Here is a 57,671-nt window from a genome sequence, read left to right as displayed (position 1 = left end):
TTAAACAAATTCGCCGCAATCTTCTAAAAGATGGTAAAACTGGAAAGTATTTAAAATACGCCATTGGGGAAATTGTTTTGGTAATGATTGGTATTTTATTGGCATTACAGGTAAATAATTGGAACGAAGGCAGGAAAAGACTACAAACGGAAAAGCACTACTTAAATGAGCTAAAAATTGAGTTTACGAATAACTTCAATGAAGTGAATAGAGTAATGGGCAAAAATCAACTAAATCTTGATAATGCTTTAAAAATTGCCAATCATGAAACATCGGACTCAACAATTTTATCAAATTCCGAATTCAACAGACTATTATTCTACGCTATTTTAGGTGAAATTCAGTATAGACCCAGTCCGGGTGTATTAAATGGTCTATTGAACGCTGGAAAATTAGAAGTTATTAGAAACAAAGCATTGCGATCAAAATTATCTTCATGGGATGGCATTCTGCTTAAAGTGCGTTTCCAAGAAGAAGAACATTCCATTTTAAGATATAAGCTTTTAAATATTGTATATGCAAAAGGGAATTTTAGAAATGGTTTTTCTGACACTGATTATATTAACTACGGATTAAAGCCTGGAAATACAAACAACAGCAACTTCGAGCTTTTGAATAATCAAGAATTTGACAATCTAATCTCTACATTTTATTTAACTGGTAAATACTTAAATGAATACTATTACAAGGAACTCAAATTAAGTATTGAGGAAACATTAAATTTAATTGAAACGGAATTACATCATTGACAATTTAAAACTGAAGTAATTTAACCACTAATGCTTTACTAGTTTTAAAAGTTGTATTTTAGGAATGGTTATTTTATAATGTGGAGACTAGAGACCACTAAAAAAACAGGGCGAGACCGAAAAGCCATACGAGTAGGAACTAAACTAATACTGTTATGCCTAAATATGTAATAGAAAGAGAAATTCCAGATGCTGGAAAACTAACAGAAGATCAATTAAAAGCTATCTCACAAACCTCGTGTGGTGTACTCGCAAAAATGGGGTCTCAAATCCAGTGGGTACACAGCTATGTAACCGACAACAAAATATATTGTATTTTATGTGGCACCAAATGAAGAAATGGTTCGAGAGCATGCCAAACAAGGAGGATTCCCTGCAAATTCGGTGAGTAAAGTATCGACAATTATTGATCCTACTACTTCAGAATAAATATTGCAAGCCAAAATAATTTATTTATGAAAAATTCACCTTTATTAGTTTTAATTATTTTTTTGATAACCAATTGTGCTGAAAAGAAAGAAAGTGAGACCGACATAAGGAATAACATTTTAACTACTTACAATAACATGTACATTTCCTATGGCGAAGGCACTGATGAATTTTTTAAATATTTTGAAAATGACTTTGTAAGAGTCACGCCTTCTGGAGATTTGTTAAGAGGTATGGAAAAACAAAAAAACGAATGGAACAATTACTTAAAAACACATTCGGTTGGTCTTGAAAGTTTTGGCAAGCCCGAAATGATAATCAGCAACAATCAGGTTGTTACTATTGGTGATTACAATGAATATTTTATCAATAGAGAAACCAAAGACAGCACCCATAATCGAGGCGTTTATATTGCCACTTGGAGAAAACAAGAAAATGGCTCCTGGAAAATCTGCGTGGATACTTGGCACTCAGGGTTAGACAAAGAGTAAAGTATAATAAAGTGGATTAAACCCTTAATCATTCAAAACATGAGAAAAACAATAAGTTAAGCCATAATAATACAAACCTTTTCTTACCAAAAACCAGCAACATTAAACACTGACACTCTTGTTAATCAGTTTTTTACCCATTTTTTTGTCTCGTTTTTAACAAAAATTATTATTTTCACGGCAGCTTAATCAAATCTAAAATGAAGAATCTATTTTTTATCGCTTTAGCTGCGCTATTTGTGTTTTCTTGTTCAAACGATGACGATGTTATTGTAGCGCAATGTGGCAAACCTCAAAACGTATCCGCAAACAACATTACCTTTAATAGTGCCACTATAGATTGGGACAACAACAGTTCCACCTCTTACACTATTGAATATGGCGTTTCTGGATTTACATTAGGAACTGGAACATCTGCTGATGTTAGTGACAATTCAGCTGATTTATCGAGTTTAGATGCTAACACAACTTACGATGTTTATGTAAGAACCAACTGCTCTGCAACCAATACCAGTATGTATACAGATGCTGAAAGTTTTACAACGGCAGCACCGCTTGTTGTACCCCAATTCACAACCAACTTATCTGATATGTATATTTATCAAGGTAACATGAGTGATTTAAATCCAAGTCCTTACGTATTTGAATACGATTTAAACACACCACTATTTACCGATTATGCCCATAAACAGCGTTTAATAGCCTTACCTCCAGAAACCACTATGGATTATATAGATGATGGTTTTCCTGATTTTCCAGATAATACGGTTATTACCAAGTCGTTCTATTATTTAAATGACGAGCGCGATGCCTCACAAGGTAAATATATTATTGAAACGCGTGTATTAATTAAAATTGAAGGGAATTGGCAATTGGGTAATTACAAATGGAACAACGACCAAACCGATGCGGTTTTAGACGATACCTCAAGCCACGTTTTAGTAGATTATATTGATGCCAATGGCACAACACAAAATGTAGATTATGTAATTCCAAGTGCACAACAATGTTTTGACTGCCACAGTAATGCAAGCCAAGTGACTCCTATTGGCCCAAAATTACGCACTATGAATTTCAACAATCAACTACAAGATTTTATTAATGCTGGTCATTTAGGAAACTTAACAGATCCTTCAACTGTAGCTACCTTGCCAGATTGGTCAGATGATGTTAATTATACTTTGGAAGAACGTGCTCGTGCGTATTTTGATATTAATTGCGCGCATTGTCATCAAGTTGGTGGTTTTTGTGAATTCCAATCACAATTACGTTTAACTTACGAAACACCTTTTGCAGAATCTTATATTCTTGAAAGAAGTTCTAGTATTGATAACCGTATGCGAAATTACAATGAAGGGTTTAGCATGCCACTTATAGGAACATCTATGGTACATAATGAAGGTTATGCTTTAATTTACGAATACTTAAATTCGCTTTAAACGATACTAATTCAAACACTAAAGCCAGTGATTTTTTCAAGTCACTGGCTTTTAATTTTCAATAGTCATCATAACAGATTATTTACTGCATACCATTTTGGTTTTAATGCATGCATGAGGGTTAAAGTGTTTAGGCAAATAGTCCTTAACATTAAAATTAAAAGTCAACTCTTCTTCTAATTCAATAAGCTCAATTTTACTCCAGTCTAAATCATGCTTTCCTTTAAGCGGATTAAAATTTTCTGGTAAATAATCTTGAGTGTTAAAATCAAACGTCAACTCTTCTTCTAACTCTATTACCTTAATAGCATCAATGGCTATTGGTTTAACATCTGGATTGTGAAATAAAAGGCTTTCAAGGTGGGCCTCTTCTTCAGCTGTTACAGTTAATAAATTACCTGATGTGCTATCATCCGGTTCTTCAATTACGTTGTCCGACACAGTCATACTTGCTGCAAGTATCAAACTGCTTACTAAAGTTACTAGTTTCATTTGGTAAAGATTTAATTGTTTATTGAAGTGACTCATTTTTTAGCATATAGTTACACTCCTTTTGAAATCTTTAACATTAAAAATCAATACTTTATATTTTATTTAAGAGTAATATGCCCAAACGTTAAGAATTTTAATATCTAATGCAAGTAACTTTTAATGGCTTGGTGGTATTCTGGGAAGTCAACTAAATTATGATGATTGGCACCATCGACTTTAATAAAAATAGCATTTTTAATATTTGAGGCCTTATAGAGTTTTTTTCCAGAAGAAATAGGCACAATGCGATCTTCTGTACCATGAACAATTAAAACAGGACACTTTAAACTAGCAATAAAACTATAGGATGGAAAGGTATACGACAGCAATGGTTTTACAGGAAAAATAGGGAAACGCTTTTGAGCCACATCAGCTAAACTGTAGTAAGGTGTTTCCAAAATTATTTTTTTGGGATTGTTTTTTGAAGCCACATAAGTTGCAATCCCTGTTCCTAAAGACCGACCATACAGAACGATATCAGATTCTCTATACTGGTTTTTTAAATAATTATAACAAAACTGCGCATCATGATAAAGCGCCTTTTCGTTTAAAGCCCCTGTACTCTTTCCGTACGTTCTATAATCTATAACGAAAACATCGTAGTTATAATCTGTAAAATATTGAGCGATATTACCCCATCGACTTAAATCACCTGCATTACCATGAAAATACAATATAACACCCTTTGGCTGATCTACTTTAAAATGTACAGCATTAATAACCGATTCATTATCTGTATTTAAAAACACCTCCTCAAAATCATGATGGAACTGATACTGGTAATCCTGGTTTAAAACTGTTGGTAAAAAAATTAATCGCTCTTGAAACAGGCATAGGACAAAACCCATTACAAGGTACAATCCTAAAACCAATAATAGGATTTTTTTAAGTCTAGTGTTTTGTTTTTTTTGAGGTATGGATGACATGAATACTGGTAGTTTCTAAATCTATTTCTTTGGGCTTGGAATTGAGAATATCGTCCAACATAAAGTGATAGGACTCAAAATTATTTAGGTTCTTATGTCCGCCACCTATAACCGTATGAAGCTTGGTTAGAGTCGGGTTAATTTTTGACAACCTAACGCCTGTTTTGTATGGAATTAACTTATCGTTTGTACCATGTATAATATGAATTGGACATTGCACATATTTTAACCATTTGTAAGTTGGCAAAGGATATTTCATTAATAAGGACAGTGGCATAAATGGAGCATACCGTGCCGTAACCTTGGTCAAACTATAATAAGGGGCATCAAGAATAAGCATTCGCGGATGGTTCATAGACGCTAGTTTGGTGGCAAAACCCGATCCTAATGAACGACCGTAAAGGATAATATACTTTTCTGGCACCAGCTCCTTTAATTTATTGTAAATGACTTGTAAATCACGTTTAATAGCTTTTTGGGATCGTCTTCCTGTACTCTTTCCAAAACCTCTGTAGTCTACCATAAACACATTAAAACCATGTCTGGTAAAGTCAACAGCAAACTTGCCCCAACCCTTTATACTTTTGGAATTTCCTTTTAAGTACAGAACAACACCTCGCGGATTTTGTTTGGTTTTAAATAATACACCGTTAAGTTGGGCGCCATCTCGAGTTTCCATATTAAACTCCTCGGTATCTTGGTTTTCGTAGTAAAACTGAAAATCCTTGGGTAATTTTTCGGGCTTAAAAAGCATATAGTCCTGTAAAAAATACAATGCCACACTTATAGCTATATAAGCTATAACTACTATTATTACAACAGACCACCAATATGCCATTTTAAAGGAAATATGTCTTTACAAGATATAAAAAAAGGTTGAGTTCAAATGGATTATGATTTTTTGAAGGCTTTCAATTTAAAACCTCGTAATGGTAACATTACGAGGTTTTGGGTTAATTAACCAATCATCAAAACAAGAAAATCATGTATACGATGATGCCTTCTGCAATACCAGTAACAATACTCATTCCCAGAATATCTTTAATCTTGCTTTTTAAAAAGAAAATGGCACATAGAATAGCCATAATAGCGGCCAATAAAATTTCTAAAGCATCAATTTTTGAAAGCAAAAACGTTATTCCAGTAAAAGTGGCCGTAATGACCAATGTGATAATGCAGAACTTAATAATCTCATGTTTGCTATAGTTACCTTCAACAAACCCGTTTCGTAAATCCCTTAAAATAGAGAGCACAAAAAGCAAGGGAACTACAGATAAAAAGGGTGCAAAAATGACTTTAATTCCTTTTACTATTGACAGATCGTTATAAGCAAAAAAAGCGATAGCCGTAAAGGCCAGTAATCCAGTTACGATAATAGATTGAAATGTAAACAGTAATTCACGTTTTCCTGAATTACTTCTGACTGTTGTATTACTAAACATTGATTTCATAATTATTTATTTTTGATGATTAAACTTTGTTTTGATTTATATGTTTTGCGTATTAACATTATAAACACCAATAGACCTATTGCTGAAAACATATGCTTTAAGGCATGACCACTAACGCCGTTAGACAGCTTATAAATTGAGCAATCAAAATACTCTAAGCCTTTAGCAACACCATAAAATAATAGCAGCATCCAATATTTAAGATTAATGCAAATTTTAGACTTGTTACATAACAGAATAATGGGAATAGCAAGCATAGGATAAAACTGTAAAAAGGCATATAGCCTTAGGTCTCCTGTAAAATTCCAGACAAGAATGGATGTTATTCCCAATACCAGCAATGGAATCAACAACATGTTACCGGTTCTTTGATTAAAAAAATCGCTTATTACAATTGACACCAATGCCATAAACACAAATGTCATTGGTAACCTATCCCATACCAAACTTTTATCTGAAGGGTTTATATGATAATAGGCTGAACCTATTGATACCAATACAATACCTACAAAAAAGGTCAAATACTGCAGTTTGTTTTGCTGTATTGTACGATTTTTTAAAAGTCCAAAACACCCAATAATCAAAAATGGGAGATTGGTAATTACGTTCCAGAAATTTGGTATCCCAAAATGCTCGTTACTATCACAAAAAGCATGATACGTTTGATTTTGTTGAATGGGATTAAAGACAAAAACCAATATTAGCACCAAGCCTATAGCAGTTAAAATAGTATATAAATGTTTAAATCGGACCATTTTCTATTGAATTAAACTGACAAAAAGAAGACGTGTATAGCAAGGGCCAGCAATACACCACTCAAAATTCCATTGGCCTTTAAATTGTTATATAAAATAAAATTGAGCACATAACTACTAATTGCCGTTGAATTGATAAGATGGGCGAAAATTAAATTATCCTCTAACTGATTTCCGGTAGTCCATTCTAAAAGCTGCATAATGATAACACCAACTACTACAGTTATAATTAATAGAAATGTTGCTGGTTTTTGGTTTTTCGCTTTATAAGCATCTGTATTTTGGGGCATAAAATGCTCGATTACTATAAATCGCACAAAAAATAATAAGGGGATTGGAAACAAAATGGATGCCATAATTTTTATCACATCCTTAAACGTTTTTATCTCATCGTAACCTATAAAAACCAGATATACAAAAACAACAACAGAAACTGCCGTTGTAATTATAAAAGCCATATTTAATTTCTTAAGCCGCATTAATAACCAAGAATAAGGTTACTGTCCATTGTGTTATTGGCCAAATAGTCAATACTATTGCCATAGGCTTTTACTAAATGGCTATAAATAGTTTCGAGTTGAGTGATCAACACAAAACAAAATAGAATAAGCAATGTGGTTTTAATAACTCGTTTCATAATAGTTTACTTTGATGATTACATCACAAAATTGCCAACACTTATAAAAAGATGAAAAACAAATAACCACAATTAATGACGATATATTTTTTCGATTTTATATATTTTATATTATTTTTAATGAATATTACAACATTTATAATGACGATATATTCATGAATATAAAAGCAATTATTTCTACATTATCTTTTGAAGAAAGACAGCAATTTGTATTGTATCTAGAAAAAAAGAACAAGCGTAGCGATGCCAAAAACATACAGTTGTTTAAGCTTTTATGCAGTAAAGAATTGTCCTCAAAAGACATCTGCCTAAAACTTTACAAAACCGACAAATGCAATGCTTATCACGCCCTCCGAAAGCGTCTTTTTCAATCTCTAATAGACTTTATTGCAAACATGAATTTAGAAGAGGAAAATACTGTTGAGATGCAGATTATTAAATACATTTTGGCTTCGCGAACGTTCTTACTTCACAATAAACCCAAAACAGCTTACAAAGTTCTGGATAAAGCCGAGGCATTAGCTAAAGAGCAATACCTCTACAACATACTAAATGAAATATATCACACCAAAATACAATACGCTTATACCAACCCATCAATTGATTTAGAAACACTAATAAAGACTTTTAAGGAAAATCAGAAAAACCAGTACATAGAAGAAGAGCTCAACATGGTTTACGCCAAGATTAGGCAAACCTTAAACAAAATAACTTACAAAGGCGAAATACTGGACTTTCAAACCCTATTAAACAACACCTTAAAAGAGCATAATATTAAATTAAGCGACTCCCTCTCTTTTAAATCGCTTTATCAACTCATGAGTATTGTCAGCATTTCGGCATTTGTAACCAATGACTATTTTAAAATTGAGTCTTTTCTAATAAAAACCTACAACAGCATTACCAGTCAAAAAATACAAAGCAAGCAATTATTTTACCATATTGAAGTGCTATACATGATAGCAAACACTTTATTTAGAAACAAAAAATTTGAACTGTCGCTACACTATCTAGACCAGATGCACACCCAAATGCTTTCAAACAAAAAGAAACACTACAATACCTTTAAATTAAAATACAATCTGCTTTTAGCCTTAAATTACAACTACTCCAATCAACAAGACAAAGCCATTCAGCAATTAATCCCTTTCACCAAAGTAAAGCATGTAGACATTGAATCACTACTGGATATTCACTTAAGTCTCATTATGTTTTATATCCAAAAAAATGAATTCAAAAAAGCCCATACGGTCTTTTCAAAATTTTATCACACCAATAGCTATTATACAGAAAAAGCAGGAATAGAATGGGTGCTAAAAAAGAACCTAGCCGAAATAATCTTACATATTGAGCTCCAAAATATAGATTTAGTAGATTCACGAATATTAAGTTTTAAACGTCAACACTACCCTTATTTAAAACAAATTAACCAACATCGCGCCATCACCTTTTTAAACCTGGTTGAGTATTATTACAAAAACCCCAAAAAGGTAACCTCTAAAAGCTTTCACAATACAGTTGAAGCATCGTTCAAATGGATTGCAGCAGAATGCGAAGACATTTTTGTGATGAGCTTTTATGCTTGGCTAAAAAGTAAAATGGAAAATAGCGACCTGTACAAAACCACCATGGACCTAATCAATCAATAGCAAATGTTAATCTCTAGTTAAAATTAAATTAAACATTAAACCTTTTAAAATCTACCGAGTCCAAGTAACAAACAAAAAACATAAATACATCATGAAAAAACTAGTTTTAATTGCACTAGCTCTAATCACCCTTCAAGCTACTTCACAAGAAAGAAAAGATCGCCAGAAAATGGACAAAAAGGAACGTGCAGAACGCATTAGTCAATATACGCCTGAAGAAATTGCTGAAATTCAAACCAAGCAAATGACTTTACAGTTGGATTTATCGGAAGCCCAGCAAAAACAAATAATGGCCATAAATGTTGAAAATGCCAAATCCAGAAAAGCTATAATGGAAAAACGCCAGAAAGCTTTAGAAAACAAAGAAAAAAAGGAGCTTACCAAAGAAGAAAAATTAAAAATGAAGAATGATATGCTAGACCGGCAAATTGCCATGAAAAAGCAAATGAAAGACATTTTAAATAAGGAGCAATACGAAAAGTGGGAAGCTATGGCAAAAGAAAAAATGGAAAAAGGGCGTCATCAAAAGAAGAAGATGATGCAGAAAAAATAATTTTTGAGTTAGTTAAGTTGGTTAGTTTAAAAAGGGCAGTCATGTTTATCATACTGCCCTTTTTGTTTTTACAAACTTTTACTCACCGTATTACAGGCTTCTATGGTTTTATCTAAATCGGCATAAGACAAAGCATCCGTAATAAACCAGGTTTCGAAAGCACTTGGCGCAATATAAACACCTTCATTAAGCATGCCATGGAAGAACGCTTTAAATGTATCATTATTACCTTTTGCAGCGGTTTCAAAATCTACCACCTCATCTTTGGAAAAATGCACAGATATCATCGAGCCCACCCTATTAATGGTATGCACAACTTTATTTTCATTTAAAACTTTGGACAACCCTTCATGAAGATATTCCGTTTTAGAATTTAATCTATTATAAATTTCTTCATCACTATTTAATTCTTTTAGCATAGCTAATCCAGCAGCCATAGCCAATGGATTCCCACTCAAAGTGCCTGCTTGATAAACAGGTCCAACAGGTGCTAGGTAATTCATAATGTCACTACGTGCTGCAAATGCACCAACCGGTAAACCACCACCAATTACTTTACCAAAACACACAATATCAGCATTAATTCCATAAAGTTCTTGAGCACCACCCTTGGCTAGTCGAAATCCCGTCATAACCTCATCGAAAATCAGAAGAATATTATGAGCATCACATAAGACTCTCAACTGCTTCAAGAAATCTGGTTTAGGTGGTATACACCCCATATTCCCAGCTACTGGTTCTAATATTATACAAGCAATTTCATTTTTATTTGCAATAATAGCCTCAACATTTTCAATATCATTATAACGCGCTAACAAGGTGTCTTTTGCCGTACCTTGCGTTACACCTGGACTATTGGGCGAGCCAAAGGTTACGGCTCCACTTCCAGCTTGGATTAAAAAACTATCACTATGACCATGATAGCAACCCGCAAACTTTATAATTTTCTCTTTGCCCGTGAATCCTCGTGCCAAACGCACAGCACTCATACAAGCTTCGGTTCCCGAATTAACAAACCGTATTTTATCTATATTAGGCACCATGGAAACAGCCAATTCCGCAATTTGGGTCTCTATTTCGGTTGGCGTCCCAAAAGATGTTCCTAGCTGGGCTTTCTTTACCACAGCATCAACCACTGGCTTATGGGCATGACCTAAAATCATGGGACCCCAGGAATTAATATAATCGATATAGGTGTTCCCATCAACATCAAACAGGTAAGCACCTTCAGCTTTTTCAATAAAAATTGGTGTTCCGCCAACAGCGTTAAAAGCTCGTACTGGCGAGTTAACACCTCCTGGTATAACGGCTCCAGCTTGCGCAAAAAGCGCACTGCTTCTTTTATATAACATATTTACTTTTGATTTTTTAATTGGATTTCACGACTAAAACTTCACCAATTTTCAAATTATTTGAAGACAAGTCGTTTAGCCTTTTGAGTTCATCTACTGTGGTATTGTAGCGTTTGGACAACGAATATAAGGTGTCGCCTTTTACAACCTTATGTGTCATTTCATTTGAAACCACAACAACCATATCATTTTTGTTCCCTGTTACAGCCTCATCATATTTATAAAGCTCATAGCGTTCAATCAAGCTAATAAGTTTATCCGGATATTTTCTATCGGTGGCATAACCAGCTGCCTTTAGCTCTTTTGCCCAACGTTTATAGTCTGTAATATCCAAATTAAAAAGCTTGTAGTAACGCTTCCTTTCAGTCAAGAACAAGGAATGATCCCTAAACGAATATTTGGCATCTTTATACTTTCTAAAGCACTCTTGTGAAGCATCATCATCATGATAAATTTTGGCACCCGTCCAACCATGGCACTTAATTCCAAAATGATTATTGGCTTCAACAGCTAAACGCCCTTTACCTGATGCTGATTCTAAAATACCTTGAGCCAAAGTAATACTTGCAGGAATTTTATAGAGGCGCATTTCTTCTTGAGCAATGGTATAATACGCTTCAATGTAATCCACAGTTAAATTTCCACTTGATTTTTTAGGTTCCGCTTGAGGCGTTTCTACTTCAACTTGAGGTGTGTTAACTTCAGGTTCTGTGTGTTTTACAACGCGTTCTGTTTTTGTTTTATTTCTGCTAGATTTTGAAGCAGCTCGTTTCTTTGAACCACAACTAAACACCAAACTCAACAACACTATGAATACTACAATCTTTTTCATCTTCAATTAATTAAGGGCATTTGTTTTTTCTTTAAGAGCTTGTTCATACCATCTATACCCTGTAACCCACCCGTATGAATAGCCAGAATTCTGGCATCTTTTGAAAAATAACCGTTTTTTATTAAATCAAAAATACCAAATAACATTTTGCCGGTATAAATAGGATCGAGAGGTATACTATTTTCCGCCTTAAAGGCATTAATAAAACTGACTAGTTCCGTATTTATTTTAGCATAACCACCAAAATGGTAATCCGCGATAAGCTCCCAATTTGATTTATGCGCAAATTTACGAATATCTTTTTGTAAAAAATCACCTTTTAGCGCCTGAAACCCCAAAATTTTCTGATGCTCTTCAGATGCGTTAATGAGACCCGATATGGTGCCACCTGTTCCCACAGGGCAACAAATAAAATCGAAGACTTTATCCTCTTCTGTCAATATCTCTTCGCATCCTTTTACAGCAAGTTCATTGGTGCCTCCTTCAGGAATTACATAAAAGTCACCGAAGTCACGTTTTAGTTGATGTATAAAATCAGGTTTGGTTTTATTTCTATAATCCCCTCTAGAAATAAACTTAAACTGCATCCCACACCTCTGTGCAAATTGTAATGTAGGATTATTGCTGACCTTTTTTTCAAGTTCCTCTCCACGTATAACACCAACCGTTTTAAACCCCTTACTTAATCCTGCTTTAGCAACAGCCGCAATATGGTTTGAATAGGCGCCTCCAAACGTTAATAGCCTAGAAAACCCACTGCTTTCAGCTTCTATTACATTATATTTTAATTTTCGGTATTTGTTGCCTGAAACAAAAGCATCAATTTGATATTCTGGTTTAATAAACAAACTCGATGTAAGTTGAATATTAAGTTGGTCTATATTTTCAATCATTTTAACGAATTTAAAAACAGATACTTACATTTCATGCAAATTTGTAATATTTTAAGCCGTTCATATTTCGATTTGGGGGCTCATTTTCACACAAATATATTGTTATATAAATACCTAGTTCCCATTTTTAAATAAAAAAAATGGCACATATCAATCTTAAAACTTCTATCCTAACTTCACGTTCTTTCTTAAGAACTTTAAAAGATATATGCCTTTTATTTGGCTTTGTTTTTTTTAGCTTAAGTACAAGTGCGCAAACCATTTTAGTTCACCCTGATATAGATGGAGGTTTTGAAAATGGTGCTGATTTAATGGAAAATGGTTGGCGAACCAACACATCAATAACCGGAAGAAATCAATGGGTTTGTAGTACAGGAGCTAATCCTGGATTTTCAGATAGACGTTGCGCCTATGTTTCCAACAATGCCACTTTCCCTATTCCGCCACATAATTATTCATCCAGTATATTAGGAGCTGCTATTCATATTTTTAGAGACATAACGGTTCCTGCTGGAGAAACAGACATCACAGTCGATTTTATATGGATCGCTCAAGGGCAAACCTCAAATGACCTCATGCGTATCTGGCTAGTTCCTATAGATTACATACCAACTTATGGCACTTCAATAACAGCGTCGACAGATCGTATTCAAATTGGAGGCGATTATTTTGGCAGTAATACCTGGGTCGCATCGCCTACCTTGACCATACCTCAAAATTTTGCCGGAACAACATTTCGCTTTGTAGTTGAATGGGTAAACGATGACACAACAGAATTAGATCCTCCGGCTGGAATAGATGATATCTCTATTGTTTCAGCAGTCCCACCACCACCACTAAATGATGACCCCTGTAATGCTATTGATCTAGTCAATAATTCAACTTGTAATTATCAGGAATTTACAACTTATGGAGCGACCCATACAATTGGTGTACCCAATCCAGGTTGTGGGAATTATGCTGGGGGCGATGTATGGTTTAAAACCGTTGTTCCAGCTTCGGGAGGTTTAACCATAGACACACAGGACATAGAAATCACCAATGGCGCCATGGCTGTTTACACTGGTAGCTGTAATGCATTAACGCTAGTTTCCTGTGACGACAACACGAGCAGTAATGGCTTAATGCCCTTAATAATTAGAACTGATCTTACACCTGGTGAAACTCTTTACATTCGGTTTTGGGAGAACGGTAATGACAATAATGGTACTTTTGGTATTTGCATCACGCCACCGCCACCACCTCCTAGCAATGACGAATGTGGTGATGCCATTTCTTTAACTGTAAATCCAACTTTAATATGTAACGCCGTTACAGCGGGCTCAACAGTTTATGCCACAGCCTCACCACAGCCTGACGATGTTGTTGGTTACCCCAATAACGATGTGTGGTTTTCATTTATAGCCACAAGTAATGAACATCAAATTTCTTTGCTCGATATTATTCCTGTTTCGGGAACCGATACTAATTTAGCGGTTGGTGTTTACAGAAGCTCCTCTGGAAACTGCTCAACACTTACATTGGTTACAAGCAACAATAATGACACTTTTAACATTACGAATCTTTTAGCTGGCGAGACCTATTATATACGAGTCTATGGATGGAATAACAGAACACCTTCAGCAGAAGTTTTTTTTAATATTTGTGTCGGCACACCCGTTGACCCACCAGCTAACGATTTATGCTTAAACGCCATACAGCTACCTGTAACACCTGTATGTTCTTATCAAACCTTTACTAATGCTGGAGCAACAGGAACCACTGGTGTTCCAAATCCTGGCTGTGGGAACTATGCCGGCGGCGATGTGTGGTTCTATGTTGTTGTGGACGACACTGGTGAAATAACCGTTGACACTCAAGATTTAGATATGACCGATGGTGCCATGGCCCTTTACCGCGGAAACAATTGCAACAATTTAACACTGCTGGATTGTGATAATAATAGTAGTGCTAATGGGCAAATGCCCTCCATAACTAGCATAGGGCTAACTCCAGGCGAAATCATTTACATCCGTTTATGGGAACATGGCAATAACAACAATGGCACATTTGGAATTTGCGTCACATCTCCGTCCCCTGAAGGCGTTGTTAATGCAGAAATAATATGCCCTGGTGAGCCTAGTGAAGATATATTTGCTACATTCGCTTGTAGAGGAACAACAAGTTTAGGCAATACATTATCGGGTATTATGCAATCCACAGATCCCCGAGCCTTACAACCCCTAATTTTTATATCCAGTAGTGATCCTTGTGGGTTTGATGCAGCCAATACCTCAAATTATTCAGCTATTGATTTTACCGTTACGACTACTGGTCAATATATTTTCACCTTAAATACACCGTCTCCTTATTTTGATGCTATGGGCTATATTGTGGTAAATGATGGAAATTTCAACCCTGGATCATGTGCAACAGGGACTTGGATTGCAGGAGACGACGACGACGGCCCTTCTTTAAATCCTCAAATTCGTGCCAATTTAACCGCAGGAATTTCATACCGCCTTATAACAACCAAGTTTGCTTTTACCAACACTACCCATGTAGGCCCTTACGAATGGGAAGTTTCCGGGCCACCAGCAGATATTGACTGGTTTACAAACGAGACTGGCGGAACCGCAATAGCTTCTGGACCATCGTTTAACCCCATTAATGTTTCTGGATCTGGCCTAATTGACACTAATACGCCCGGCATCTATACGTTTTGGATAAATTGTCCTGGAAGTAATCAACCACGAATTAAAGCTGAATTTATTATAGGAAAAATTTGGAGAGGCACCGTTAATACCGACTGGAATAATCCTAACAATTGGAAGCCTCTTGGTATACCTAGGTCAACAGATTGTGTTTATATTGATAATACAGCCAATCAGCCCATATTAACCTATCCAGGCCCACCAACACCACCAAGTCCTGCCCTTGCTAAAACTTTAAACATTGGAAACAATGCCTTTTTGAAATTAGACTCTGGCACTGGCATGACTATCACGGACGAAATTAATGTAGCTAATTCAGGGACTTTTTTGGTTCGCAACAATGCCAATTTGGTTCAGCTAACCAATGTAACCAGCAATAACAACACAGGCAGTATAACTGTACAACGAACAGTACCTGGAACCATTTCCAATTTAGATTATATTTATTGGTCATCGCCAACTGAAGACTTTAATGTTACGAATGTTTCTCCAGGCTCCAATCCTAACCGTATCTATAAATGGGTCCCCACAATAGCTGGGAATGGCATAGGAAACTACGGCAACTGGCAACAAACCAACGAAACCATGGCTATTGGAAACGGTTATATAATACGTGGATTATCTGGAACCAATCCAACAGCTCCTGCTTTAGCCAATACTACAGAATTTATTGGGCGTGCTCATAATGGTAGCATTCAAGTACCCATTCACCGTGGCACGTATGTAGGTGTCGATTACCCTGGAGCAGGAAATAGTATGGCCACGGAAATTGACGACAATTGGAATTTAGTTGGCAACCCCTACCCATCCTCCATTGATGCGCAACGTTTTATAAACATTAATGGTGGTAGAATTGCCGATGACAGTAACCCCTCCATTAATGGTACCATTTATTTGTGGAGTCATGCTAGCGCTCCTAGCGATGTTGTTGACGACCCCTTTTATGGTGATTTTGGCTATAACTATAATGCCAACGATTACATTAAATTTAATCTTACGGGTTCATCTCCTGCTGGATTTTCCGGCTATATTGCATCAGGCCAGGCCTTTTTTGTGCTAATGGATGACAACACACCCGCAACTACAGATTATGTGTTGTTCGATAATACCTTACGACATGAATCCTATAATAACAATCAATTTTACAGAACAGAACATGAGCCGGAAAAACATCGTATCTGGCTCGATTTGATTTCATCAAATAATTTGGCCAACGCCTTGTTAATTGGATATGTGGAAGGTGCAACCAATGATATAGACAGATTATACGATGGTTTAGACTTAAATGAAACCAGTAATCAATTTTACTCGATTGTAGACAATAAAAATTTAGTTATCCAGGGTAAAGCTTTACCATTTGCCGAAACAGACATCGTGCCATTAGGTGTGGTTATTTCTCAAAGTGGAGCTTACACAATTGCCATCAACACACTCGATGGCCTTTTTGAAGCAAGCGAACAAGATATTTATTTAGAGGACACTGCCCTGGGTGTCATACACAATCTAAGGTTAACACCTTACATATTCCATTCAGATGCTGGAGAATTCAACAACCGCTTTATGTTGCGCTATACAAATACCACCTTAAGTGTTGACGAGGAGACCGCAAGCAATTTGGTAACCATTACCGTTCAGGACGAAAAACACATTCAAGTGGATTCACAAAATGAATTAATAGATAGTATTTTACTTTATGATCTATTAGGTAGAGAACTTGTTAAAAAGCAGAACATAAATCATTTGAATTACAGATTACAAAGCCAAGGTTTTTCTGGCGGTGTATACCTTATTGAGGTAACATTACAAAGTGGCAAACTAAAATCACAAAAGCTCATTTTAAAACCTTAAATTCCATTGAGTTTTTAAATAACAACCTATGTTAAATAGATATAGGAACATCAAACTATGATTATATTCATCATTAATTCAGCAAAAAACATGCAGTTTATCGATTTTTTTATAAAATATTTAACAGTTTTATAAAATATATCTATATTGACAGATACTACCCAACTATCTACGCGAAACTTCGCCTTACTTCCTAACGTTTTGGTATCCCCTTTTCTTAAAGTTCACCTAAATTATTAACTATTAATTAATTAATTTATGAAAAAATTCAACACATTTTTAAGAGGGATAACAATTCTATTGTGTCTCTTTTCCATGACTTTGTATGGACAAACATACAATGGAACGGGAGGCCCAATTCCTACAGGGCCTAGCAGCAGTATAAATTGCGGTGAATTCTCAATTCCCATTGCTGGCCTTGATTCAGGAAGTTACGTTTCCGAAGTTACTGTAAATATCACACATCCTTATGACGCTGATGTAGAAATATATCTTGTAGGGCCTGCGCCAAACAATACCGAAATACCACTATCTATTTCTAATGGTGGATCTGGAGCAAATTATACAAACACTGTGTTTAGTGATTCTGGCACAACCTCAATAAATTCTGGCTTTGCACCGTTTTCGGGCACATTTAGTCCAGAACAGCCTTTATCTTCCTTTACCGATCAAGAAAATAATGGTACTTGGACCTTAAAGGTATGCGATAACTATCCATCTTTAGATGATGGCACATTAGACTCTTGGTCTATTTCTTTTGCTGGAGGTACACCTATTTATTGCGAGGCAAATCCTATAGGTGGAGATGGTAACGGTTTTTCATCTGTATTACTAGGCTCAACTAATTTTCCTATATCTATGCCAAACGCAAGTTCTCCTGAATGGTATGAAGATCTAACAGGAAGCCCTGTTGATTTACAACAAGGACTGAATACTAATTTAGATCTTACTCTACAAACGGGTTATACTTATAATGTTTGGGTTTGGATTGATTTTGGAAACGATGGGACGTTTGACCCTTCTGATCTAGTGTCGTCAGGTATTTCAACATTTAATAACCCAACAACTTTAGATTTAGACTTCACAATGCCAGCAGGAGCTGCATTAGGCGTCCATAGAATGCGTATATCTGGTTCAGATTTTGGAAATTCGGGAGCAGACCCTTGTTATAATGGAGATTACACTGCTGTAGCAGATTTAGACGTCAATATTATTACGCAAGCCCCTGCAACATGTGATGATGGCATTCAAAATGGCGATGAAGAAGGTGTAGATTGTGGTGGCTCTTTTTGTGACGAGTGCCCATTAAGCTATTGCGACGCTACACCTGAAGGTGGTGATGGTAACGGTATAACATCTGTGGTTTTAGGGTCTACAACTTTACCTATATCAATGCCAGAATATTATGCAGATGAAACTGGAAGCCCTGTTGTATTGCAGCAAGGTTTAAATACTAATTTAGTCATTAATTATGCCACTGGTTGGACATATGATACTTTTGTTTGGATTGATTTTGATGATGATGGCGTTTTTGACCCTTCAGATTTAGTATCATCAGGCATATCAACCTCTTCAAACCCAGCAGCTTTAGAATTAGACTTCACAATGCCAGCAGGAGCAGCGCTTGGTGTACATAGAATGCGTATTCATGGATCAGATTATGGAAACACTTCTGGTGACCCATGTGCCAATTCAGATTTCGGGGCTGTTGTAGATTTAGATGTCGAAATAGTAGAGGCTGCTTGTACACAAGCTGTATATGCTGATGCAACAATAGTTCCTGATTGTGATAATTTTGAGTTCTCAATTAATGTAGACATTACTACAGTTAACGATGCCGTATCTATAACCGATGGTTCAGACACCTGGATTATTGCAGGATCTGGCATTACTACTGTTGGACCATTTGATAGTGGCGCATCTGTAGATTTAACCATAGTACATAGTGAATCTGATTGCGACATAGATTTAGAAACAGAATCCTACACTTGTCCACCAGCTAATGATACCTGTGAGGGTGCCATTGCCATAGGTTGTGGTGGTGTTGAAACAGGCTCAACTGAATTTGCTAATAGCGAAGATCTGGCAGATTGTGAGTTTATGGATACAAGTTTTCCAGAACTAAATACAGGGCCAGGTGTTTGGTATACTGTAGTTGGTACCGGTGGTGATATGGTATTAGACCTTTCAGAATCTAGTTTCGATACCAAAATAGCTCTTTATTCTGGTTCTTGTAATGGATTAGTGTTAGAAGATTGTGATGATGATAGTGGTACTGGACTTCGATCTAAACTAACTTTTACTTCAGAAAATGAAACCGTTTACTATGTTTATGTTACAGGATGGAATTCTAGTTCAGGAGATTATGTATTAACAGTAGATTGTATATGTGACGCTTATATTGTAGAAGGCGAGTGTGTATATGTTACTTCTGGGTATGGTCCAGCCGATGGCACATCATTAACCGCTGTAGGCCAGTTTGGTGAAGCGCCTTATACTTACGAATGGAGTACAGGTGAAACTGGTGAAACCATTTTTGTTGCACCAGCAGCCCAAACTGTTTATAGCGTAATAGTTACAGATAATATTGGATGTACATCTGAAGTATTTACTACAGTATTGGTAGAAGACATATCGTGTGGTGACAATCCTAACAACGTAAAAGTAAATGTTTGCCATAATGGTGAGCAAATTTGTGTGTCCCCGAACGCTGTACAGGCACACTTAAACCATGGGGACTCTTTAGGCGCATGTGATAAAGAAGTGGATTGTAGCACCCCTCCACTTTGTGATGCCCGTTTAAAAGTACCTGGGCCTGATGCAACAGATGTTAGTACAAATGTTGAAATTTCTTGGGACACAGCAACAGGGCTAGTAGATGGTTACTTATTAAGTGTTGGCACAACCGACGGCGGTACAGATGTATTAGACAATTTAGATATTGGAAACACACTTGATTATGATTTAAGTGGCTTATTAGACTTTGCAACAACCTATTATGTTACAATTACACCTTATAATAGTATAGGATCTGCAGATAATTGCGGAGCATCTTCTGTCTTTACCACTGAAACTGGCCCATGGTGTGGTGGACCAACTGTAGTATGCGATGATCCATTTGAAGGAGATACTTCAATAGATGGAGAAGTAAATGGCTATTTAAGTTATTGTGATAATGATTTAAATGTTGAACCTGGTACATGGCATACCTTTATTGGTACAGGTGGAGATGTTATTGCGAGCTTATGTAATTCGACCTATGATACAAGAATTGGTGTATTTACTGGTGACTGTTCTACAATTTCATGTGTTGCTGGCAATAACGACAATTTTTCAGCTTGCGGTTCTGGATTTAGGTCTGAAGTAGAGTTTAGCTCAATAGAAGGAGCCACCTATTATATATTTGTATCTGGAGATGACTTTTCTAATCCATTTACAGGGCCTTATACTCTAGAATTAACATGTGCTCCGCCACCAGAACCATGTAATGATAATGAAGTGACTGTTAATATTAATTTTGATAATTACCCTAGTGAAACATCTTGGGAAATAACTGATGATAACGACAATGATAATGTTGTGGCATCTGGAGACAATTACAGTGGTGAAACATTTACTTCAGAGGTTACATGTTTACCAGACGGTTGTTATACTTTCACAATTTATGACAGTTTTGGAGATGGTATTTGCTGTACTTTTGGTTCTGGGTCATACAACGTAACGGGAACAGATACTACAATTTCAGGTGATTCTTTTGAAAACTCCGAATCAACGAGTTTCTGTGTTAGTGGTGCTGGAGGTCGTGCTGACTCTACAGCTACTTCAAGTGATGATGTTCCAGACTGGAGCTTATATCCAAACCCATCCACAACTGGTGAGGTACAAGTAGATTTAAGTAATTACTTAAACCAAGATGTTAGCATCCAAATGACAGATTTCTATGGTAAAATATTGTCTACCAACAATCTGTCTAATGTGCAAAACCCTAGACACCGTTTAAATACTCAAGGTATGTCTCATGGCATTTACTTTGTACGCGTAGCAACTGAGTCTGGAGTAAGTACTAAAAAGCTTATTATAGCGAATAATTAAATTATTGATTTGATTAGTCAAATTAGTTTAAGCGCTATTTTGATTAAGATAAAAGCTGAACCATGCAGGCATGGTTCAGCTTTTTATTTAAATTAAAACAATACCACTATTCGTTTATATTCAATTGACTGAAAAAACCTACCTCAAATCGCTGATTATCAGCATCCAAATAGTTGTATTTCAACCCTTAAACTTTGCGTCTTATCGATAAATTGTTTTAGAAGCCTAATTACTAAACAAACAATATTATTTTTATGTTAATAATTTTGTTAAAGTCACATGTAATAATCTTTTATAGTTTAGCATGAATTCATTATTTTTCAACACGTTATAAAAATAAACTTATACAAGATTTGCCCTCAATCTACAAAACTATCCTTATATGTTATTATAATGCACCAACGTGTGCATTTTGGTATGTATTAATAGCAACATTTAAACGGCAATTATTTGTCGTTATAAATAAATCACATATTAAATGGCATTTAATTACTCTCTATTAAAATCTATTAAAAATCTATTTTCCCTTAAGGTTCTTATCTTAAGTTTCATTTTCGTTTTATCTTCATTGAGCAGCTATGGTCAAGACGACCCCTGTAGCGCAACAGCTATCGCCTTGACACCGTTAGGAACCACTTGTATTGTTGGGGATAATACCGGAGCTACAGATTCTAGTAACCCGAACATAGACACTCCTGTGGGCTGTGAACCAGTAAGTGCTAATTATGCTGGTGAAGATGTTTGGTTTTCTGTTATTGTTGGAACCACTGGGAACATACAGGTAGATTTAACTCACATTCCTGCGTCATCATTTTTTGATGGTGTAATCGCACTTTATACAGGTTCGTGTTCAGGAGCTTTAACCATTGTGGAATGTGATGATGATTCCGGTGTTGGTTTGTATGAACCCAGTTTTACTGCTTTTGGTTTAACTCCGGGCGATACAGTTTACATCCGTGTATGGCACTGGGATTGGGGAGGTAATACTACAGGTACTTTTGACATTTGTGTGACTGAAATTACAAACCCATGTGATTCAGTTATTCCTATAAATAGCACCTGTGGATCAACTCAAATAACGGCTACAATTCCTTCTGGGACAGGTATTTTTAATGACACCTGTAATGATGCTCCTGGAGATGAACAAATTTTTTCATTTACTCCAGCTACAACGGGAAGTTATACTATTACTCAAATAAGTTCAGCTGTTGGTCATGTAAATTATAGTTATGGGACTAGCTGTGCTTCAGACCGATGGACTTGTATTGATGATTTAACTTCAAATGGAACCACAAGTAGTTTTACACTTACAGCTGGTACTCTCTATTATTTTTATTTGGATACCGAAACAGCCACTGGTGGCAATGTTGTTTTTACAATTGATTGTCCGCCACCTCCTCCAGTTTGTTCCAGTCAGTTTTTTGATTCTGGTGGTAGTAGTGGTAATTACGCAAATAATGAAACCGATGTAACCACAACAATCTTTCCAGCCAATGCTGGTGATGCTGTAACTGTTACTTTTAATTCTTTTAATACTGAAGCTGGATATGATTATTTAACTGTTTATGATGGCCCCAACAGCACATACCCAAGCCTTGGCTCATATTCAGGAACTACTATTCCAGGTCCTTTTACTTCAAGTGATCCTTCAGGAGCTTTAACATTTGTCTTTAATAGTGATGGTTTTACAACAGCTGCCGGGTGGAATGCTAATGTTACTTGTGGCCCTGTTATAAGCTGTGGAGAAACATATGTTGACAGAGGTGGTATTTCGGGTAATTATTCAAGTAATTCTGACGAAATTACAACCATTGCTCCTAATAATCCAGGTGAGGTGGTTACGGTAACATTTTCTGTTTTTGATTTACATAGTTCAGATACTATGAGAGTATATGATGGCCCAAACATAGGAGCTCCTCTTATAGGAAGTTATAATGGTAATACCATACCAGGGCCTTTTACATCAACAGATCCTTCTGGTGCATTAACTTTCCGATTCCAAAGCGGTAGATTTGATAATGCTCCTGGTTGGGTTGCTGACGTTAGGTGTGATTGTTTTATAACGATTACTGAAACCCTTAATCCAATTGGTGCTGATGCTTGCTCTTTAAATTATGCAGAACTAACGGCTACTCCAAGTAATAGTAACATACCAACAACAATCTGGTCTGACGATTTTAGTTCTGGAATATCAGCTTGGTCAGCAGTCAATTTTTCCTCAACAAACGGGCAATGGATTAGTTCCAATTCGACTGATGCGGGTGGAACAGCCAATGAGGCTACTTTAGATTGGATTACAGGTTATGCAGATGGAGAATGGGTTTTAACTTCTCCAGCAATCAATATTGCATCGTACACCAATTTGGAAATAGATTTAAGGCATTATTTAAATTCGTGGATTCCATCAACTTTTGTCCACTCTATTTTTATTGAAACATCTATAGACAACACCAACTGGACTGCACAATGGTCGCAAGATCCTGTAACTGGTGACATTGCTGCGAATGCTTTAAATTTAGATATTTCTGCTCTAGATGGAAATCCAACTTTATATATCAGATTTCGTTTTGATGGAGAAATATTTGGTATATTTAATTGGGCTATAGATGATGTGGTCGTTTCAGGGACACCTCCAGCCACCACCCCAAGCATTACTTGGACACCAGCTACGGGCTTATATACAGATGCCAGCTTAACAACACCCTATGTTTTAGGCACAAATTTTGCTACCGTTTATGCTGCACCAAATGGCACAGAAACTTATACAGCAACCGATCAAGAAGGATGTTTTAATACGGTTACAGTTTCAAGAAACAAAAAAGTATGGAATGGCTCCCAAAATACAAGCTGGTATGTTGATGACAACTGGACTCCTTCGGGTGTTCCTACATCTACTGACTGTATTTTGATTCCAGATGTGGCTAATAGTAATAATCGCTCACCAATTGCTGACATTACAAATACAGCTCCGCTGCCACCGCAACCAGCTTATGGTTTAAATTTAATTATAGAAACTAATGGCTATCTTGAAATAGAATCCAATACTAGTTTAGTTGTAACAGACTGGATTCAATTAGATGGTACTATTGATGTTAGGGACAGTGGTAGTATTATTCAAATAAACGAAGGTGCACCCAATGTAAACAACAATACTGGAAGCGGCGTTATGAACATGCAGCGTACAGTCCCAACTGGTGTCAATGGCTACGATTATATTTATTGGTCTTCCCCTACAGACGAAGACTTTAATGTTACTGATATTTCTTCGGCTACAGGCGAGTTAATCTATGAATGGAATCCTACATTAGATGGTATCATTCATGGTGATTGGATACCTGCATCAGGTATTATGCAAAGAGGAAAAGGCTATATTGTTAGAGGACTTGTGTCAACTAACCCAGTTCCTGCCAATACCGCTCAATTTTCCGGGAGACCTCAAAATGGTGTTGTTACTGTTCCTATTACTAGGGGCACACATAATTCGGGTAATTACACATCGCAAGGGGATGCTTTAGCTACCAATGAAGATGATAACTGGAACCTAATTGGTAACCCATATCCTTCAGCTGTATCTTATACTGATTTTATTTCAGCTAACAGTTTTATTGACGGTACCATATACTTTTGGACGCACCAAACTGGACCTGTTTTTCAGAACAGTCCATTTTACTATGATTTTATCTATAACTATAGTGACGATTATATTGACAACAATTATACTGGTTCCAATCCACCTGGCTTCAATGGCGATATCGCTGCAGGTCAAGCCTTTTTTGTGTTGATGTTAGATAGCCCAGCTGCTGGAACTTCTGAAAACATCACATTTAATAATACTATGCGTGATGAAACACTGAACAACAGTCAATTTTATAGAACGAATAACACTAGACAGTCAAACATTGAACGCCATAGAATTTGGCTTGACCTTATAAATGCTAATGAATTGGCTACATCAATACTTGTTGGTTACGTTGAAGGAGCAACTAATAATAAAGACAGGTTATATGACGGTTATGACTTTGCAGGATCTGCTATCAGTTTCTATTCCCTAATAACAAATGAAAAAATGTCTATACAAGGTAGAGCTCTACCATTTGACGTTACCGATATGGTCTCACTAGGTATAGAGATCCCTACGGCAGGCAACTATTCTATTGCCATCAATTCATTGGATGGTTTATTTGAAAATGAAGAACAGAATATTTATTTGGAAGATACCTATACCAACTTTATTCACGATTTGAGGCTATCTCCGTATAGCTTTACTGCTGAAACTGGCGTGTTCAACGATCGTTTTATCTTAAGGTATACCAATAACTCATTAGGTGTTGATGAATTTAGTTCTGAAACGGCCATCACGATTACGGCTCCTGGTAATCATTACATAAAGGTTAAGGCTAGCAATAGCCCAATCCAATCTATTGTTGTTTATGATGTTTTGGGCAGACAGCTCTATAACAACAACGCTGTTAACCAGCTCGAGTTTAGAATTGATAACCTAAGCCAAAGTGATGGTGTACTATTTGTAAAAGCTGAATTAGAAAATGGCATACAAAAAGTTCAAAAAGTTATTTTAAAGCATTAAGCTTTTTTGATAAATAATAAAATTCCAAAAAGGCCTTGATTGTAAATAGTCAAGGTCTTTTTCTTTACCATAAGCCTCGCGTTCGAAAGAAATGTTCCTGTAGGCCAAATGCCATTTTCTGTATAGCAATAAACGAATTAGAAACTCAAGAATGTACCATACATAAAATAGAACAACCAATAATTCCTGTTGTTGTCGTAAATGAATACGTTCATGATTAACAAAAACAACATTATGTTTCAATTCCTTGTTCTTAACTAGTACAAAAGGGTAAATAGTAATTCCTGAAAATCCTTTAGGCACCAAATGTTTTACCGCTATAATCATAAATGGAATTTATCAAAAATCAGTCCAATTACTGCCCCTATTTTATCCATATTCAAAATCAGCAATCCGCATACTGAATGGCAAAGCAATTATATTATCTTTGTAGCATGAAAAAGATAATCCCCATTGAAGAAGGTGACTTTTATTGGACACCGGAAGGGTATCGTTGCTTCACTGAACAATACCATTTGAAACGTGGCTATTGTTGTGAAAGCAGTTGTAGGCATTGCCCGTATGGATTTAATACAAAAACACATTCTCAAAAATAAACATACCATTGGATTTACTTTTAATGACATACCGTATAAAAGTGGCCAACACACACCATCGTGTTGACATTCGTTATCCATAGTAAAAATCTAAAAAAACTACCCTTTTTAGATTAACCATAAAACTATAATAACATGACATTTCAAGAACATATTTTACAAGGCATTCCTGATATATTACCTAAACCTAAAGCCTTTGAACCCGATATTAATCATGCACCCAAACGTAAAGACATACTTTCAGAAGAAGAACAAAAGTTAGCCCTAAAAAACGCATTACGCTACTTTGATAAAAAACATCATGCCGAGTTGCTTCCAGAGTTTAAAAGTGAATTAGAAAACTATGGTAGAGTTTATATGTATCGCCTGCGCCCAGATTACAGGATGTATGCTAGACCATTGGAAGATTATCCAGCTAAATCCAAACAAGCCGCAGCTATCATGTTGATGATACAAAATAATTTGGATTATGCTGTCGCACAACACCCTCACGAATTAATTACTTATGGTGGTAATGGTGCCGTATTTTCAAATTGGGCACAGTATTTATTGACTATGCAGTATTTAGCCAACATGACCGACGAACAAACGTTGGTTATGTATTCTGGACATCCTATGGGGTTATTTCCATCGCACAAAAATGCTCCTCGAGTTGTAGTTACCAACGGTATGATGATTCCCAACTACTCTAAACCTGACGATTGGGAAAAATTTAATGCACTTGGTGTCACGCAATATGGCCAAATGACCGCAGGAAGCTATATGTATATTGGCCCACAAGGTATTGTTCACGGAACAACAATTACGGTGTTAAACGGTTTCAGGAAAATAAAGAAAAGCCCAAAAGGCAACGTGTTTGTCACTTCAGGATTAGGAGGTATGTCAGGAGCGCAACCTAAAGCTGGAAATATTGCTGGGTGCATTACAGTTTGTGCTGAAGTTAATCCTAAAATCACGCAAGTAAGACTAGACCAAAAATGGATAGATGAAAAGATTACGGATTTAGATGAATTGGTTAATCGTGTAAAAACAGCCAAGGTTAATAAGGAAACGGTTTCCATTGCATATTTAGGCAATGTGGTTGATGTTTGGGAAACATTTGACAAAGAAAATATACATATTGATTTAGGAAGCGATCAAACATCACTTCACAATCCTTGGGCTGGCGGGTACTATCCTGTTGGTTTGTCTTTTGAAGACGCTAATAATATGATGGCCAACCAACCTGAATTATTTAAAACAAAAGTTCAAGAAAGCTTAAGGCGTCAAGCTGCCGCCATTAACAAACATACAGCTAAAGGCACCTATTTCTTTGATTATGGCAATGCTTTCTTATTGGAAGCGTCTAGAGCAGGTGCCGATGTCATGGCAGAAAACCCTACCATTGGTCGCGAATTTAAATATCCTAGTTATGTTCAGGATATTATGGGCCCTATGTGTTTTGATTACGGGTTTGGTCCATTTCGTTGGGTGTGCACTTCAGGAAAACCAGAAGATTTAGCCAAAACCGATGCTATAGCTTGTAAGGTACTTGAAGAGATTATGAAACATTCGCCTCAAGAGATCCAACAGCAAATGGCTGATAATATCCAGTGGATAAAGGGTGCTCAAGAAAACAAATTGGTGGTAGGCTCACAAGCTAGAATACTATACGCAGATGCCGAAGGACGCATGAAAATTGCCAAAGCCTTTAACGATGCTATTGCGAAAGGCGAAATAGGTTTTGTCGTTCTAGGGCGTGATCACCATGATGTTTCCGGAACCGATTCGCCTTATCGCGAAACCAGTAATATTTATGATGGCTCTCGATTTACTGCTGATATGGCCATACAAAATGTTATTGGAGATAGCTTTAGAGGAGCAACCTGGGTTAGCATTCACAATGGCGGTGGTGTAGGCTGGGGAGAAGTTATAAACGGTGGATTCGGCATGGTTCTTGATGGTAGTAATGATGCGGAAAGACGCTTAAAATCAATGCTTTTCTGGGATGTCAATAATGGAATTGCACGCAGAAGTTGGGCCAGAAATGATGAAGCTATTTTTGCTATAAAACGCGCCATGGAAGTAGAACCCAATTTAAAAGTCACACTTCCTAATTGTGTAGATGATAAATTACTAGACTCGTTATAACTTAAACCATATTGTTATGAAAAAACTATGTATTAAACTACTGTTCATCTTTAGCCTATCTATTTTGTTTGCCTCTTGTGCTTCAGTGCGTGTTATTGCAGATTATGATAAGCAAGTTAATTTTAATGAATTCAAAACCTTTGCCTTTTATAAACCGGGTATTGATAAAGCTGAAATAAGTGATTTAGATAAACGAAGAATCTTAAAAGCCATTGAAAGTGAATTAATCGCTAAAGGCTACACAAAATCAGAAAATCCTGATGTATTGGTAAGCATAATTGCGTCTGCTAGAGAGAAAATTGACGTATACAACAATTATTATGGAGGTGCTGGCTGGGGCTGGGGCTGGAACCCCTATTTTTACGGAAATTATAATACCGTATCAACCTCTACTGAAGGTGTTTTGTATATTGATTTAATAGATGCCAAAAAGAAGGAACTAGTATGGCAGGGCCAAGGTGTTGGTTACCTCAACTTTAATAATGTTGATAAAAAAGAGGCAAGGATAAAAGAATTTGTTTCTCAAATATTAGAAAAATATCCTCCTGAAATACAATAAAAAAAGCGGCTAGAACTAGCCGCTTTTTTTTGGTTTTATAGAATACTATTTTTTTTCTTTTTCTAACGATTCTTGATAAATCTTATATTGTTCAGGAGTTAAAATAGCTTTTAATCTTTTATTGGTGTTTTCTAAAACAGCAAGTTTAGCTTCTTGTGCAGTAGCAATACTTTTTGTGTTTTTTTCAATTCCAGATAAGTTCGTTTGTTGCTCAACCAAAACTTTAAAAACCTCACCTTGTTGGTCACCAGTAAGGTCAACCAATTTATGAATGTCATAAGTTTGTTGTTTAGCTATGGCTTCTGGCCTTTGCTTATGTGCATCTTGAGCTACTGAAGATTGTATACCCATAAAAAACAATGCAACAATACTAAGTAGTGTAATGTATTTTTTCATAATAAAAATTAATTAGTTGTCTTTAATAATAAAGGGTTCAATATACAAAATATATCAAATAAATTAACAATTAATATCCGTTATACTACTTGCTTTATAAAAATAAATGCCGTGCTATCTACATTTGCACATCATGCTCTTCAGGAAACTGATTAGGGATATCAGCAGGATCCTCATCCAACATTTGTCTTAAATCAATTTCTATCCCTCTAGCTATTGTAGATATAGGCACATCATTTGAAGTCCCCTCAAAGGGGTTTTCACCAACCCTTGCCATACGTTCCATGATATGAAAAGCCCAAGAAACAGCAGCACAAAATGGAATTCCTAACCAAATAAAATTTTTACCAATATGCCAAAAATCATCAACCATCGTAGCACCAATTTCGGCAAACTCTGGAATAATCCCAAAGGGTAATAATAGTGCAAACAACCTGGTTAAGTACAAAGCTAAACTAGCATACTGCCTAGGATAAGGAAAGTTTTTAATACGTTCACTCTTTCCTTGGTGTGTAAATAATTCCTCTAATACATTTTCTAATTCCAAAAAGGAAAACTCCCAAATTAGCCCTTTATCTTTTAACTCCTTAATATGTTTCGATTGCAGATAAAGAATAGCTGTTTGCTTATTCGACTTACTTAAAACATAAGCCTCTTCTTCAGGCGACATATAAAGCATTAAATTATCCTCTAAATTAGATACCTGTTCAGGAATATGTATCATTTTAGACCATTCCTGATTGGTTTTTGCTGTATGTTGGGTTTCCCAGGATTTACGTTCACGCATAGCATAACGCAGGGCTGTTAACCACGCAATATGCCTATAAACCAGAGTTTTTTTATGCTCATTAATTTCATCAACTGAAGCTATTACTTTTCCTTCAGGATTGGAAACCATATCCTGTACTTTCATTCCCCAAGTTCGAGACGAGTTCACTATGGCTCCCCAAATTTTCCGAGCTTCCCAAATACGGCCATAAGCCGAATTATTCTGAAAACCTACCATAAAGGCCACAGCAGTACCTATTAAAGCAACTGGTGTCCAAGGCATATTTAAAAACGTAAAACCAAATACTTCATAAAGAATGGTTATTAAAGCAGCATAACCTATGTAAATGAATGTCTCCCACCGAGACCACAATGCGATGTCTTTGACAGAATACCTTTTTTTTGTAAGCATTTAAACGTTGAAATTTTAAGTAAGATAAGAAAAATAGTATCGCTAACTATTACATAACAATACCATTCTTCCATTCGTAAGGAGCAGGAATATCTGTATCATCAATCAATTGTCTAATATCTATTTCAATACTTCTTGAAAGGTCTGTTATGGGTACATCGTTAGGGCTTCCTTCAAATGGATTTTCTGAAACTTCTCCAATGGCTTCCATGGTATGAAACACCCAAGAAATTAAGGCGCTAAACAGTACAGAAAACCACACAAAATGTCGAGCTATGGTTTCTTGAATTGTATATCTCACGGTATGTTTCAACTCCGTTTTGTCTAGCATAACCAATATTTTATCTCCAAATACCTCAAATTCCTCCATAATCCCAAATGGAATTAGAATAATAAATGCCCAAACAAAAATGTAGTTTAATGTTGCAAATTGCCTTGGGTATGGGAAATTCTTAATGCGTTCGCATTTACCCTGAAGCGTGTATAACTCCACCAAAGCATTAGACATTTCCATATGCCTAAAATTATCAATTAAACCCTCTTCTTTTAATTGCTTAAGACGTTCAGATTGAATACCCAATAATTGAGAAGCTTGATTAGATTTTGCAAAAATAGTTTTGTATTCCTCTTCAGTTATATAGTTATTAATAACTTCTTCAATAGGTATTGCATCTTCAAAAACAGGATACTTGTAATTTCTAATATCCATTGCTGAATGCTTTGCCCTTAAGTGTAACTCCCAGGGTTTATCCTTTCGCAATTGGTACCTTAAAGCAGTAAGCCATGCAACATGGCGATGTACCAGCTCACGTTTAATTAAAAACAATTCTTTATCAGAATTCGACAAATTGGAATGATCGTTAGTAATAAAATCTTTTACCATAATGGTCCAAGATCGTGATGTATTTACAATACCTCCCCAAATTTTTCGAGCTTCCCAAAGCCTATCATAAGCTGCATTATTCTTAAAACCAGTAATAAAAGCTACCGCTGTACCTAAAACTCCTAGTGGAAGCCATGGTACATGTAACCATTTTAAACCAACTACCTCAAAGAGAAAAACAGGTATAATTCCTAGGACAAGAAATAAAAAAATGTATCGCTTAGACCATATAAAAACGGTTTTTAGTGGAAATATTCTTTTTATAAACATGCTAGGAAATTAGTACAGTAAGATACAAAATGTCAATAATCTAACAAGTCCAATATTTTTACTTTCACTTTCTCTGTTGAAGGAATCATGGTTTGTTCCAAAGTACTATTTAATGGAATGGCTGGCATATTCTCACTTCCAATTGTCATAACTGGTGCATCCAAATATTGGAAGCACTCTTCCTGAATTTTACCTGCCAATGCTCTCGCAAAACTATTATTACTTGGTTCTTCAGTAACCACTAAACATTTTCCGGTTTTCTTTACCGATTTCATAATGGTATCTTCATCCAATGGATACAATGTGCGTAAATCAATAATTTCGATTTGATCTCGCATATCCAATTCTCCTGAAGCATTATAAGCCCAATGCACGCCCATTCCATAAGTAACAATCGTGCAAGTCTCCACATCTTCCTGTTTCCAAATTTCTTGTAACACCCATGCTTGTCCAAATGGCAACACATAATCTTCTGAAGGCTCAATAGAAGTGGCTGTTAATGTCCCAGGAACTTTAGACCAATACAGACCTTTATGCTCTAATATAACCACAGGATTAGGATCAAAATAAGCAGCTTTCATCAACCCTTTTAAATCGGCTCCATTACTTGGATAGGCAATTTTAATACCGCGAATATTCGTAATTACACTCTCAACGGAAGATGAATGATAAGGTCCACCGCTACCATAGGCCCCAATCGGTACCCGTAAAATCATGCTAACCGGCCATTTACCATTGGACAGATAACAACTACGACTCACTTCTGTAAACAACTGGTTTAGTCCTGGCCATATATAATCGGCAAATTGTACCTCAACAATAGGTTTCAATCCAACAGCACTCATACCAACCGTTGAACCGACAATAAAAGCTTCTTGGATGGGTGTATTGAAAACTCTGTCGTCACCGAATTTTTGTGCTAATGTTGCTGCTTCTCGAAACACACCTCCAAGTCTTCCACCAACATCTTGACCATAGAGCAAACACTCTGGATATTTTTTCATGAGTTCTTCAACTGCAAACAAGGCACAGTCAACCATCACAACCTTATCGGCTCCTTTTGGTGAACGCTCACCGACTTCTTCGGTAATTGGTGTTGGTATGAAATCATTTGTAAACAAATCTTCTGGGTTAGGATCTTCCGCTTTTAAAGCTTTTTTGAAATCGGATTCAACTTTTTTCTTCGCTTGTGCCTCTAAATCCTTTATTTCTTTTTCTGAAAAACCATTATCCAGCAACTGTTGTTTCAAAACAGGATAGGGATCTCTTGAACGTGCCTCCTCTAAATCATCGCGATACCACTCCATGCGTACACCTGATGTATGGTGATTTAATAATGGTACTTTAGCATGTACCAAAAATGGTCGGCGTTCTTTTCTTATAGTATTAATAACTTTTTCTAAAGCTTCATAAGACTCTATAAAATTAGCACCATTAATAGATATAGCTTCCAAACCGTTAAACCCTTGCGCATATTCATATGCATTTTGGGCTCTAGTTTCTGCTGCATTTGCCGAAATATCCCAACCATTGTCTTGCACTAAATAGAGAATCGGCATCTGTTTTAAGGCAGCCATTTGAAAGGCTTCTGCAATTTCACCTTCTGTCACAGAAGCATCTCCCAAACTACAAACGGTAATTGGATTCAGTTTAAACTCTTCACTAGTATTCTGAATGACATTAGAGTTTTCAAGACCTTGTTTTTCCAAATATTGCATACCCATAGCAACACCTGTAGCTGGAATAGCTTGCATGCCAGTTGCAGAAGACTGATGCGGAATTTTAGGCTTGTCATTATCCTTTAAACTGGGATGGGAGTAATAGGTTCTACCACCAGAAAACGGATCGCCTTTTTTGGCCAACAATTGCAACATTAAATCATAAGGTTGCATACCAAAAGCTAAAAGCATGGCATCGTCACGATAATAAGGAAAGGCATAATCTTGCGGTAATAATTGCAAGCCCAATGCTGTTTGAATAGCTTCATGACCGCGCGATGTGGCATGCACATATTTCGAAACTTGTTTAAAATTAGCCTCGTATAATTCCGCCATGGTTTTGGCAGTACAAAGGTTAGAAAATCCTTTTTTTAGAATGTCTTTGTTCATTTTTATTTTATTTGTCATTCAGAGCGAAGCGAAGAATCTCAAAGAGATTGCCACGTCCTACGTCCTCGCAATGACATTTCAATTATATTTCTCTATCTACATCAAATTGTTCAAAATAATCGGCTACTCGTCGCACGAAACTCCCTCCAAGAAATCCATCAACCACACGATGATCAAAAGACAAGGATAGATACATCATACTTCGAATAGCAATTTCATCCCCTTTTTCTGTTTCTATTACTTCTGGACGTTTTTTTATAATTCCTAATGCTAAAATCGCTACTTCAGGTTGGTTAATAATCGGAGTTCCCATAACACTTCCAAATGTCCCCACGTTGGAAATTGTAAATGTGCTACCCTGAATATCATCTGCTTTCAGGTTATTGTCACGCGCCTTTTCAGCTAGATCATTGACATTAGTAGCTAATTCCTGAAGATTTTTGGAATCCGCATTCCTGACCACAGGCACAATTAAATTACCACTTGGCAAAGCGGTCGCCATACCAATATTGATATCATCTTTAACAATGATATTTTTCCCATCTACAGAAGCATTGATGTTTGGAAAATCTTTAATGGCTTTGGCAACGGCCTCAACAAATAATGGCGTGAAGGTTAAACGTTCACCATATTTTTCCTGAAAGGCATTTTTGTGTTTGTTTCTCCAATTGACCATATTTGTCAAGTCGGCTTCAACATAGGCTGTTACATGTGGTGATGTATGCTTGGAATACACCATATGGTCTGCGATCATTTGGCGCATTCTATCCATCTCTACAATTTTACCTTTGCCTTTATCAAATCTCAACTGCGGAATACGATACGCTGTTGGATCTTGAACTATGGGTTGAGCAAATTGGTAGGGACGACCATCTTCTATATAATTGAACACATCACTCTTTCGTAAACGTCCTTCTTTTCCGGTAGCCTGAATTCTTGCCAATTCTTCAAAACTAATATGATGTTGCTTTGCAATTGAAATGACCAATGGTGAAAAGAATCGATCTTCGTTAGAAACTGTAAACGAATGAGCGTTTGAATGAGACATCTCGACTGCGCTCGATGTGACATGTCGTTTCTTTTTTTCGACTTGTTTCTTTTGAGACTTATCTTCTACTTTAGAAGGCGTTTCTTTCTTTTTGGACGCAGAAACTTTACCGTTTGTTTTGATAATAGCAATGGTCTCTCCTATTTTAATAACTTCATTTGCCTTATACCGAATTTCTTCAACTACGCCTGTAACGGTTGAAGGTACTTCAGAATCCACTTTATCTGTGGCAACTTCCAAAAGCATTTCATCTTGTTCAATGGTATCACCTACATTCTTAAACCATGTAATAATGGCGGCTTCGGTTATACTTTCACCCAATTTGGGCATTTTAAATTCATGTATTCCTGTGGAAACAGGAATCTTTTTATCACTCATGTCTAAACTTATTATAGTTTAAATTCCAATTCATACTTAAATCCATCCAAATAGAATTCATCTCTTCAATACATTTTATTTTCCAATCCCTTTTCCATTTTTTGAATTGTTTCTCTCTTAAAAGTGCTTCATCCCCATTATTAAACTCTTCAAAATACACCAATTTATCACAATTATATCTGGAGGTAAATGAGTTTGGATAAATCTTTAGTTTATGCTCTTTTACTCTTTCATCAATATTATCGGTCACACCTATATAAATTACACCATTTGGTTTATTTGCCATTATATAGACAATCCAACTTTTCATTTTTGTTTCTTATGAGATTCCTGCTTTCGCAGGAAATGTTCCCGAAGCGTTTGATAAACATCTTCTTGCATCTTTCTCTCCTTTGGAACTTCCCTTAATGGTTCGACTTCCCTTAATGTGTCATGACACTCTTTTGGTAATTGCTGATACAACTGTGTGCCTTTAGCTTTCCAAGTAATCATATCATCACTCACTTCCTTAACAACTTTGGCTGGATTTCCTACTACTAAACTTCTTGGAGGTATTTTGGTTTCAGCCTTTACAAATGCCATAGCTCCCACAATACTTTCATCACCTATTTCGGCATCGTCCATGATTACCGAATTCATTCCAATCAAGCAATTCCTTCCCAAATTAGCCCCATGAATGATAGCTCCATGACCTACATGAGCACTTTCTTTTAAGGTGATTGATTTTCCCGGAAACATATGAACAGTGCAATTTTCTTGAACATTCACACCATCTTCCAATATAATCTGTCCCCAATCACCTCGAATGGCTGCTCCCGGTCCAACATAACAGTTTTTACCGATAATCACATTGCCAGTAACTGCCGCCAGTGGATGCACAAAACTACTTTCGTGAACAACGGGTATGTAACCTTGAAATTCGTAAATCACTACTTAAATCGTTTTAAGGTCTCTTTTGTAAATTCACTTAACACCAAACGTCCACTTATGGCCGCACGTTCAGCTAATAAGTTATCCCAATCTTCAGTGCCTTTCCAAAAAATGGTTTTCATTTCTTTCATGGCTTCAGGATTGTAAGTACATAAATGTTCTGCAGTGGCTTTAACGGCTTCATCCAATGCTTCGGTACTTTCAAAAACTTGTGTAAATAAGCCTTTATCTTTTGCCCATTCGGCTGGATAAAACGTATTCGCATCAATGGCTATTTGAGACATGGCACTTAATCCCATTTTACGTTCAATAGCAGGCCCAACTACGAAGGGTCCTATACCAATATTCAATTCGCTTAATTTTATAGCTGAAAACTTCGTTGCCATACAATAATCTGTAGCGGCTGCCAATCCTACTCCACCTCCAACTGTTTTGCCTTGAATACGTCCAATAATAAATTTGGGACATTTTCGCATGGCGTTAATCACATTAGCAAAACCAGAAAAAAACACTTTGCCAGTGGCATCGTCATTAATATTGATTAATTCTTTAAAACTGGCCCCAGCACAAAATGTTCGGTCTCCGCCACTTTTTAATACGATGACTTTTATAGCATCATTTGTTCCCGTATCGGTTATGGTTTGGGCTAATTCTGCTAAAACATCACCTGGCAAAGAATTATGTGCAGGATGAAAAAATTCTATATAGCCTACTTGGTTTTCTATTTCTAACTTTACGTATGGGTCACTCATATTTTTATGTTTTTGTCATTGCGAGGAACAAAGTGACGCGGCAATCTTTTGTAAGATTCTTCGCTTTGCTCTGAATGACACTTCAATTTATATTAATCCAAATTGTTCAAAATGGTGATTCAGGTGCTTACGCTCCAATAAATACCATTCATATCGATTCATGTTGCCAAACACCGCATTTTTTAAAATAGCTTCTGGGTTTTCTTTGAAAAATTCCAGATACGCATTTCTGGCTTCAAGCATTTTGGCCTTGGCTTCATCCAAATTGTCATGTACAGTTTCTTCTATTTTTGATTCTTCAGCTAGCGGAAACATAAACTCTTGAGGCATCTTATCATAACTGTACAAAGTTGCATGTACTTTTTCCAAAATCTTTTCAGGTGTCTTTATTTCAAAATCCTGTATTTCTCCTGAAGCAATTCTATAAGTATATTCCAAATGCTCAACCATGTGTTGTGGCGACATGGTTCCCCATTTTGGCTTGGCGTCTTCAGTAAGTTTCGTAAGATATTCTTGAATCTTCTTTTCAGTCATTTCAACAAATGTCTCTTGTTTTTTCTGAACCATTGTTAAGATGGTTGCCACTGCAACTAAAGGACTGTCCTTGTCTGTTTTTTGACTTTGTGGTCTGTTTTCAAAATTGGCATCAAATACCTCAACATGCCATTTTACAATACCACTTGGATGTTCTGTTGATGCCACATCACGATCTACTTTCTCTTTACAGGTCAATCGTACATAAATGGTATCGTTATGGTATAATGGACGTAAAAAACGAATACTATCCAAACCATAGTTTGCCGCTACAGGGCCTTTATTTGGATACACAAATAAACCAGCTGCTGCCGAAATAATGAAATAACCGTGAGCAGTACGTTTTTCAAAAATACTTCCGTCTAAAGACGTAATATCTGTATGTGCATAAAAATGATCCCAAGTTAAATTGGCAAAATTTTGAATGTCTGTATCCGTAATTGTTCGTTTGTGGGTTTTGAGCGACATACCTGGTTGGATGTCTTCCCAATGGTATTTAAACGGATGCTCATCAGCTTCCTTATACTTGGCATTTTGCTGATAAATACCTGTAATTTCTGTCAATGTGGTTGGTGTTCCTTGAATGGCAGTGCGTTGTAAATAGTGTTTTATACCACGCATTCCTCCCATTTCTTCTCCACCTCCTGCTCGACCTGGACCTCCATGAACCAGTGTTGGCAGTGGTGAACCATGACCTGTACTTTCTTTTGCCATTTCACGATTAATGACTAAAATACGTCCGTGATGACTGGCTGCGTTTATAACATATTCAGACGCTATTTTATCGTCAAAGGTTGCAATGGATGACACTAACGACCCTTTACCCATTTGTGCTAACTGAACTGCTTCGTCCAACGTTTTGTAAGGCATAATGGTACTTACTGGCCCAAAAGCTTCACGTTCGTGCACAATGGTATTTTGCAGGGGATTATCGGTTCTAAATACCACAGGACTTATAAAAGCACCTTTATCAGCATCTGCTCCAATAGTGTCTATTTTATCCAAATTCCCATATACCATTTCAGCTTCTTTGGCTAAATCAGAAATTGATTTTTTTACAGCCTCAACTTGTTGCTTACTAACTAGCGATCCCATTCTTACTTCTTTCAATCTTGGGTCACCAATAGTTACTTTATCCAATGCTTTACCCAATGCAATCTGGACATCTTCAACCAAATTTTCTGGAACTATAATTCTACGGATGGCTGTACACTTCTGACCAGCTTTTACCGTCATTTCTTTTCTAACCTCCTTAACAAAAAGATCAAATTCAGGAGTTCCAGGAACAGCATCTTCACCTAAAATGGATGCATTTAGCGAATCAGCTTCCATAGTAAATGGTACAGATTCTTGTATTAATCTAGGATGTGCCTTTAATAATCTTCCTGTTGAAGCTGAACCTGTAAAGGTCACCACATCTTGGCTTTCTACAGTATCGAGAATGGTTTTAACAGTTCCGTTAATAATCTGTAAAGCGCCTTCTGGTAAGATACCTGAATTAATAATCTCTCGCGCCACTGCTTCTGCCAAGTATGAGGATGAAGGCGCTGGTAAAACAACTGCCGGTACTCCAGCCATCCAATTAACAGCACATTTTTCCAACATACCCCAAACTGGAAAGTTAAACGCATTAATATGCACGGCAACCCCTTTTTTAGGAACCATGATATGATGGGCCATAAAACGCCCTCCACGCGATAAATCTATAGGTTCACCTTCAACATGAAATGGTTGATTAGGAAACAGTTTTCGTAATGATGCATTAGCAAACAAATTACCAAAACCACCTTCGATATCAATCCAACTATCAATTTTAGTAGCACCCGTTCTATAACTTAACTCGTAAAAGGCATCTTTCTTTTTAACCAAATAAAACGCCAACTTTTTAAGCATATTTCCACGCTCTTGAAAAGTCATTTTACGAAGCACTTCACCGCCTTTGGTTCGTCCGTAATTAAGAACTTCTGGAATATCCAATCCTTCAATCGCCACACTTGTAAAGGCTTCACCTGTAATGGCATCGCAAATAGGAGCACCTTCTTCTTTACCTGTAGTCCATTGCCCTTGGACATAATGTTGTATTTTGTTCATACTTGAAACTTTATAGCAGATTCCGCATCAAGTGCGGAATGACAAATCATTTAATATTTACATTTTCAATTATTGCGGCATAACCTTGCCCAACACCTACACACATCGTGACCAAAGCATAACGTTTATTTTGCTCTTGTAATTCTAAAGCGGCTGAATACGCAATTCTAGTTCCTGTGACACCCAGTGGATGACCAATAGCAATGGAACCTCCATTAGGATTTAATCTAGGGTCATCATCGGCTAATCCCCAAGCTCTAGTACACGCCAAAGCTTGTGCTGCGAAAGCTTCGTTAAGCTCAATGATATCTATGTTGTCCATCGTTAGACCTGCTTTTGCCAATGCTTTATTTGAAGCTTCAACTGGACCTATTCCCATAATTCTGGGTTCTACGCCAACTACAGCCGAACTAACGATTCTTGCTAAGGGTTTTAAGTTATATTTTTTGACCGCTTCGTCTGATGCGATAATGGTAGCTGCAGCACCATCATTCAATCCTGATGAATTTCCAGCAGTCACACTACCACCTTCTTTTTTAAAAGCAGGGCGTAATTTTGCTAAAATCTCTTTTGTGGTTGTTGGTTTAACAAATTCATCTTTTGAAAACACGATGGGATCTTTTTTGCGTTGTGGAATCTCCACTGGAATAATTTCCTTTGATAACCGTCCATTTTCCTGTGCTTTTGCTGCTTTCATTTGACTCCAATATGCAAAGACGTCCTGATCCTCGCGTGAAATATTATGAATTTCCACCAAGTTTTCAGCCGTGTTTCCCATACCATCTGTACCATACATTTTTTCCATCATCGGATTTATAAAACGCCAACCAAAAGTGGAATCGTAAAGTTTAGAATCACCACCAAATGCCGAAGATGGTTTAGCCATCACATAAGGACCTCTGGTCATATTCTCCACACCTCCAGAAATAAAAAGATCGCCATCTCCAGCTTTAATAGCTCTATTAGCGTGAATGATTGCTGATAATCCTGAACTGCACAAGCGATTAACAGTTTCACCAGGAACGGTATATGGTAATCCCGCTAAAAGTGAACACATACGAGCCACGTTACGGTTATCTTCTCCAGCTTGATTGGCACAACCCATAATAACATCGTCATAAGCTTCTTTTGGGATATTCGGATTACGCTTTACTATTTCTCTGATGACCAATGCTCCTAAATCATCTGTTCGGACAGCAGACAAAGTCCCTTTATAGTTTCCTATTGGTGTTCTTATACCATCTATTATATATGCTTCTTTCATTCTTAAATGCCTGCGTAAGCAGGTATCTTTTTAATTATTATTTCTGAATATTCTATCACCTAGATTCCAATTCAAACTTAAATCGGACCAGCTAGGATTCATTTCTTCAATCAATTTGATTTTCCAGTCTCTCTTCCATTTTTTAAACTGCATTTCTCTAATTGCTGCTTCTTCTCCGTTTTCAAACTCTTCAAAATAAACTAATCTATCACAATTATATCTAGCAGTGAAAGATTTGGGATATATCTTCAATTTATGTTCTTTTACTCTTTCATCAATATTATTAGTTACACCAATATAAACTACTCCATTGGGTTTATTAGTCATTATATAGACATACCAGTGTTTCATCCTTATCCTTTATGAGATTCCTGCCTTCGCAGGAATTTATTCCCAATCTTTTTGTGTGCGATAAACCACTCCCTTAAAAAGAGCTACCAATTCATCATCACGTCTGACTTCTATGATATTAAATCCTAACTTAGTATTCACCTTTTCAATGACCGACTCTGCAATTAAATAATCACCTTCCTCCAATGCTTCAATGTGATTAATACTAGTTTCGATGGATACCGCAAATTTACCGTGTGTATTGGCTGCAAATCCAAAAGCGGTGTCAGCCAGTGCATAACTAATGCCACCATGAGCTTTCCCCATACTATTTAACATATCATTCCGTACAGTCATGGCAACACGGCAACGACCAATTTCACATTCCAAAATTTCTATACCCAACCATGTACTGAATGGATCTAGACTCAACATTTTATGTGGAATTAATTCTCCTTTCATATCCATTTTGTCATTGCGAGGACGAAGGACGTGGCAATCTCATCAAAAGATTCTTCACTTCGTTCTGAATGACATTTTAATTAAAAAACTTTTTATTCTCTCTATTCATTTTACGTAACAACGGACTACAACGATAACGATCTTCGTGATACTCGTTATACAATTCATCTAGTTTTGTAACACACCAATCAATCCCTTTTTCATCAGCCCAAGCCAACAATCCTTTTGGGTAATTGACACCTTTAGTCATGGCATTGTCTATATCTTCTGCAGAAGCTATGTTAAGAAACAAAGCATCTGCCGCTTCGTTGATAAGCATCACTAACACACGGTCAAAAATTGATTGTGATAATTCAATGTCTTGCGTTGGTTCCGGTTTCATCGCAGCTTCTGAATAGTCGTAATAGCCTTTCCCAGATTTCCGTCCTAAATAACCTGCTTCTGCAAATCGTTTTTGGGTAAAACTTGGTTTATATCTTGGATCGAAATAGAACGCTGTAAACACGGTTTCTGTTACGGTATAATTAACATCATTGCCTATAAAATCCATTAGTTCAAATGGCCCCATTTTAAAACCACCACATGTTTTTAAACTATGGTCTATCGTGGCAAAATCTGCAATGCCTTCTTCATAAATTCGTAGGGATTCACCGTAAAATGGTCGTGCCACACGATTTACAATGAAACCTGGTGTATCTTTAGCAACAGCCACTGTTTTTTTCCAACTTTTTATGGTTTCAACTGAAGCATCTAAAACAGCTTTTGAAGTTTGAACAGCAGGAATGACTTCAACCAATTTCATTAATGGTGCAGGATTAAAAAAGTGAATACCAATACACCTATCTGGTTTTTGTAATGATGACGCAATGGACGCAATGGATAAGCTTGATGTGTTTGACGCGATGATACTGTCATCCGACACATAGCGTTCTAATTCAGAAAATACTTTTTTCTTAATATCAAGATTTTCAATAATGGCTTCAATCGTCAGATTTGAATCTGCTAACTCTTTTAAACTATCGACATACGATATATTATCTTGAATTCTTGATTTTTCTTTGGAATCAATGCGACCTTTTTCAATGAGTCTGTTTAATATTTTTTCAAGATTTGCTTTGGCTTTATCCAATGCTTCTTGATTAGTATCATATAATTTTACAGAACAACCTGAAGTAGCTGCTACTTGGGCAATACCACTCCCCATGGTTCCTGAACCGATTATTCCTACGTTCATTATTTTCCTTTAAAAGTTGGTTTACGTTTTTCAACAAATGCTGAAACCCCTTCGTTGTAATCATCTGATTGAGCAGCTTCGATTTGTAATTTTGATTCCAATGCCAATTGCTGCTCCAAATTATTTGTCAACGATTGGTTGAAAGCTTCCTTAATTTTCCCTAACGCTAATGTGGGCATATTGGCCATTTTAAGTGCTAACTTGTTCACTTCCTCTTGAAAACTATCAAATGGAATGACTTTATAAATCATTCCCATTTTTTCAGCTTCTTCTGCCGAAACCTTATCTCCTAACATAGCTAATGCTGATGCTTTTTGAAACCCAATTAAACGCGGTAAGAAAAATGTACCGGCACTATCAGGTATCAGTCCAATAAGACTAAAGGCTTGAATAAAACTGACATTTTCATGTGCCACAACAACATCACACGCTAGGGCAATATTTGCTCCAGCTCCAGCAGCCACACCATTTATGGCACCTATTATTGGTTTTTTTATATTTCTAATTCTGGTTATTATTGGGTTGTAATGTTCTTCCAATATCTTTTTAAAACCAGGATTCAATTCTGGCGTTGTGACTTCTTTAAGATCCTGCCCAGCACAAAAGGCTTTTCCATTACCAGTTAATACGATGGCCCGAACCTCTTGATTGTTTTCGCAATCATCCAAAATGGTTTGTAAACGTAATGCCATTTCCCGGTTGAAGCTGTTGAATACTTCAGGTCGGTTAAGTGCGATGTACGCAATATTGTTTTCAATTTTTAATGCAATTGAATTGCTGCTCATACCTTTTTTACTAATTAAGCATTCCCGAGGGAATGCATTATAATTTAAAATGGGGATTATAAATAATCCCTATAATATTATTCCAAGGGTCATAGACCGAAGCCAATGTAATATCGCCTCCCACATTATTTGGTGCTTCATGTGTTGTAGCTCCAGCTTCAAGCAATCTATTATAAACCTCGCTTATATTATCAACGCCCCAGTAGGTTAATACTGTTCCGTTGTCTGTTTCAGTAACCCGTTCTTTTGGATGCAATCCCAGTTCATAACCGCCAATATTAAACCCCACATAATAGGCTGTATTATAGTAAGGTTTTGATCCAAATACCTTGGCATACCAAACTTTTGCTTTATCCAAATCATCAACCATATAAACGACCGTTCGGAGACCTAAAAGAGGTGATTTTTCCATGTTACTTTAAACATTTAAAATAATCAAATGGTTCCTGGCAATCTTCACATTGAAACTGTGCTTTACATGCTGTTGAACCAAACTGACTGACCATTTTTGTATTTTTACTTCCGCATTGCGGACATTTGACTAATTGTTTTCCTTCTAAAAGCACCGATTTATCAGCTTCAGCATCCAATGGTGCCGCTATGCCATATTTTTCTAATGCCTCTCTTCCTTTTGGTGTAATCCAATCGGTTGTCCATGCTGGATGTAAAATCAATTCAACTTCTGTTTTGTAACCAGCTTGAGACATGGCGCTTATTATATCATCTCCAATGACATCCATGGCTGGGCAACCACTATATGTTGGTGTAATTTCAACATAGACAATACCCTGTTTAATACTAGCAGAACGAACCACTCCCATATCCATAATGGATAAAACAGGAATTTCAGGATCTGAAACCTGTTCCAGAATTGGAATTAAGGCTTCGTCTATATGTTGCTTTTCCGTTACCATTTTGAGACCTCTTGGCTAAACTCGAGTTGACATTTTATTTTTGGATTCCTGTATGCACAGGAATTGGTTACCATTCCATATTAGGGTATGCGCGCTGCATATATTGTAATTCTGCCAATAAATATCCTAAATGTTCCGTATGTATACCTTGCTTCCCTCCTTTTTGAAAATATTTTAATTCTGGAACTTGAAGTGTAGCTTCAGTCAAAACACCTGCCACATTATTATAATACGTTTCTTTTAGTTTCGTAACGTCTACTCCAATTCCTTCGGCAACCATTTCTTTATCCGCTTCTGTTTGATGGAATAACTCATCTGTGTAAGTCCATAATCCATCAATTGCCTCTTGCATTCTAGCATGGCTTTCTTCTGTTCCATCACCTAAACGCTTAACCCAATCGGATGAAAAACGCAGATGATAACTAACCTCCTTAATAGACTTATTGGCTATTGCTGCTAAAGTTAAATCCTTACTTTTTTGCAGTTCCGTTAAAAATAAATGATGATACACATCAAACAAAAACTGGCGCCCGATGACATAAGCAAAATCTCTATTGGGCTGCTCAACTAGCAGCACATTTAGATAGTCACGCTCTTTACGTAACATAGCGATATCATCTTCAGTTCTATCATCACCTAAAATCTTTGCTGCGTATTGATAACAACTTCGTACTTGACCGAATAAATCCAAAGACAAATTTGTACATGCAATATCTGTTTCCAAACTTGGCCCATGACCACATAGTTCACCCATACGCTGACCAAGAATCAAACTATTGTCTGCAATACCAAGTATGTATTTATATAAATTTTCTTTCATTACATATGTTTTATTTCATCTGGCAAATTATAAAACGTTGGATGACGATACACCTTATCTTGTGCTGGCTCAAACAATTCTCCATTATGTTCGGGGTTAGAAGCTGTAATGTGTTTTGATTCTACAACCCATATACTTACTCCTTCGTTACGTCTTGTATACACATCTCTAGCATTTTCTAGAGCCATTTCAGCATCAGCTGCGTGAAGGCTTCCAAAATGACGATGTTCCAATCCGTTTTTACTTCTTACAAACACTTCCCAAAGTGGCCAATTTTTTGTTGACATAATTATTTATGATTGTTGATTGTTGATTCTAAAATCTTCAATCGTTAATACTATATTGCTTGTTTTGCTTTTCTTTCTTGTTTTTTATCGGCATAGGCCATTGCTGCATCACGAACCCATGCACCTCCTTCCCAGGCATTTACTCTTGCGTCCATGCGTTCTTTATTACAAGGCCCATGACCTTTGACTACTTGCCAGAATTCATCCCAATCTATTTCGCCAAAATCATAACTTTGGCGCTCTTCATTCCATTTTAAATCCGGATCTGGAACGGTAAGTCCAATAAGTTCAGCTTGGGGCACGGTTTGATCGATAAACTGTTGACGTAAATCGTCATTCGTTTTACGCTTCAATTTCCATTTCATGGACTGTGCTGTATGTGGCGAGTCTTCATCTTTTGGGCCAAACATCATAAGTGCTGGCCACCAAAAACGATTCAAGGCATCTTGAGCCATATCGCGCTGCTCTTGAGTACCTTGCGAAAGTTTTAACATGATTTCATACCCTTGTCGCTGATGGAAACTTTCTTCTTTACAAATTCGAACCATAGCTCTCGCATAAGGTCCATAAGAGGTTCCACACAATGCTACTTGATTAATAATTGCTGCACCGTCAACTAACCATCCTATAGCTCCCATGTCTGCCCATGTTAATGCTGGATAATTGAATATGGATGAATATTTAGCCTTACCTGTATGTAACTGCTCAAACATTTCATCACGTGAAATACCTAATGTTTCAGCCGCACTGTAGAGATATAAACCATGTCCTCCTTCATCTTGAACTTTTGCCAAAAGTGCTACTTTTCGTCTTAAGGATGGTGCTCTGGTTATCCAATTTCCTTCAGGAAGCATTCCAACAATTTCAGAATGGGCATGTTGAGATATTTGCCTGATATGGGTTTGGCGATATTTTTCGGGCATCCAATCTTTGGGCTCAATCTTATCATCCCGCAAAATACGGGCTTCAAATTGTTCTTCTAAATTTTTAATTTGTTCTTCACTCATAATTTAGTGTTTAGTGAATATTTTTCATACATAGATCCCTAGATTGTTCTCGGCATACATATATTTTAAACATCAAAGTCTACAACAATTTTATCTGTTTTTGGTACGGCCTGACAACTTAACACAAAGTCTTGGGCTACCTCATTATCTTCCAAAGCATAGTTGATTTTCATCTCTACTTCTCCTTCTTTAACTTGGCATTTACAAGTACTGCAAACACCACCTTTACATGCAAAAGGCAAATCGGCTCCAGCTCCTAATGCGGCATCCAAAATATTATCATACTCTTTGGTCATGGTAAAGAAAAACTCTTTACCACCATCTATAATGGTTACTTCCGTTCCTTCAACATTTTGTTGCGCCAATCGCTCGGCTCGCTTGATATCTTCTTCAGAAAGACCTGATACAAACAATTCGAAATGCACCATCTCTTTTGGCAGACCTGTTTTAACTAAATAATCACTTACATGATTGACCATTTGTTCTGGACCACACAAAAACACTTCGCTAGTATCCGGAATATCTATAAAGGTTTTGGTGAGCACCTGCATTTTATCGTCATCAAAACGACCATTGAACAAATCGATATCGCGACGTTCTTTGGTCAAAAAATAATAGATTTCCAATCTTCCAAAATAGGTGTTTCGTAATTGTTCCAGCTCTTCCTTAAAGATAATGGATTTTGCTGTTTTATTTACATAAAACAACTTACATGTTGCGTTGGGCTCTGTTGCTAAGTGCGTTTTTATCATAGATAGAATTGGCGTAATACCACTACCTGCAGCAAAAAACAGATAGTTTTTTCGTTTTGTTGTATCGCACTCCACACCAAACGTACCACTTGGCGGCATGACTTCCAACGAGTCTCCTGCCTGTAATTCTTCATTTATAAATGTAGAAAACTTTCCACCTGGTATTAACTTTACTGCAACCTTCCATTTATTTTCTAAAGGACTAGAACAAAGTGAATACGAACGGCGTACATCCTCCCCATTAATATCGGCTTTTAAAGTTAGGTGTTGTCCTTGACGGAACTTAAAATTTGCTTTTAAGTCTTGAGGTATTTCAAATTCAACAACCGAACAATCCGATGTTTCTTTATATATATTTTGAATCTTTAGCTTATAGAATTGAGCCATATTGTGTTATAATATTTAACTAACACTTGTTAGTTTGATTGACAAAATTACAAAATATAATTCAAATTATTTGTTAATTCCATTAATTAAGATGCTGCTTAAATGGGATGTTAGTTCTTCTGAATTTAAATCTTCTTTTTTTGGAATCCACAAATATAAAGACCTTAATGTTGACAAGATTGAAAATAACAAAACTTCAACATCTGAATCTATGATTTCGTTTTTTTTGATTCCTTCTTTTAATATATTTCTAAACTCATTCTCGTAGTTAGTACGTAATTCCAAATAATAAGGCAATTGCTCTTCAAGGTGCATCCAATCATTATTTAAAGACGCCATGCCATAAGTGTTTTTACTAGCAATACTAACATGAAGCGCTACAATTTCATTAAGTTTTTCTATACATGGTTTTTCGGATGATTTAATTATACTAATGCCGCGGGTAAACTCTTCTGCAAGAGAAATAATAATCTCCTTTAAAATTTCTTGTTTAGAATTTATATGATTGTATAAACTAGCCGCCTTAATCCCCATGGCCTTTGCAAGATCCCTCATTGTTACAGCACTATATCCTTTTTCCTTAAAAAGCCTTGCTGCAGTTTTAATGATTTCTTCTTTTCTAGTTTCTTGTTTCATATGAGTGTATGAATATAGTTATAAAATTAGAGGTGTAACTCTTGTTACATTCAATTTCAAAAAAAATAAAGTAATTTGTAAAAAAATAATTATGGGATTATTAGATTTTCTAACGGGAAACAAAACCGACAAGATAAAAGACTTTCAATCAAAAGACGCCATTATTTTAGATGTAAGAACGGTATCTGAATATAACCAAGGTGCTATTCCTGGTTCTAAAAATATTCCGCTCCAGGTATTGAATGGAAAAATAAAGGCTATAAAAAAACTCAACAAGCCTGTTATTACTTGCTGTGCAAGTGGTATGCGCTCTGGAAGTGCTGCTACAATATTAAAAGCAAACGGGGTAGATGCCATTAATGGTGGTGGATGGTTTAGCTTAAGCAAAAAGCTATAATTTCAAACCCTTAAGCTCATCAATTGAATTGATATTTTTTTCATTGTACTGTAAAGTCCAACCCAACGAATTGGTGAGAATATAAAACTTGGACAACTCGCTAATCAATCTATTTTGAGCATTCTTTTTTAGGTCTGATTCCTCTAATTTTTTGGTTAGTGATTGTTTAACGCGATTCTTGATAGCGTTATAATCTTCTGCTTCAAAAGGATTAAAAAAATCAGCCTGAATATCGTAATACTCTAAATCTGGAGAAATTTTAATCTCCTCTTTAGGGATGCTTAAAATGGTTAAGGTTTTTGTTTGCTCATCAATTGTGTATTCTATTTTACCCAAATCATAAGCCACATAAACATCTGCATTAACTACAACCAAAGCTTTTTTTGTCTGAAGTAAAATAATCCCCAAAGAGTTCTTTGGAATGTTTATAATTAAAAACCTCGCTAAAATGGCCTTCGGTAACGATTAGCTTACCAACGTTATTAATCTGCTCTTGAATTAAAGCCGAGCTTTCTTTTAGTACTACTTCGTTTTTTTTCTTGTCTCCACAATACTTGAATGAAAACAGTATAACCAATGTGATAATGACGCCAAATAAAATTTTTCGCATATCACTAAAGTACATAAAAAAACAAAGCACTGGCCACTTCGACAATGAAGTCTCACCAATGCTTAAGTTCCTCTTTGATTAATAGCAATACAAATATCGTCCAACAAATGAATTAAGGTGTTAATTTGATATTACTTAATGTTAAATAAGTTTGTTTTTTCTAGCTTTTTGAACCGCTTCCAACTTATTATGCACTTGGAGTTTTTTATAGATGTTTTCTATATGTTTTCTTACCGTTCCTGCAGAAAGAATTAAATTTTCAGCAATTAAATTATAGCTTAAGCCTTTACTCAATTGTTCCAAGACTTCAATCTCACGTTGGGTTAACTTAATATCATCCTTATCTGATTCATTTTCAATATCTAGAGGATTTCTCAACAATTTTAAGGTTTTTAAAGCAATAGATGGATTCATTGCTGCGCCACCATTAAGTGTATCAACAATTCCATCATGTAAATCTTTGGCATTAATTTCTTTAAGCAAATACCCATCTGCACCAGCTTTTATAGCATTGAAAATGTTTTCATCATTGTCAAAAACCGTAAGCATAATGATTTTAATTTGCGGATATTTTTGTTTGACAATTTCAGTGGCTTCAATACCATTTAAAACGGGCATTTCAATATCCATTAGAATTAAATCTATTTTTTGATTTGCATCGAGTTTTTCTAGCAAATCAGTACCATTAATTGCAGAGAATTTAAATTTTAGATTTTGAAAAAAAGAGAGCTTTTCCTTAACTGTATTTATTAGGAATGAATTATCATCTACTATTGCTATCTTTATTTTCATGGAACATTCTTTTTTTTAATAGTTAACTAGATTAGGAATTTGGAATGTTAGTGACTTTTATAGTTGTTCCATCACCCAATCCTGATTCAATTTTAAACTTCGCTTCAATTTCTTCAGCACGCTTTTTCATATTCTTCAAACCATTTCCGTATTCAACAGCATTTAAATCAAACCCTTTGCCATCATCCTGAATAGAAATTTGAAAGCTTTTATCACCATCACTCTCAAGTAATACATGTATTGCATTAGCTGATGCATATTTTAATGCATTATTTAAAGCTTCTTGAATAATTCGATACACATTCATACCCTTAACCGAAGATAATTTTAATGTTTGCTGTAATTTTGGATTAGCACTAAAATTAATTTTAACCGCTTCTGAAGCCACACTTGCTTTATCAATAAAATTTGAAATACGGGAACGTAAGTCCTCAAACGAAATTTCATTTTTATTCATGGCCCATATGGTATCCCGCAGCTCATAAATGGTAGCTATAGTAAACTCGCTAATGGCATTTAATTTTTTACCTAGCTTATCCGGAAGGTTGAACCCGTATTTTAAATTATCTAATGAAGAAATAATAAAGGTTAATTGAGCTCCAATGTTATCGTGCAAATCCCTAGAAATTTCCAAACGTTGCTCCTGAAGTTTATTTTGGGCTTCTATTTTTATCAAAGCCTCTTTTAGCTCACCCTCTTTTTTTAGCTGTAAATTCCTAAGTCTTTGCTGATTGTACACCAAATATCCTAAAAGAGCCAAAACAAGAGCCAAAACACAGAGTCCTATAATTTGAGTGTTTTTTTGGTTAATATCGAGCTCTTTTTCTGCCAAATCTGCGCGTTGAGACAGAATTTCTTTTTCTTTATTTTCAGTTTGAAACTGTATTTCCAGTTCTGAAATTTTATTATTGGTTTCAATATTTAAGACGCTATCTTTTAACTGATTAAATATTAAATTATATTTTAAGGCTGCTTTGTAATCACCAAGAGAATCATTGCTTTTATACAAATATTCTGCAGCATACTTTTTTAAAGGAAAATAATGGTTTTCTAAAGCCATACCGTAACCCTTTTTATAATAAACTACCGCATTTTTATAGTCTTTTTTTGAAAAGTATAAATCCCCATAATATAGGTAAGCATCTGTAACACCGTAAGTATCATGGCGTTTTTTTCTAATTACTAATGAGCTATCCAGATATTTTAAGGCCTTACCAAACTTTTTTTGGTTTAAATAAACATTTGCCAAATGTGCATATCCAAATGGGATACCTACGCTATCGTTTAATTGCTTTTTTAATTTTAGTGACTTTTCATGATAATACAAGGCACTATCCCAGTCTTTCTTCATACCTAGCAAAACACCGTAATTATCGTAAACAGGATCAATAATAGTTTTGCCCTGATGCTTTTCAAGCTCATGCATTCCCTTACGGTAATACATTATAGCCTTTTCAAAATCACGATATTTTAATTGCCAACCCAATCTGGTATACATATCACCTGATTTACCATAAAGATGTAACCGCTCATATATTCTTATGGCATCTAAATATAGCTTGATGCTTTCCTTGTTATTAGTTACATAAGCTTTAGAGACATAACTATCAGCCAATAGAAGCGAATCTCCAATATCCAATGACAACAGAATGGCTTGGTCTGCCAAGGCTTTATACGCTTTTACATCGCTTTCAATTTTATCGAAAGGAACTGTATTAATAATTTGTATTTGCTCTTGTTTAGATGAATGTTTAATCGCTCGGGCAAGACTGTCTAAATATTTAGTATTCTGCGATGATACCGATTGAAAACTTAAAAAAGCGAAGAAGAGCACCAACAACCTCATAAAGTTCTTTACTATTTATTTAATACTTGTTTTTGCATTTCAAAAACATCTTTAACAATCTTAAAAATATTTCTTTTTAGTATATGGTTTAAACCATCTAGTAATTTAAGTTTTTGCTTGATAGACTTTTGTTTTTGAATTTCATTTTGAAGTGTGCTTTGCAAGCCCAAACAAATTTCATACCCTCTATTACTTTCAGTAATAATAGAGATATATGTTTTAATAGCATACACGCTAACAACTAGAACCAAAATGAAAATAAAAACGGAAAAGATCATAATTTAAATAATAGACCAAAAAAAAACACCAACAGCAAATCCCTTAATTAAGGTATTTACATTATTGATGTTTCTTTATATATTGATTAATAGCATACTAAATTTACGATTAAAAGTCTTATCAAAATTAATTATTCGACAAACTGCTTTTAAAAAAGATTAAGGGTAATAACAATGCCACCACGCTCAATCAATAATCTCAACAACAAGATCATAGATTGTTAAGATTACAAACACCCACAAACAAAAACAAATATTATTGTACCTGTAATGTTAAATTAAAAGAGCCTTCAGTTATAGACTTTGTAGTATCGTCATTACTATTTTTTCCAGTAAAAAAGAAAGTTCCCTTAATATTGGAATCCGTTTCTTCAGAAATGCTAATTTCACCTGCTACTCCTGAATCTTGATAAGGAGCTGACCATGTTTGTGTATTAGCTGGATTACTAACATTAGGCTCTATGTAAGACGCAATCCTGAATACGTTTGCATCTGTAAACTCGTAAGTTCCTACACCATCATAGGCATTGATTGTAAATTGAAATGCCTGCGATTGGGTATTACCTTGAATAACCAATGTGGATTGCCCTCCAGCAGTCACTTTGTTGGCAATTGATGTCATTTCTAGCGAGGTAAACGAATTGCCATCAATTTTAGCAGTTATGGTTCCAGAACCAGCAGTTGCATCTGCAGGATTTCCTCCGTCATCATCGCTTGAACATGATGAAAAAGAAAAGGTTACAAAAACCAAAGCTAATAACATAATTTGTTTAAAAGTTCTCATTGTTGAAAAAATTTGCTGTTAATAATACCTCAAATCTGCAACAATTTGTAAATGAAGTCAATACGATAAATTACGTATTTTTTAAAATGAAATATGGGGGTGTAAATTTTGAACAGTCAATTTTTTAGCTTCTAACTGTTTTAAAAAGTCTTGGTGTGCTTCAGAATTAGGGTTAAAAGGTTTATGGTTTAATCCTGATTGAATTACCCCTATTTCTTTCATAAGGACCGTTGCCTCTTTAGATACCCAAGCAGCACTAAATTTATTCCAAATATAATCTATTGCAAGACTACTGGGGTGAAGCATATCATTCTCATAAAAACGATAGTCTCGAAGCTCATCCATCATGATTTCATACGACGGAAAATAATGAAGCTTATGTCTTGGGCTAACAACTTGATGTACTGCCGTTATTAGATGTGCCTTGCTTTGCATGTTTTCAACGAATCCGTCCTTTAAATGTCTTACGGGTGATACGGTAAAAATAATATCGGCTTTAGTATTTATACTCCTAATTAAACTAACAATAATATCAAGCGATTCAGAAACAACATCAACAGCTAAAAGCTCTTTAAGAAATTCCTTTTGCATTCTTTTATGGCAGTTGGCCACTATTGCATCGCTTTCAATATGTCTATAAGCCCAAGTCGTGCCTAATGTGATAATTATATGAGAAGCTTCCTTAAGCTGCTTGTTGGTTAACTCAATCTGATTATTCAATCCTTTTAGAAGTACATCTTTAGAACTCGCACTTAATTTGGAGTGCACATCAAAACAATGCCATTGTTCATTATGAAAGAAAATATCGTTTTCAGAATACACTTTCCCATTAACAGCATTTAAAATAAGATTCTCAATAGCTAGAGGGTGAAATAAAATTCCGAAGGGGTTACGAAAAGCCTGATATTTATAATAATCTAACTTTTCGCCTATGTTTTCAACAAAACAAGAACCCAATAAGACAACTTTTGATTTATAGTCAATAGGGTTGTACTCTTCTACTTGTAAAGATATTTTTGTCTGAAGATCCATAGTACTCACCTACTTTTATAAATGGCACAGATTTACTGAATATAACCTTTTACATGCTGTAAAGCGTCCTCGATTCCATTTAGATTTTTACCTCCTGCGGTAGCAAAGAATGGTTGGCCTCCACCTCCTCCTTGGATAAACTTACCTAACTCTCTCACAATTTGACCAGCATTCAAACCTCTTTCAGTCACCAATGCTTTAGAAATGTAACAAGATAATATCGCTTTACCTTCATTCTCCGCACCAAACAACAAAAATAGATTATCAAATTGACCACCTAATTCAAAACAAACATCTTTAATTCCAGCAGCATCTAAATCTAATTTCTTAGCTAGAAACTGTATACCATTAATTTCTGTCAATTCATTTTTAAGCTCTCCTTTTATATTTTTGGCTTTATCCTTTAAAAGGTTTTCTATTTGTTTTTTTAAATCCGTATTTTCTTCTTGCAGAGATTTTAATGCTTTTACCGGTTCTTTGGCATTATTAAGCAAACCTTTCATTTCAAGAAATGCATCGTTGTTTTCGGTAAAATAACTTTCAACAGCCTTATTGGTAATGGCTTCAACCCTTCTAATCCCAGCAGCAATAGCACTTTCTGAAACAATTTTAAAGTGCCATATGTCAGCTGTATTCTGTACATGAGTTCCACCACAAAGTTCAATGGATTGACCAAATCGCACCGTACGAACCGTATCGCCATACTTTTCTCCAAATAATGCCATAGCACCTTCTTCAACAGCCTGTTCCATAGGTACATTTCTACCTTCTTCAAGCGGTAGTTTTCCAGCTATTCTGGCATTTACAAAATCTTCAACATCTCGCAGTTCCTCTTCAGTTAATTTAGAAAAATGTGAGAAATCAAATCGTAGATGTCTCGGCCCCACTAACGACCCTTTTTGTTCAACATGTGTTCCTAAAACGGAGCGCAAGGCCTGATGCAACAAATGCGTTGCCGTATGATTGCAAGCCGTTAATTGTCTAAGCTCTTCACTAACCACTGCCTTAAACGACTCGTTTAAATGATTTGGTAAACTTTTGGTAAGATGAATAATGACATTATTCTCTTTTTTTGTGTCTAAAACATAAATAATATCACCGTGAACATCTTCTAAAAACCCTTTATCACCTACTTGCCCACCACCTTCTGGATAAAAAGGTGTTATATTAAATACCAATTGGTATAATTCACCATCCTTTTTTGAAACCACTTTTCTATAGCGTGTAATTTTAACTTGTGCCTCCAAACTATCATAGCCCACAAACTCTTCTTCGGCATCTTCATTTAAAATGGTCCAATCATCTGTTGACATTTCACTAGCTGCCCGAGATCTGTTTTTTTGTTTTTGAAGTTCTTCCTCAAAAGCCTTTTCGTCAAGGCTTAACCCTTTTTCAGCTAAAATCAAGGCTGTTAAGTCTACTGGAAAACCATAGGTATCATATAATTCAAAAACTTTTTCTCCTGAAATCACATCAGAATTACGTTCTTCAACAATTCTATTTAATAACACCAATCCTTGATCTAGTGTCCTTAAAAAAGAAGTTTCCTCTTCCTTAATAACATTTTCAATAAGAATTTTTTGACTGTTTAATTCAGGAAAGGCGTCACCCATTTTACTACTTAAAACATCAACAAGCCTATAAATAAAAGGTTCTTTTTTATCTAAAAACGTAAAACCGTATCGTACTGCCCGACGTAAAATTCTACGAATTACATAGCCTGCACCTGTATTACTTGGCAATTGACCATCTGCTATAGAAAATGCAACTGCACGTACGTGATCAGAAATAACACGAATGGCTACATCTACTTTTTCATCTTTACCGTAAAACTTATCTTTGTCTGTAATTGTCTCTATTTCACGAATAATTGGTGTAAAAACATCGGTATCGTAGTTAGACTGAACTCCCTGTAATACCATACACAAACGTTCAAATCCCATTCCTGTATCAATATGTTTATTTGGTAAGTTTTCTAGATATCCATTGGCCTTTCGGTTGTACTGCATAAATACCAAATTCCATATTTCAACCACTTGTGGATGGTCCATATTCACCAATTCTTTTCCAGGAATTTTTGCTTTCTCTTCTTCTGAACGAATATCAACATGAATCTCACTACAAGGCCCACAAGGTCCTTGATCTCCCATTTCCCAAAAATTATCTTTTTTATTGCCCATTAAAATACGGTCTTCAGGCACAAATTCCTTCCATAACTCGTAAGCCTCATTATCCATGGGTAACTTATCATTATCATCACTGCCTTCAAAAACAGTTACATATAATATATTTTCATCAATACCATAAACTTTGGTCAGTAATTCCCAAGCCCAAGCAATAGCTTCTTTTTTAAAATAATCGCCAAAACTCCAATTCCCCAACATTTCAAACAAAGTGTGGTGATACGTATCATAACCCACCTCCTCTAAATCATTATGCTTCCCTGATACCCGTAGGCATTTTTGGGAATCGGCTATCCGATTGTTTTTAGGTTGAGAGTTTCCCAAAAAGTACTCCTTAAATGGCGCCATACCCGAATTTACAAACATAAGCGTAGGATCGTCCTTCAATACCATTGGTGCAGAAGGTACTATGCTATGCTTTTTTTCTTTAAAAAAGTTTAAAAATTCGGAGCGTATATCTTGAGATTTCATGTATATGTATTAATCACTTTATGTTAAATCCACTTTAATTACAAAACTATTTCTATCTTTACTCTCCACTTTGTTTTTTTTAAGTTTGTATGACATTAAAACATTTCATCATTAAACTTACTGACAATATAAATGTGGTAACGACAGTTTAATTTTATCCATTAAGTATTAAAGGAAAATTATAACTGCAAAAATAGTATAATTTAAGAAATGAGTAAGGTAAAATATTATTACGATTCTGAAACGTTATCCTACCGAAAAATTGAACGTAAAAAGAGACGTACTTTTACATACATATCAATATTTATTTTAGCATCAGCTCTTTTTGGCTTTCTATTTGTTTTTATTGCCAGTCAGTATATTGAATCACCTAGAGAAAAAGCTTTAAAAAGAGAATTAGCAAATATGCAATTGCAATTTGAATTGCTAAACAAGAAAATGAATGAAGCTGAAACGGTTCTTGAGAATATAGCCCAACGTGATAATACGCTTTATCGCATGTATTTTGAAACTAACCCTATTCCTGACGAACAACGGAAAGCTGGTTTTGGTGGTGTCAACCGTTATAAAAGTTTGGAAGGGTTTGACAACTCTAAATTAATAATAGAGAGTCATAAAAAATTAGATATCCTTCAAAAGC

At 35.9% G+C, this 57,671-nt stretch carries 55 protein-coding genes (2 of these 55 cut by a window edge); 15 read left to right on the top strand and 40 right to left on the bottom strand.

Annotation, left to right across the window (positions count from 1 at the left end; translation table 11 throughout):
- The 5 genes from K7G76_RS08170 to K7G76_RS08155 form a co-directional block, all read left to right on the top strand.
- On the top strand, nt 1-749 hold the 3' portion of the coding sequence (locus K7G76_RS08170) for a DUF6090 family protein (RefSeq protein WP_223033719.1). 13 nt of this gene lie to the left of the window's left edge; 749 of the gene's 762 nt are visible here — the last part of the coding sequence; the start codon falls outside the window, past its left edge; it ends in the stop codon at nt 747-749.
- Nucleotides 750-904: 155 nt separating this feature from the next.
- Nucleotides 905-1,084, top strand: a complete 180-nt coding sequence (locus tag K7G76_RS08165; protein WP_255572960.1) for a DUF4242 domain-containing protein — start codon at nt 905-907, stop codon at nt 1,082-1,084.
- The gene (locus K7G76_RS15395; RefSeq protein WP_255572959.1) at nt 1,071-1,178 is read left to right on the top strand and encodes a nickel-binding protein; all 108 of its coding nucleotides are present in this window, start codon (nt 1,071-1,073) and stop codon (nt 1,176-1,178) included. Before K7G76_RS08165 ends, K7G76_RS15395 begins: the two co-directional genes overlap by 14 nt.
- 26 nt (nt 1,179-1,204) lie before the next feature.
- Nucleotides 1,205-1,669, top strand: a complete 465-nt coding sequence (locus tag K7G76_RS08160; protein ID WP_223033718.1) for a YybH family protein — start codon at nt 1,205-1,207, stop codon at nt 1,667-1,669.
- A 200-nt stretch (nt 1,670-1,869) separates the two neighbouring features.
- Nucleotides 1,870-3,108, top strand: a complete 1,239-nt coding sequence (locus K7G76_RS08155; RefSeq protein WP_255572958.1) for a fibronectin type III domain-containing protein — start codon at nt 1,870-1,872, stop codon at nt 3,106-3,108.
- Nucleotides 3,109-3,186: 78 nt separating this feature from the next.
- Here the strand turns inward: K7G76_RS08155 and K7G76_RS08150 are convergent, their stop codons facing one another.
- From K7G76_RS08150 to K7G76_RS08120, 7 genes are all read right to left on the bottom strand, one after another.
- The gene (locus K7G76_RS08150) at nt 3,187-3,600 is read right to left on the bottom strand and encodes a hypothetical protein (RefSeq protein WP_223033717.1); all 414 of its coding nucleotides are present in this window, start codon (nt 3,598-3,600) and stop codon (nt 3,187-3,189) included.
- A gap of 140 nt (nt 3,601-3,740) precedes the next feature.
- The gene (locus K7G76_RS08145; protein WP_223033716.1) at nt 3,741-4,565 is read right to left on the bottom strand and encodes an alpha/beta hydrolase; all 825 of its coding nucleotides are present in this window, start codon (nt 4,563-4,565) and stop codon (nt 3,741-3,743) included.
- A complete protein-coding gene (locus K7G76_RS08140; protein WP_223033715.1) occupies nt 4,531-5,403 on the bottom strand; it encodes an alpha/beta hydrolase in 873 nt (290 codons plus the stop codon). The genes K7G76_RS08145 and K7G76_RS08140 overlap by 35 nt, the downstream gene beginning before the upstream one ends.
- A gap of 130 nt (nt 5,404-5,533) precedes the next feature.
- Complete coding sequence (locus K7G76_RS08135) at nt 5,534-6,016, bottom strand: hypothetical protein (protein WP_223033714.1); 483 nt, start codon at nt 6,014-6,016, stop codon at nt 5,534-5,536.
- A 2-nt stretch (nt 6,017-6,018) separates the two neighbouring features.
- Nucleotides 6,019-6,771, bottom strand: coding sequence for a ceramidase domain-containing protein (locus K7G76_RS08130; protein WP_223033713.1), 753 nt, complete (start codon nt 6,769-6,771; stop codon nt 6,019-6,021).
- 11 nt (nt 6,772-6,782) lie between these two features.
- A complete protein-coding gene (locus K7G76_RS08125) occupies nt 6,783-7,229 on the bottom strand; it encodes a hypothetical protein (RefSeq protein WP_223033712.1) in 447 nt (148 codons plus the stop codon).
- 20 nt (nt 7,230-7,249) lie between these two features.
- Complete coding sequence (locus K7G76_RS08120; protein WP_223033711.1) at nt 7,250-7,408, bottom strand: hypothetical protein; 159 nt, start codon at nt 7,406-7,408, stop codon at nt 7,250-7,252.
- 155 nt (nt 7,409-7,563) lie between these two features.
- On the opposite strand from K7G76_RS08120, the gene K7G76_RS08115 reads away from it, so the two are divergent.
- Both K7G76_RS08115 and K7G76_RS08110 read left to right on the top strand, forming a co-directional pair.
- Nucleotides 7,564-9,057, top strand: a complete 1,494-nt coding sequence (locus K7G76_RS08115) for a hypothetical protein (RefSeq protein ID WP_223033710.1) — start codon at nt 7,564-7,566, stop codon at nt 9,055-9,057.
- Nucleotides 9,058-9,148: 91 nt separating this feature from the next.
- Nucleotides 9,149-9,610, top strand: coding sequence for a DUF4890 domain-containing protein (locus K7G76_RS08110; protein WP_223033709.1), 462 nt, complete (start codon nt 9,149-9,151; stop codon nt 9,608-9,610).
- A gap of 68 nt (nt 9,611-9,678) precedes the next feature.
- On the opposite strand, the gene hemL is transcribed toward K7G76_RS08110, so the two are convergent.
- From hemL to K7G76_RS08095, 3 genes are read right to left on the bottom strand one after another with little or no spacing between them, the layout of a single operon-like run.
- On the bottom strand, nt 9,679-10,962 hold the full coding sequence (hemL, locus tag K7G76_RS08105) for a glutamate-1-semialdehyde 2,1-aminomutase (RefSeq protein ID WP_223033708.1): 1,284 nt from the start codon (nt 10,960-10,962) through the stop codon (nt 9,679-9,681).
- A 16-nt stretch (nt 10,963-10,978) separates the two neighbouring features.
- Nucleotides 10,979-11,794 carry a glucosaminidase domain-containing protein gene (locus tag K7G76_RS08100; RefSeq protein ID WP_223033707.1) on the bottom strand — a complete coding sequence of 272 codons (816 nt, stop codon included), beginning with the start codon at nt 11,792-11,794 and terminating at the stop codon, nt 10,979-10,981.
- Nucleotides 11,795-11,796: 2 nt separating this feature from the next.
- Nucleotides 11,797-12,687, bottom strand: a complete 891-nt coding sequence (locus tag K7G76_RS08095; RefSeq protein ID WP_223033706.1) for a 1-aminocyclopropane-1-carboxylate deaminase/D-cysteine desulfhydrase — start codon at nt 12,685-12,687, stop codon at nt 11,797-11,799.
- Nucleotides 12,688-12,827: 140 nt separating this feature from the next.
- Between K7G76_RS08095 and K7G76_RS08090 the strand changes: the two genes are divergently transcribed.
- From K7G76_RS08090 to K7G76_RS08080, 3 genes are all read left to right on the top strand, one after another.
- Entirely contained in the window at nt 12,828-17,228 is a 4,401-nt protein-coding gene (locus K7G76_RS08090) for a T9SS type A sorting domain-containing protein (RefSeq protein WP_223033705.1), read from the top strand.
- A 258-nt stretch (nt 17,229-17,486) separates the two neighbouring features.
- Nucleotides 17,487-21,320 (top strand): GEVED domain-containing protein, encoded by a 3,834-nt coding sequence (locus K7G76_RS08085; RefSeq protein ID WP_223033704.1) that lies wholly within the window; start codon nt 17,487-17,489, stop codon nt 21,318-21,320.
- A 478-nt stretch (nt 21,321-21,798) separates the two neighbouring features.
- Entirely contained in the window at nt 21,799-25,905 is a 4,107-nt protein-coding gene (locus K7G76_RS08080) for a CUB domain-containing protein (protein WP_223033703.1), read from the top strand.
- On the opposite strand, the gene K7G76_RS08075 is transcribed toward K7G76_RS08080, so the two are convergent.
- Nucleotides 25,894-26,232, bottom strand: a complete 339-nt coding sequence (locus tag K7G76_RS08075) for a hypothetical protein (protein WP_223033702.1) — start codon at nt 26,230-26,232, stop codon at nt 25,894-25,896. The two genes, K7G76_RS08080 and K7G76_RS08075, sit on opposite strands and share 12 nt — an antisense overlap.
- Nucleotides 26,233-26,339: 107 nt before the next feature.
- On the opposite strand from K7G76_RS08075, the gene K7G76_RS08070 reads away from it, so the two are divergent.
- The 3 genes from K7G76_RS08070 (at nt 26,340) to K7G76_RS08060 (ending at nt 29,190) form a co-directional block, all read left to right on the top strand.
- A complete protein-coding gene (locus K7G76_RS08070) occupies nt 26,340-26,501 on the top strand; it encodes a DUF5522 domain-containing protein (protein WP_223033701.1) in 162 nt (53 codons plus the stop codon).
- 135 nt (nt 26,502-26,636) lie between these two features.
- Nucleotides 26,637-28,631, top strand: a complete 1,995-nt coding sequence (locus tag K7G76_RS08065; RefSeq protein WP_223033700.1) for a urocanate hydratase — start codon at nt 26,637-26,639, stop codon at nt 28,629-28,631.
- Nucleotides 28,632-28,647: 16 nt separating this feature from the next.
- On the top strand, nt 28,648-29,190 hold the full coding sequence (locus K7G76_RS08060) for a DUF4136 domain-containing protein (RefSeq protein ID WP_223033699.1): 543 nt from the start codon (nt 28,648-28,650) through the stop codon (nt 29,188-29,190).
- A 45-nt stretch (nt 29,191-29,235) separates the two neighbouring features.
- On the opposite strand, the gene K7G76_RS08055 is transcribed toward K7G76_RS08060, so the two are convergent.
- The 21 genes from K7G76_RS08055 to K7G76_RS07955 all read right to left on the bottom strand — a co-directional run bounded on the left by K7G76_RS08055 (nt 29,236) and on the right by K7G76_RS07955 (nt 48,638).
- Nucleotides 29,236-29,586 (bottom strand): hypothetical protein, encoded by a 351-nt coding sequence (locus tag K7G76_RS08055; protein WP_223033698.1) that lies wholly within the window; start codon nt 29,584-29,586, stop codon nt 29,236-29,238.
- 118 nt (nt 29,587-29,704) lie between these two features.
- Nucleotides 29,705-30,766: a bestrophin family protein gene (locus K7G76_RS08050; RefSeq protein WP_223033697.1), complete on the bottom strand. Its 1,062-nt coding sequence runs from the start codon at nt 30,764-30,766 to the stop codon at nt 29,705-29,707.
- Nucleotides 30,767-30,815: 49 nt separating this feature from the next.
- Nucleotides 30,816-31,919 (bottom strand): bestrophin family protein, encoded by a 1,104-nt coding sequence (locus tag K7G76_RS08045; protein WP_223033696.1) that lies wholly within the window; start codon nt 31,917-31,919, stop codon nt 30,816-30,818.
- 32 nt (nt 31,920-31,951) lie between these two features.
- On the bottom strand, nt 31,952-34,027 hold the full coding sequence (locus tag K7G76_RS08040) for an alpha-ketoacid dehydrogenase subunit alpha/beta (protein ID WP_223033695.1): 2,076 nt from the start codon (nt 34,025-34,027) through the stop codon (nt 31,952-31,954).
- A gap of 82 nt (nt 34,028-34,109) precedes the next feature.
- A complete protein-coding gene (locus K7G76_RS08035; protein WP_223033694.1) occupies nt 34,110-35,453 on the bottom strand; it encodes a dihydrolipoamide acetyltransferase family protein in 1,344 nt (447 codons plus the stop codon).
- Nucleotides 35,446-35,763 (bottom strand): GIY-YIG nuclease family protein, encoded by a 318-nt coding sequence (locus K7G76_RS08030; RefSeq protein WP_255572957.1) that lies wholly within the window; start codon nt 35,761-35,763, stop codon nt 35,446-35,448. Before K7G76_RS08030 ends, K7G76_RS08035 begins: the two co-directional genes overlap by 8 nt.
- Complete coding sequence (locus K7G76_RS08025) at nt 35,760-36,383, bottom strand: acyltransferase (protein WP_223033693.1); 624 nt, start codon at nt 36,381-36,383, stop codon at nt 35,760-35,762. Before K7G76_RS08025 ends, K7G76_RS08030 begins: the two co-directional genes overlap by 4 nt.
- Nucleotides 36,383-37,135, bottom strand: coding sequence for an enoyl-CoA hydratase/isomerase family protein (locus K7G76_RS08020; RefSeq protein ID WP_223033692.1), 753 nt, complete (start codon nt 37,133-37,135; stop codon nt 36,383-36,385). The genes K7G76_RS08025 and K7G76_RS08020 overlap by 1 nt, the downstream gene beginning before the upstream one ends.
- Before the next feature lie 87 nt (nt 37,136-37,222).
- The gene (paaZ, locus tag K7G76_RS08015) at nt 37,223-39,760 is read right to left on the bottom strand and encodes a phenylacetic acid degradation bifunctional protein PaaZ (protein ID WP_223033691.1); all 2,538 of its coding nucleotides are present in this window, start codon (nt 39,758-39,760) and stop codon (nt 37,223-37,225) included.
- Between the two features lie 46 nt (nt 39,761-39,806).
- The gene (pcaF, locus tag K7G76_RS08010; protein WP_223033690.1) at nt 39,807-41,024 is read right to left on the bottom strand and encodes a 3-oxoadipyl-CoA thiolase; all 1,218 of its coding nucleotides are present in this window, start codon (nt 41,022-41,024) and stop codon (nt 39,807-39,809) included.
- Between the two features lie 30 nt (nt 41,025-41,054).
- The gene (locus K7G76_RS08005) at nt 41,055-41,375 is read right to left on the bottom strand and encodes a GIY-YIG nuclease family protein (protein ID WP_223033689.1); all 321 of its coding nucleotides are present in this window, start codon (nt 41,373-41,375) and stop codon (nt 41,055-41,057) included.
- A gap of 36 nt (nt 41,376-41,411) precedes the next feature.
- Entirely contained in the window at nt 41,412-41,816 is a 405-nt protein-coding gene (locus tag K7G76_RS08000; protein WP_223033688.1) for a PaaI family thioesterase, read from the bottom strand.
- A 76-nt stretch (nt 41,817-41,892) separates the two neighbouring features.
- Nucleotides 41,893-43,050, bottom strand: coding sequence for a 3-hydroxyacyl-CoA dehydrogenase NAD-binding domain-containing protein (locus tag K7G76_RS07995; RefSeq protein ID WP_223033687.1), 1,158 nt, complete (start codon nt 43,048-43,050; stop codon nt 41,893-41,895).
- Complete coding sequence (locus K7G76_RS07990; protein ID WP_223033686.1) at nt 43,050-43,835, bottom strand: enoyl-CoA hydratase-related protein; 786 nt, start codon at nt 43,833-43,835, stop codon at nt 43,050-43,052. The genes K7G76_RS07995 and K7G76_RS07990 overlap by 1 nt, the downstream gene beginning before the upstream one ends.
- Nucleotides 43,836-43,872: 37 nt before the next feature.
- A complete protein-coding gene (locus tag K7G76_RS07985; protein WP_223033685.1) occupies nt 43,873-44,247 on the bottom strand; it encodes a VOC family protein in 375 nt (124 codons plus the stop codon).
- Between the two features lies 1 nt (nt 44,248).
- Nucleotides 44,249-44,749, bottom strand: coding sequence for a 1,2-phenylacetyl-CoA epoxidase subunit PaaD (paaD, locus tag K7G76_RS07980; protein WP_223033684.1), 501 nt, complete (start codon nt 44,747-44,749; stop codon nt 44,249-44,251).
- 67 nt (nt 44,750-44,816) lie between these two features.
- A complete protein-coding gene (paaC, locus tag K7G76_RS07975) occupies nt 44,817-45,569 on the bottom strand; it encodes a 1,2-phenylacetyl-CoA epoxidase subunit PaaC (protein ID WP_223033683.1) in 753 nt (250 codons plus the stop codon).
- Nucleotides 45,569-45,856 carry a 1,2-phenylacetyl-CoA epoxidase subunit PaaB gene (paaB, locus tag K7G76_RS07970; RefSeq protein WP_223033682.1) on the bottom strand — a complete coding sequence of 96 codons (288 nt, stop codon included), beginning with the start codon at nt 45,854-45,856 and terminating at the stop codon, nt 45,569-45,571. Before paaB ends, paaC begins: the two co-directional genes overlap by 1 nt.
- Before the next feature lie 50 nt (nt 45,857-45,906).
- The gene (gene paaA, locus K7G76_RS07965; RefSeq protein WP_223033681.1) at nt 45,907-46,863 is read right to left on the bottom strand and encodes a 1,2-phenylacetyl-CoA epoxidase subunit PaaA; all 957 of its coding nucleotides are present in this window, start codon (nt 46,861-46,863) and stop codon (nt 45,907-45,909) included.
- A 65-nt stretch (nt 46,864-46,928) separates the two neighbouring features.
- The gene (locus K7G76_RS07960) at nt 46,929-48,002 is read right to left on the bottom strand and encodes a 2Fe-2S iron-sulfur cluster-binding protein (RefSeq protein WP_223033680.1); all 1,074 of its coding nucleotides are present in this window, start codon (nt 48,000-48,002) and stop codon (nt 46,929-46,931) included.
- 66 nt (nt 48,003-48,068) lie between these two features.
- Nucleotides 48,069-48,638, bottom strand: a complete 570-nt coding sequence (locus K7G76_RS07955) for a TetR/AcrR family transcriptional regulator (protein ID WP_223033679.1) — start codon at nt 48,636-48,638, stop codon at nt 48,069-48,071.
- Between the two features lie 91 nt (nt 48,639-48,729).
- Between K7G76_RS07955 and K7G76_RS07950 the strand changes: the two genes are divergently transcribed.
- A complete protein-coding gene (locus K7G76_RS07950; protein ID WP_223033678.1) occupies nt 48,730-49,035 on the top strand; it encodes a rhodanese-like domain-containing protein in 306 nt (101 codons plus the stop codon).
- On the opposite strand, the gene K7G76_RS07945 is transcribed toward K7G76_RS07950, so the two are convergent.
- The 8 genes from K7G76_RS07945 to alaS form a co-directional block, all read right to left on the bottom strand.
- On the bottom strand, nt 49,030-49,443 hold the full coding sequence (locus K7G76_RS07945; protein ID WP_407927981.1) for a DUF4230 domain-containing protein: 414 nt from the start codon (nt 49,441-49,443) through the stop codon (nt 49,030-49,032). The genes K7G76_RS07950 and K7G76_RS07945 overlap by 6 nt on opposite strands.
- The gene (locus tag K7G76_RS15530) at nt 49,397-49,645 is read right to left on the bottom strand and encodes a hypothetical protein (protein WP_407927980.1); all 249 of its coding nucleotides are present in this window, start codon (nt 49,643-49,645) and stop codon (nt 49,397-49,399) included. Before K7G76_RS15530 ends, K7G76_RS07945 begins: the two co-directional genes overlap by 47 nt.
- 141 nt (nt 49,646-49,786) lie before the next feature.
- Complete coding sequence (locus tag K7G76_RS07940) at nt 49,787-50,437, bottom strand: response regulator (RefSeq protein WP_223033677.1); 651 nt, start codon at nt 50,435-50,437, stop codon at nt 49,787-49,789.
- A gap of 31 nt (nt 50,438-50,468) precedes the next feature.
- Complete coding sequence (locus K7G76_RS07935; protein ID WP_369412201.1) at nt 50,469-52,271, bottom strand: tetratricopeptide repeat-containing sensor histidine kinase; 1,803 nt, start codon at nt 52,269-52,271, stop codon at nt 50,469-50,471.
- A 23-nt stretch (nt 52,272-52,294) separates the two neighbouring features.
- Nucleotides 52,295-52,561 (bottom strand): hypothetical protein, encoded by a 267-nt coding sequence (locus tag K7G76_RS07930; RefSeq protein WP_223033675.1) that lies wholly within the window; start codon nt 52,559-52,561, stop codon nt 52,295-52,297.
- A 256-nt stretch (nt 52,562-52,817) separates the two neighbouring features.
- Entirely contained in the window at nt 52,818-53,345 is a 528-nt protein-coding gene (locus K7G76_RS07925; RefSeq protein ID WP_223033674.1) for a DUF6252 family protein, read from the bottom strand.
- 81 nt (nt 53,346-53,426) lie between these two features.
- Nucleotides 53,427-54,377, bottom strand: coding sequence for a GSCFA domain-containing protein (locus tag K7G76_RS07920; RefSeq protein ID WP_223033673.1), 951 nt, complete (start codon nt 54,375-54,377; stop codon nt 53,427-53,429).
- 32 nt (nt 54,378-54,409) lie between these two features.
- Complete coding sequence (gene alaS / locus K7G76_RS07915; RefSeq protein WP_223033672.1) at nt 54,410-57,031, bottom strand: alanine--tRNA ligase; 2,622 nt, start codon at nt 57,029-57,031, stop codon at nt 54,410-54,412.
- A 210-nt stretch (nt 57,032-57,241) separates the two neighbouring features.
- Between alaS and K7G76_RS07910 the strand changes: the two genes are divergently transcribed.
- Nucleotides 57,242-57,671: the start of a M23 family metallopeptidase gene (locus tag K7G76_RS07910; protein ID WP_223033671.1), read on the top strand. 542 nt of this gene lie beyond the right edge of the window; only the first 430 of its 972 coding nucleotides appear in the window; it begins with the start codon at nt 57,242-57,244; the stop codon falls past the right edge of the window.

The sequence above is a fragment of the Hanstruepera marina genome (assembly GCF_019880635.1).
Lineage (GTDB): Bacteria > Bacteroidota > Bacteroidia > Flavobacteriales > Flavobacteriaceae > Hanstruepera > Hanstruepera marina.
This window is presented reverse-complemented; position numbering and strand designations above follow the sequence as displayed.

Excerpts from the sequence above, each read along its gene's own strand:
- paaD (WP_223033684.1), bottom strand. The coding sequence starts at position 44,749 with ATGGTAACGGAAAAGCAACATATAGACGAAGCCTTAATTCCAATTCTG.
- K7G76_RS15530 (WP_407927980.1), bottom strand. The coding sequence starts at position 49,645 with ATGCGAAAAATTTTATTTGGCGTCATTATCACATTGGTTATACTGTTT.
- K7G76_RS08095 (WP_223033706.1), bottom strand. The coding sequence starts at position 12,687 with ATGATTGAAAATATAGACCAACTTAATATTCAACTTACATCGAGTTTG.
- K7G76_RS08055 (WP_223033698.1), bottom strand. The coding sequence starts at position 29,586 with ATGAAAAAATACATTACACTACTTAGTATTGTTGCATTGTTTTTTATG.
- K7G76_RS07925 (WP_223033674.1), bottom strand. The coding sequence starts at position 53,345 with ATGAGAACTTTTAAACAAATTATGTTATTAGCTTTGGTTTTTGTAACC.
- K7G76_RS08125 (WP_223033712.1), bottom strand. The coding sequence starts at position 7,229 with ATGGCTTTTATAATTACAACGGCAGTTTCTGTTGTTGTTTTTGTATAT.
- K7G76_RS08100 (WP_223033707.1), bottom strand. The coding sequence starts at position 11,794 with ATGAAAAAGATTGTAGTATTCATAGTGTTGTTGAGTTTGGTGTTTAGT.
- hemL (WP_223033708.1), bottom strand. The coding sequence starts at position 10,962 with ATGTTATATAAAAGAAGCAGTGCGCTTTTTGCGCAAGCTGGAGCCGTT.
- K7G76_RS08045 (WP_223033696.1), bottom strand. The coding sequence starts at position 31,919 with ATGTTTATAAAAAGAATATTTCCACTAAAAACCGTTTTTATATGGTCT.
- K7G76_RS08155 (WP_255572958.1), top strand. The coding sequence starts at position 1,870 with ATGAAGAATCTATTTTTTATCGCTTTAGCTGCGCTATTTGTGTTTTCT.
- K7G76_RS08075 (WP_223033702.1), bottom strand. The coding sequence starts at position 26,232 with ATGATTATAGCGGTAAAACATTTGGTGCCTAAAGGATTTTCAGGAATT.
- pcaF (WP_223033690.1), bottom strand. The coding sequence starts at position 41,024 with ATGAAAGAAGCATATATAATAGATGGTATAAGAACACCAATAGGAAAC.
- K7G76_RS08140 (WP_223033715.1), bottom strand. The coding sequence starts at position 5,403 with ATGGCATATTGGTGGTCTGTTGTAATAATAGTAGTTATAGCTTATATA.
- K7G76_RS08080 (WP_223033703.1), top strand. The coding sequence starts at position 21,799 with ATGGCATTTAATTACTCTCTATTAAAATCTATTAAAAATCTATTTTCC.
- K7G76_RS08005 (WP_223033689.1), bottom strand. The coding sequence starts at position 41,375 with ATGAAACACTGGTATGTCTATATAATGACTAATAAACCCAATGGAGTA.
- K7G76_RS08115 (WP_223033710.1), top strand. The coding sequence starts at position 7,564 with ATGAATATAAAAGCAATTATTTCTACATTATCTTTTGAAGAAAGACAG.
- K7G76_RS08050 (WP_223033697.1), bottom strand. The coding sequence starts at position 30,766 with ATGCTTACAAAAAAAAGGTATTCTGTCAAAGACATCGCATTGTGGTCT.
- K7G76_RS07955 (WP_223033679.1), bottom strand. The coding sequence starts at position 48,638 with ATGAAACAAGAAACTAGAAAAGAAGAAATCATTAAAACTGCAGCAAGG.
- K7G76_RS07990 (WP_223033686.1), bottom strand. The coding sequence starts at position 43,835 with ATGAGCAGCAATTCAATTGCATTAAAAATTGAAAACAATATTGCGTAC.
- K7G76_RS07985 (WP_223033685.1), bottom strand. The coding sequence starts at position 44,247 with ATGGAAAAATCACCTCTTTTAGGTCTCCGAACGGTCGTTTATATGGTT.
- K7G76_RS07960 (WP_223033680.1), bottom strand. The coding sequence starts at position 48,002 with ATGGCTCAATTCTATAAGCTAAAGATTCAAAATATATATAAAGAAACA.
- paaZ (WP_223033691.1), bottom strand. The coding sequence starts at position 39,760 with ATGAACAAAATACAACATTATGTCCAAGGGCAATGGACTACAGGTAAA.
- K7G76_RS08065 (WP_223033700.1), top strand. The coding sequence starts at position 26,637 with ATGACATTTCAAGAACATATTTTACAAGGCATTCCTGATATATTACCT.
- K7G76_RS07995 (WP_223033687.1), bottom strand. The coding sequence starts at position 43,050 with ATGAACGTAGGAATAATCGGTTCAGGAACCATGGGGAGTGGTATTGCC.
- K7G76_RS08085 (WP_223033704.1), top strand. The coding sequence starts at position 17,487 with ATGAAAAAATTCAACACATTTTTAAGAGGGATAACAATTCTATTGTGT.
- K7G76_RS08090 (WP_223033705.1), top strand. The coding sequence starts at position 12,828 with ATGGCACATATCAATCTTAAAACTTCTATCCTAACTTCACGTTCTTTC.
- K7G76_RS07920 (WP_223033673.1), bottom strand. The coding sequence starts at position 54,377 with ATGGATCTTCAGACAAAAATATCTTTACAAGTAGAAGAGTACAACCCT.
- K7G76_RS08120 (WP_223033711.1), bottom strand. The coding sequence starts at position 7,408 with ATGAAACGAGTTATTAAAACCACATTGCTTATTCTATTTTGTTTTGTG.
- K7G76_RS08070 (WP_223033701.1), top strand. The coding sequence starts at position 26,340 with ATGAAAAAGATAATCCCCATTGAAGAAGGTGACTTTTATTGGACACCG.
- K7G76_RS08040 (WP_223033695.1), bottom strand. The coding sequence starts at position 34,027 with ATGAACAAAGACATTCTAAAAAAAGGATTTTCTAACCTTTGTACTGCC.
- K7G76_RS08160 (WP_223033718.1), top strand. The coding sequence starts at position 1,205 with ATGAAAAATTCACCTTTATTAGTTTTAATTATTTTTTTGATAACCAAT.
- K7G76_RS08035 (WP_223033694.1), bottom strand. The coding sequence starts at position 35,453 with ATGAGTGATAAAAAGATTCCTGTTTCCACAGGAATACATGAATTTAAA.
- paaB (WP_223033682.1), bottom strand. The coding sequence starts at position 45,856 with ATGTCAACAAAAAATTGGCCACTTTGGGAAGTGTTTGTAAGAAGTAAA.
- K7G76_RS07930 (WP_223033675.1), bottom strand. The coding sequence starts at position 52,561 with ATGATCTTTTCCGTTTTTATTTTCATTTTGGTTCTAGTTGTTAGCGTG.
- K7G76_RS07950 (WP_223033678.1), top strand. The coding sequence starts at position 48,730 with ATGGGATTATTAGATTTTCTAACGGGAAACAAAACCGACAAGATAAAA.
- K7G76_RS08030 (WP_255572957.1), bottom strand. The coding sequence starts at position 35,763 with ATGAAAAGTTGGATTGTCTATATAATGGCAAATAAACCAAATGGTGTA.
- K7G76_RS08130 (WP_223033713.1), bottom strand. The coding sequence starts at position 6,771 with ATGGTCCGATTTAAACATTTATATACTATTTTAACTGCTATAGGCTTG.
- paaA (WP_223033681.1), bottom strand. The coding sequence starts at position 46,863 with ATGAGTGAAGAACAAATTAAAAATTTAGAAGAACAATTTGAAGCCCGT.
- K7G76_RS08150 (WP_223033717.1), bottom strand. The coding sequence starts at position 3,600 with ATGAAACTAGTAACTTTAGTAAGCAGTTTGATACTTGCAGCAAGTATG.
- K7G76_RS08000 (WP_223033688.1), bottom strand. The coding sequence starts at position 41,816 with ATGAAAGGAGAATTAATTCCACATAAAATGTTGAGTCTAGATCCATTC.
- K7G76_RS08135 (WP_223033714.1), bottom strand. The coding sequence starts at position 6,016 with ATGAAATCAATGTTTAGTAATACAACAGTCAGAAGTAATTCAGGAAAA.
- K7G76_RS08165 (WP_255572960.1), top strand. The coding sequence starts at position 905 with ATGCCTAAATATGTAATAGAAAGAGAAATTCCAGATGCTGGAAAACTA.
- alaS (WP_223033672.1), bottom strand. The coding sequence starts at position 57,031 with ATGAAATCTCAAGATATACGCTCCGAATTTTTAAACTTTTTTAAAGAA.
- K7G76_RS08145 (WP_223033716.1), bottom strand. The coding sequence starts at position 4,565 with ATGTCATCCATACCTCAAAAAAAACAAAACACTAGACTTAAAAAAATC.
- paaC (WP_223033683.1), bottom strand. The coding sequence starts at position 45,569 with ATGAAAGAAAATTTATATAAATACATACTTGGTATTGCAGACAATAGT.
- K7G76_RS08020 (WP_223033692.1), bottom strand. The coding sequence starts at position 37,135 with ATGAGTGACCCATACGTAAAGTTAGAAATAGAAAACCAAGTAGGCTAT.
- K7G76_RS08110 (WP_223033709.1), top strand. The coding sequence starts at position 9,149 with ATGAAAAAACTAGTTTTAATTGCACTAGCTCTAATCACCCTTCAAGCT.
- K7G76_RS07940 (WP_223033677.1), bottom strand. The coding sequence starts at position 50,437 with ATGAAAATAAAGATAGCAATAGTAGATGATAATTCATTCCTAATAAAT.
- K7G76_RS08060 (WP_223033699.1), top strand. The coding sequence starts at position 28,648 with ATGAAAAAACTATGTATTAAACTACTGTTCATCTTTAGCCTATCTATT.